The following is a 56,864-nucleotide window of genomic DNA, read 5'->3' as shown; positions in this document are numbered from 1 at the left end:
CTCTCCATCCCCGGCGTCCGCGTCCTCGTCGTCGCCTTCCTCGGCATCGGCTCCGTCTTCGGCGGCATGCAGGTCTCCCTCACCGCCTTCACCGAGGAGATCGGCAACCCCGGCGCCAACGGTCTGCTGTACGGGGTCTTCGCCGCCGGCAACATGCTCGCGGGCATCGCCATGGGCGCCGTCGCCTGGAAGGTCGGCCCCCGCCGCCGCCTGATCCTGGGCTACGCCGGCCTCACCGTGGCCGCGTCGCTGCTGTGGACCACGCACTCGGTGCTGCTCCTCGGCGCCCTGGGCCTGGTCGTGGGTCTGTGCATCGCCCCGGCCCTGATCACCGGCTACACCATCGTCGAGACCCTCATCCCGGCGTCCGCCCGTACCGAGGCCTTCACCTGGCTCACCGGCGCCGTCGCGCTCGGCCAGGCAGCGGCCGTCACGGTCGCCGGCCGGCTCGCCGACGCCCACGGCGCGAGCACCGGATTCCTGGTGCCGATGGTGGGCACGGCGCTCGCCCTGGCCACGCTCCTCGCCCTGCGGTCGCGCCTCACGCCGCGCGAGACGAGCCGCGTCGCGGCGCGTGGTATCGGTCACCGCGTGCCGGTGGCGGTGGACTGAACCCGCGGAATACGTCAGTATGGATTGTCGTTAGCACTCGATGAGTGTGAGTGCCAGGAGGAAGACAAGTGCCGACCTACCAGTACCAGTGCACCGAGTGCGGCGAAGGCCTCGAGGCGGTGCAGAAGTTCACCGATGACGCGCTGACCGAGTGCCCCCAGTGCAAGGGCCGCCTGAAGAAGGTGTTCTCGGCCGTCGGCATCGTCTTCAAGGGATCCGGCTTCTACCGGAACGACAGCCGCGGCTCGTCGTCCAGCAGCTCGCCGGCCGCGTCGAAGTCCTCGACCCCGTCGTCGTCCACGTCCGCGTCGTCCTCGACGTCGGACGCCAAGCCGGCCGCGTCGACCTCTTCGTCGTCCGCCTCCTCGACGTCCTCGTCGAGCACCGGAAGCTCGGCCGCCTGACCCCTGCGCGAGCCTGATCCCAGGACGCGGTCCGTACGTACGTTCTTCGCCGAGGGCCCCCGTCGTTCGCGACGGGGGCCCTCGGCGTTGACGGCGGGGGCCCTCGGCGTTGACGGCGGGGGCCCTCGGCGTTGACGGCGGGGGCCCTCGGCGTTGGCGCCTTCGGCATTCGCCACGGAGCGCTCGGCGTTCCCCGGCGCCCCGCATAGGGTGACCGCCATGGCGAACCAAGGCGCGTACGCGGACATCGGCGTGATCGGCGGCTCCGGCCTCTACTCCTTCCTCGATGACGTCACGGAGGTGTCCGTCGACACCCCGTACGGCAGCCCCAGCGACTCCCTCCTCCTCGGTGAGATCGCCGGCCGCCAGGTCGCCTTCCTCCCTCGCCACGGCCGCGGCCACAGCGTCCCGCCGCACCGCATCAACTACCGCGCCAACCTCTGGGCCCTGCGCTCCGTCGGCGTCCGGCAGATCCTCGGGCCCTGCGCGGTCGGCGGCCTCCGCGAGGAGTACGGGCCGGGCACGCTCGTCGTCCCGGACCAGCTCGTCGACCGTACGAAGGCCCGCGCGCAGACCTACTTCGACGGGGAGCGGCGCGCCGACGGGGCCGTGCCGCGCGTCGTCCACGTGACCTTCGCCGACCCGTACTGCCCCGACGGGCGGCGGGCCGCCGTCAAGGCCGCCCGGGGGCGGGGCTGGGACCCGGTCGACGGCGGCACGATGGTCGTGATCGAGGGGCCCCGCTTCTCCACCCGGGCGGAGTCCCGGTGGCACGCGGCGGCAGGCTGGTCGGTCGTCGGCATGACCGGCCACCCCGAGGCCGTCCTCGCCCGGGAGCTGGGCCTCTGCTACACCTCCCTGGCGCTCGTCACCGACCTGGACGCCGGCGCCGAGACCGGCGAGGGCGTCTCCCACACCGAGGTGCTGCGGGTGTTCGGCGAGAACGTGGGACGACTGCGGGAGGTGCTGTTCGACGCGGTGGGCGCGCTGCCCGCGTCGATCGACCGGGACTGCCTGTGCACGCACGCGCACGACGGCTGGGACCTGGGGATCGAGCTCCCGTGAATCCCCCCAGAGGGTGAGGGAGTTGTCCACAGGCGGCGGGCGATCCCCAGGCGGGAGCGGGGATCCGGCGCGGGCCGGAGAGTGGGAGGCGATCCCATTCCCGACCAGGACGGCGGCACCCGCGATGACGCACCCCTTCCCCTCCCCTGTTCCGGCGCCGTGCGTGGTGCCGCCCTTCGAACCCCTGCGGGTACGGGGCGCCCGGCTGCGGCTGCGCAGGGCCCTGCGACGGGGTCGCTGGGCCCCCGCGGTGCTCCTGGCCCTCGTGGCGGCGGCCCTCGCCGTCGCGGGCGGCGCGCCGCCACCGGACGCCTCGGCGGGGCCCCCGCCGGGTGACCGGATCGCCCCCACCGCGGCTCGTGCCCGGCCGTCCGTCGCCGTCCGGCTGGTGTCCGCCCCGGTGCGGATCGCCGACGCCGCGACCGTACGACTGCTGCGTCCCGGTGACCGGGTCGACGTGATCGCCGCGCCCAACTCGGCGCTCGGCGGGGCGGGTGAGGCCCGGGTGGTCGCGACGGGCGCCCGAGTGGCCGAAGTTCCGCACCCGGGCGAGACTCGTTCGGACGGAGGGGCGCTCGTCGTCCTGTCGGTGCCGCGGTCGACGGCCGCCGCACTGGCCGGCGCCGGTGTCACGTCCCAACTGGCGGTGACAGTGTGCTGATTCGCACTGACACCCTGTCAAGTCACCGGTCCGTGTGTACGGATTGGACGGCCCTGTTCCGTTCGCGGCCTAATGGCACCGCACACAGCAGCACAAGCGACGAAAGGCACCTTGGTGGCCGAGAAGAAGGAAAGTCTGATGGGCGGCTTCAAAGCCTTCCTGATGCGGGGCAACGTGATCGACCTGGCCGTGGCCGTCGTCATCGGTGCCGCGTTCACCAACATCGTGAACTCGGTGGTCAAGGGCATCATCAACCCGGTCGTCGGCGCCTTCGGCACGAAGGACCTGGAGAGCTACTCGTCCTGCATCAAGGACTCGTGCGTGGTCGTCGACGGCGAGGTGCAGGGCATCCAGCTCCAGTGGGGCCTGGTCCTCAGCGCGGTCCTCAGCTTCCTGATCACCGCGGCCGTCGTCTACTTCCTGATGGTCCTGCCCATGGCGAAGATCCTCGCGAAGCGTGCGGCGCACGACAAGGCGAAGGAGGGCGTCGCGGAGACCATGGAGATCAGCGAGCTGGAGGTCCTCAAGGAGATCCGCGACCACCTGGTCTCCCAGCGCGGCCCCGCCGCGGGAACGGGAACGGGGACGGGCACGGGCACGGGGTCCGGCGGCGGATCGGGGACGCACCCCACCTCCTGACCGACAGCTCGTGCCGGTGTCAGAGGTGGTGCGGCGGCTTCTCGTCGAGGAAGCGCGCGAGGTCGGCGGCGCTGTCGCCGCCGGCCGGAGGCCGCTCGCCCCATCCACGGTCCGTGTCGTCCGTGGACTGCTGGTCCAGCGGATCGTCGAAGACGAGTGCCGGCTTCGGACTGTTCTCGGGGCTGGGACGTACGCCGGGCCGCTTCGCGTCTCGCGGTCCGTGGGCGGGGGCGGTGCTCATACCTCAAGGGTACGCCCGCCACCCCGCCCCGAACCCCTCTGATCTGCGTATCTCCGGCACCGCCGACGCCCCTCAGCGGTCCTTCGGGTCGAGCAGCCAGAGGCCGAGCACCACAAGGAACGACAGACAGAGGAAACCCGCGCCCCACCACGCGGTGCCGGTGTCCCCGGCCATCCACTCGTCCACGACGATCGTCAGCCCCCAGAGCTGGCCGATGACCACCGTGAGCGCCAGCGTGAGGCGGGCCGTCAGCTTCGACGAGCGCTCCGGCTCCTGCTCCGTACCGGCTCCCGGCCCCGGTCCGGTATGCGTGACCCGCGGGTCGCCGTATCCGCTGGTGGGGCGGATCTGCGGATACCGCTCGTGCACGGGGCGGTTCAGACGCGGCTGCGCACTGCCCGGGGTGTACGCCGGGGGCCGGGGGGCCTCCGGGTCTCGGGGGAAGCCGTCCTCGGTCATGTGCGCTCACTCCTCTCCGGCGCCGCGCCCCGGGCGGACGCGCCGGGGCAGCCCAGCCGTTCGGCGAGTTCGGGGCGGTCGTCGCCGAGCTGACGGCAGAGGCCCTCGCGGGCGCTCTCGCCCGAGCGGGCCGTGCCGATCGCCCAGACGCTGCCGTCGGCCTCCTCCACGAGCAGCACCTTCGGCAGTCCCCGGGGCGGCGGGCCGGCCGTGACCTCTCCCGTACGGGCGTCGAAGATGCCTTCGTGGCAGGGGCAGTACAGCTCGCCCTCGCTGCCGCGGTCCTTGCGCCAGAGCACGGCGCAGGCGAGGTGGGTGCAGACGGCGGAGTATCCGGCGAGGGTGCCGTCCTCCAGGCGGACGGCGACCGCGCGGTCCTCGGAGCCGGGGTAGCGGAAGGCGAGGGACTCCCCGGGGAGGATCACGTCCGCGATCTTCTTCGCCTCGGGTGGCCCGTCGCTGTCCCCGTGCCGGTGCAGGATGCCGGAGGCGACGGCGACACCGCCGACGGCGAGGCCGCCCGAGACGGTCGCGACGATCCGCAGGTAGTCGCGGCGGGTGGTGAGCGAGTCGGCGGCGATCCGGTCGTGGAGCGCTTCCTGGGCCGCGTCGGAGCGGGAGTCCGGTGCCGGCGGCTGGGGATCGGTGACGCTCAACGGACATCCTTTCCATTGATCTCGACGACGGGAAGGCCGCCGGGGACCGGCCACCGGACCTTGTCGGCGGGGACGACCATCGCCACGCCGGTGGAGACGGTCGTGGAGCCGAAGGTGAAGGAGTCGGCGACCTGGACGCCGGGGCGTTCGGCCTGGAGCTCTTCGAGGGTTCCGTAGAAAAGGGCGCCGGTGGGGCAGACGGTGGCGCACATCGGGGCGAGGCCGTAGGCGGTGCGGTCGTAGCAGAGGTTGCACTTCATCTGGAGCTTCGCCTGGAGGTCGATCTTGGGGACGCCGAACGGGCAGGCGTTGACGCAGTTGGCGCAGCCGATGCAGCGGGTGGTGTCGGCCTGCTGCACGACGCCGTCGGCGGTGACGAGGATCGCGTCGGCGGGGCAGACCTCGGCGCAGGGGGCGACGGGGTCCTCGCAGTGCATGCAGACGGTGGGGAGGGAGGCGACGGAGTGGCCCTCGTCGGGGTAGTCGAGGTGGATCATCGACTTGCCCCGGTGGGAGTCGCATTCGCGGCAGGCGGAGACACAGGCCTGGCAGCCGATGCAGCGGCCCGGGTCGATGAAGATCGTGCGGCCCATCATGTGCGGGTCAGCTCCTCTCCGCGGTGCCGCGGCCCTGGGGGGAGGTGGGGGGCAGCGGGTCGGTGCGGGAGACCTGGGTCTCCGGGTAGGCCTGGTGTCCTGGCGCGGTGGGTGGGGCGGGGACCTCGTCGATCCGCTCGGCGGCCTCGATGCGGGCGGCGCAGACCTTGTACTCCGGGATCTTGGAGCGGGGGTCGAGGGCGTCGATGGTGAGGGCGTTGGCCGCGGTGGGGACCGGCCAGTGGTACGGGACGAAGACGGTGTCGGGGCGGATGGCCTCGGTGACGAGGGCGGGGAAGACCTCGCTGCCGCGGCGGGTGACGACGCGGACGGGGTCGCCGTTGCGGAAGCCGTGGGAGGGGTGGACCTCCACCCAGGGGCGCGGGGTCTGTTCGACGAGGGCGCCCAGCCGGCGGGTCTGGTTGCCGGAGAGGAAGTGGGCGACGGTCCGGCCGGTGGTCAGCGAGAGGGGGAACTCCTCGCTGTACGGGTCCATGGGCGGGTGCCATTCGACGACCTGCAGGTGGATCTTGCCGTCGGGGTGGTAGGTGCGGCCGTTCTCGAAGAGGCGGGGGGTGCCGGGGTGGTCGGTGCTGGGGCACGGCCAGGCGATGCCGCCGGTCTCCTCCAGGCGCTCGTAGGTGATGCCGTAGTAGTCGTTGACGGTTCCGGCGGAGGCGATGCGGAGTTCCTCGAAGACGGAGCGGGAGTCGGGGAACGCGAACTTGTCGCCGGCGCCGAGGCGGCGGGCGAGTTCGCAGATGACCCAGGTGTCGGTGCGGACGCCGGCCGGGGGTTCCTGGGCCTTGTTGTGCTTGACGACCCGGGCCTCGGCGTTGGCCATGACGCCCTCGTCCTCGGCCCACACGGTGACGGGGAAGACGACGTGCGCGTTGGCCGCGGTCTCGGAGAGGAAGAAGTCGAACTGGGCGTGGAACTCGAGGGTGTCGTAGCCGTCCTTGACGGTGGCGTAGTGGGGCAGCGAGACGAAGGGGTTGTTGCAGATGCCGACGAGTCCGCGGATCTCCTTGCGCTGCATCTGCCAGACCATCTCCATCATGGAGGTGCCGGCGGGCGGGAGTTCGGCCTCGTCGATGCCCCAGATCTCGCAGATCTGGCGGCGGTGCTCGGGGTTGGTGATGGAGCGGCCGCCGGGGAGGAGGTCGGACTTCTGGCCGTGCTCGCGGCCGCCCTGGCCGTTGCCCTGGCCGGTGATGGTGCCGTAGCCGGCGCCGGGCCTGCCGATGTGTCCGGCGGCGACGCACAGGTTGATGATGCTGAGGCAGTTCTCGACGCCCTGGGAGTGGTGCTCGACGCCGCGGGCGTGCCAGGCCATGGCCCGGTCCGCGCCGGCGAACATGCGGGCGACCTGGACGATCTGCTCCTCGGGGACGCCGCAGATCTCGGCCGACCGGGCCGGCGGGTATGCGGCCACCGTCGCCTTGACGTCCTCCCAGCCGGTGGCGTGGGCGGCGAGGTAGGCCTCGTCGGCGAGGCCCTCGGCGACGACGACATGGAGGACGGCGTTGAAGAAGGCGGAGTCGGTGCCCGGCTTGAGGGCGACGTGGAGGTCGGCGGTGCGGGCGATCGCGGTCTCGCGCGGGTCGACGACGATGAGGGTGGCGCCCCGGTCGCGGGCTCCCCACAGGTACTGGGTCATCACGGGGAAGCACTCGCCGACGTTGGACCCGGCGATGAGGAGGCAGTCGGTGAGGAGGATGTCGGAGAAGGGGTTGCCGGCCCGGTCGATGCCGAAGGCGAGCTTGTTGGCCCCGGCGGCGGAGACCATGCAGAGGCGTCCGTTGTAGTCGACGTGCCGGGACTTGAGCGCGACCCGGGCGAACTTGCCGACGAGGTAGGTCTTCTCGGAGTAGAGGCTGGCGCCGCCGAGGAGGCCGAAGGCGTCGTTGCCGTACTCGCCCTGGATCCGGCGGATCTCGGCGACGGTGTGGTCGAGGGCCTCGTCCCAGCTGGCCTCGCGGAACTCCTCGTCGCGGTTGCGGCGCATGAGCGGCGCGGTGAGCCGGTCGGGGTGGTTGACCTGCTGGTAGGCGTTGATGCCCTTGGGGCAGAGCCGCATCCGGTTGATGTCGTGATTGCGGGGTTCGACGCCGAAGACCTTGCCGCCGCGGTCGACGCGGAGGTACATGCCGCACTGGACGCCGCAGAAGCAGCAGTGGGTGGGGACGAGCGTCTCGCCGTTCTGGTCGGCGTGCCAGCGGTCGGCGGGGATGCCGCCGGCGTCGCGGAAGTTGCGGGTGCCGGGCGGGGCGAGGGAGGGGTCGAGCGGCAGCGCCCTGTTCGGGTCGGTCGCGGTCACTTGAAACCCTTCTTCACGTGGTCGAGATAGGCGTTGCCGCGCAGGACGCGCTTGCAGCGGGGGCAGTACTCGGCCCATTCGTCGAAGCCGAGGTCGAGGTCGCGCATGGTGCCCTTGAGGTTCTCCACGTAGGGGGCGGTGTCGATGGGCGCGTGGCAGCGGCGGCAGGTGAGCACCTCCTCGTCCTTCCGGCGGGCGGTGTACTTGAAGAGCTGCATGCCGACGGCGGCGGGCCGCTGGACGATGTGGAAGAACTTCCCGAAGGGGATGTAGATGAGGGTGAAGACCACGGACACCATGTGGAGGATCGCGAGGAACTCGTAGCCTCCGCCGTGCAGGAAGATCGACGAGAAGGTGAGCAGCAGCCCGGTCACGGAGATGACGATGAGGGCGAGCAGCGGCACCAGGTCGTAGGCGAAGCGCTGGCCGGTGATGGCGCCGCGGTCCTTCATACGGCGCCAGAGGAAGTAGCCGGCGCCGGGGATGACCAGGACGGCGGCGATGTCGAGGCCGTGGAACATCAGCCAGCCGACGACGCTGAGGGCGTCGAAGCCGATGATCTTGAGGCCCCAGATCCGCATCTCGTAGCCGGGGCCCGCGCCGGTGGAGGAGGTGAAGGTGAACCAGCCCCAGGTGAGGGGGAAGGTGATCGCGGCGGCCAGCAGGCAGCCCCAGAAGATGAGCTGGTGGGCGGCCCAGCGGGCGTGCGAGCGGGCGCCGAGGAACTTCTGGAGGCCGAGGTAGGTGGCGATCATCTTCGGCAGCGCCGTGGGCGCCCTGCGGAAGTTCGCGACGGAGAAGAAGGAGCCCCAGCCCTTGCGGAAGAGGCGGCGGGCGCCGGGGGCGGAGATCCAGACGGTGTAGCGGTAGGCGACACCGAAGGCGAGGAAGACCGTGGCGACGGCGTAGGGCAGCAGGGCCGAGTCGAAGTCGCGCAGGAGCCGGCTGCCGAGGACGATCGCGAGGATCAGCAGGACGGAGACGACGGTGCCGGCGAGGGCGGCGCGGCGGCGTACGGCGGCCGGGGGCTGCGGAGGGGGGCCGGCGGCCGCCGGATCTCCCGGGGCTGGGGCGCCCGGGTCTGGGGCGCCCGGCGGATCGCCCGGTGTGGGATCGCCCGGCGGAGGTGTCGGCTCGGCTGTCTGAGGTGGCTCGGTCACGCGGCCACGGTAAGGCCGTACGGGCGGTTTTGCCCTGTTTTGCGGGACTCCGGGGTGAGGTCGTCGCCCGGACGGGTCCGGGTGTCGCTCCGGGTCCGCTCGGAGCCCGTCGGGCCGCGTCGGAACCCGTCAGGTCGCGTGGGGCCGCGTCAGACCGCGTGCAGGCCGTGGGCGCGGAAGACCTCCCGGATCTCGGCGACCTGACCGGGCGTCGGGGACGGCGTGTCGTGCAGGGTGAACGGCATGGCGAGTGCCCGCCACTTCGCTTCGCCGAGCTTGTGGAAGGGAAGGATGTCCACGCGGGAGACGTTGCCGAGACCCCCGGCGAAGGCGGCGACTCCCTCCACGTCGGCCGGGTCGTCGGTGAGGCCCGGGACGAGGACGAAGCGGACGTGGACCTCCTGGCCGAGGTCGGCGAGACGCCTTGCGAAGTCGAGGGTCGGCGCGAGCGGCCGGCCGGTGACCTTCCGGTACGTGACGGGGTCCCAGGACTTGATGTCGAGCAGGACCAGGTCGGTGTCGCGCAGCAGGGCGTCGGTGGCGCGGACGCCCAGGAAGCCAGAGGTGTCGAGGGCCGTGTGCAGGCCGAGCTCGTGCTTCATCCGGTGCAGCAGCTCGCCGGTGAAGACGGGCTGGAGGAGCGGTTCTCCGCCGGAGACGGTGGCGCCGCCACCGGAGGCGGAGATGAAGCGGACGTACTTGCCCGCCTCGGCGATCACGGCGTCGGCGGAGGTGCGGTTGCCGTTGCGCATCCTCCAGGTGTCGGGGTTGTGGCAGTAGAGACAGGTGAGGGGGCAGCCCGAGAGGAAGGTGACGAAGCGGGTGCCGGGGCCGTCGACGCCGGTGGACAGGTCCCAGGAGTGGACCGAGCCCTCGGACGGCCGCTGGGTCGCGGCGGCGGCCGGGGTGGCCGCCGGGGACACCGGGGTGGCCGGCGGGGTGGCGGGCGCGAGGGCGAGGCGTGTCATGGCGGGGCCTCCTTCGGAGGGGCCTTCGAGCGGTGCGGAGGGGGATGGGGATGGGGAGGGGGACACGGAGCAGATCCGGAGGGGGTACTGAGGGGGGCGACCGGGGCCGGAAGTGAGGGCTACTGGGGGCCGGAGGTGAGGGCCGCCGGCCCCGGGCGCGGGGAGGGGTCGCCTACAGCGAGCCGTGGAACGTGCGGTTCAGGACGTCGAGCTGCTGCTCGCGGGTGAGCCGGACGAAGTTGACCGCGTATCCGGAGACCCGGATGGTCAGCTGGGGGTAGTTCTCCGGGTGCTCCATGGCGTCCATGAGGGTGTCGCGGTTGAGGACGTTCACGTTCATGTGGAAGCCGTCGCCGGCCATGTAGCCGTCGAGGACGCCCGCGAGGTTCGTGATCCGCTCCTCGGGGGTGCGGCCCAGGCCGTCGGGGGTGACCGTGTTGGTCAGCGAGATGCCGTCCTCGGCGTCCTCGTACGGGAGCTTGGCGACCGACAGGGCCGAGGCCACGTAGCCGTGGGTGTCGCGGCCGTTCATCGGGTTGGCGCCCGGGGCGAAGGGCTCACCGGCGCGGCGGCCGTCGGGGGTGTTGCCGGTCTTCTTGCCGTAGACGACGTTGGAGGTGATGGTCAGGACGGACTGGGTGTGTTCGGCGTTCCGGTAGGTGGGGTGCTTGCGCACCTTCCTCATGAACTCCTCGACCAGCCAGACCGCGATCTCGTCGGCCCGGTCGTCGTTGTTGCCGTAGGCGGGGTAGTCGCCCTCGACCGTGTAGTCGGTGGCCAGGCCGGACTCGTCGCGGTGCACGGTGACCCGGGCGTACTTGACGGCTGCCAGCGAGTCGACGGCCACCGAGAGGCCGGCGATGCCGAAGGCCATGGTGCGGCGCACGTCGCGGTCGTGGAGCGCCATCTCGATGCGCTCGTAGGCGTACTTGTCGTGCATGAAGTGGATGACGTTCAGCGAGTGGACGTAGACGTTCGCGAGCCACTCCATCTGCTCGTCGAACTTGGCCATGACCTCGTCGTGGTCGAGGACGTCGGCGGTGATGGCGCCGGTGTCGGGGCCGACCTGGAGGCCGGACTTCTCGTCGCGGCCGCCGTTGACGGCGTACAGGAGGGTCTTGGCGAGGTTCACCCGGGCGCCGAAGAACTGCATCTGCTTGCCGACGGGCATCGCCGAGACGCAGCAGGCGATGGCGGTGTCGTCGCCGAAGCGGGGGCGCATCAGCTCGTCCGACTCGTACTGGACGGAGGAGGTGTCGATGGAGACCTTCGCGCAGAACTCCTTGAAGCCCTGCGGGAGGCGCGGCGACCAGAAGACGGTCATGTTCGGCTCGGGGGCCGGGCCGAGGTTGTAGAGGGTCTGGAGGTAGCGGAAGGAGGTCCGGGTGACCAGCGGGCGGCCGTCCTCGCCCATGCCGGCGATCGACTCGGTGACCCAGGTCGGGTCGCCGGAGAAGCCCTGCTCGTACTCCGGGGTGCGCAGGAAGCGGACGATACGGAGCTTGATGATGAAGTCGTCGACGAGCTCCTGGGCCTGCTCCTCGGTGAGGACACCGGCCTCGATGTCCCGCTGGAGGTAGACGTCGAGGAAGGTGGAGGTGCGGCCGAGGGACATCGCGGCGCCGTTCTGCTCCTTCACGGCGGCGAGGTAGGCGAAGTACAGCCACTGGACGGCGTCGCGGCCGGTGACGGCGGGGCGGGAGATGTCGTGGCCGTAGGAGGCGGCCATCGCCTTGAGCTCGCCCAGGGCGCGGATCTGCTCGGCGAGTTCCTCGCGGAGCCGGATGGTCTCCTCGATCGAACGGCGCCCGGCGGGAAGGGTGTCGAGCTCCTCCTTCTCCTCCTTCTTCACCTCGACGAGCCGGTCGACGCCGTAGAGGGCGACGCGGCGGTAGTCGCCGATGATGCGGCCGCGGCCGTAGGCGTCGGGGAGTCCCGTGACGACGCCGGCCTTGCGGGCGGCGCGGATCTCGGGGGTGTACGCGTCGAAGACACCGGCGTTGTGGGTCTTGCGGTACTCGGTGAAGATCTTCTCGAGGTCCGGGGAGACGGGGTAGCCGTAGGTCTCCAGGGCGCCGGCGACCATGCGCCAGCCGCCGTACGGCATGATCGCGCGCTTCAGCGGGGCGTCGGTCTGGAGGCCGACGATCAGCTCCTTGTCGCGGTCGATGTAGCCGGGGGCGTGGGCGGTGATGGTGGACGGCACGTCGTACGAGACGTCGTGGACGCCCTTGGCCCGCTCCTCGGGAAACCGGTCCGTGATGGCCTTCCACACGGCGGTGGTCCGCTCGGTGGGTCCCGCCAGGAAGGAGTCGTCACCCTCGTACGGCGTGTAGTTCTGCTGGATGAAGTCGCGGACGTCGACGGCGTCGCGCCACAGTCCGCCCTTGAAACCCTTCCAGGCCCGCTCGTTCACCGTTGCTTCAGCAGGGGTCGCAGTCACTGCCCGCACCGCCTTCTTCGATTCATTCGATCGCGTTTCTGCCTACCTCCATTGCACCCCTTTCGATCGATCATCCCGGTCGGCAATGGTCACCTCCGGACGGCCGTAGGTCCCTTTCCGGGTATGCGAAAAGACCCCGCCGCGCGGGGTCTTTTTCCGGAGTGGCTCAGCTGGGGGCCTCGGCGCTCTTGCGGGCGTAGAACCACCAGGTCACGACCATGCAGCTGACATAGAAGGCGACGAATCCCCACATCGCGCTGGTCACGGCCACCGAGCCGAAGAGGGCCGGGATGAAGAAGAAGCCGTAGGCCGCGATGGCCGAGGTGAATCCGGTGACGGCGCCGGACTCCATCTCCGCCTGCTTCAGCGCCCTCGCGTATTCCGGGGTGCCTTCCACGAGTCCCTTGAGGTGGGTGCCGCGGAAGATGACCGGGATCTGGCGGAAGGTCGAGCCGTTGCCGATCCCGGAGAAGAAGAACGCGGCGAGGAAGCAGAAGAAGAAGCCGTAGAACGAGCCGCCGTCACTGCCCGAGGGCAGGAAGTCGATCACGCCGATGATCGAGACGGCCATGCCCACGAAGGACAGGATGGTGACCCGGGCACCGCCCCACCTGTCGGCGATCCAGCCGCCGCCCCAGCGGGCCAGCGCGCCCACGGCGGGGCCCATCCAGGCGTACGTGGCGATCGAGTAGTCCGGGAACGTGGTCTTGATCAGCATCGGCAGGGCGGCGGCGAAGCCGATGAAGGAGCCGAAGGTGCCGACGTACAGCCAGGTCATCAGCCAGTTGTGCTTGCGCCTGAAGATGATCTTCTGCTGCTTGAAGGGGGTCGAGGCGACCTTCAGGTCGTTCTGCCCGAACCAGGCGACCGCCGCCAGGACCAGCAGGACCGGGACCCAGAGGAACGCGGCGTTCTGCAGGTGGACCGGGGTGCCGTCGGCCTTGTGCTGGGCCGAGCCGATGGCGATGGTCGACCAGGTGATGACGATCGGGGTCAGCAGCTGCACGACGGAGACGCCGAGGTTGCCGAGACCGCCGTTGATGCCGGTCGCGCTGCCCTTCTTCGCCTTGGGGAAGAAGAAGCCGATGTTGGCGAGGGAGGAGGCGAAGTTCGCGCCGCCGATGCCGCAGAGGGCGGCGATGGCCACCATGACGGCGTACGGGGTCGTCGGGTCCTGGATGGCGATGCCGAGCCAGATCAGCGGCACGATCAGCACGACCGTCGACAGCGCGGTGAAGCGGCGCTGGCCGACCATCGGGCCGAGGAAGGTGTAGAGGATCCGGGCCGTGCCGCCGGTCAGACCGGGGATGGCCGTCAGCCAGAACAGCTGGGAGGTCGAGAAGCCGAAGCCGACGTCCTTCAGGTTGGTCGCGGTGACCGACCACACCTGCCAGACGACGAACGCCACGAGCAGCGCCGGCACGGCGATCCACAGGTTGCGGGTGGCGACCTTCCTGCCGATCGACTTCCAGAAGAGCTCGTTCTCCGGCTCCCAGTCGGTGATCGGCCTGCCGGGGCGGTACTGCTCCGTGTCGTACGAGGCGGAGGGCCCGCCCGTCCTTCTGCTGTCCTGGACTACGGAACTCATGGCGCTTCCCTGACTTCCCTGTTCGGGGCTGACCTTCGAGGCTTTGCTTGCTCTTCCAGGCTGCGCCGCGGGGTGGGGGACGGGTCAGTGCCGATGGTCGCCGGCCGGGCGGGCCAAGGTCGGGGGGTCCGGCGGGCCAAGGTCGGGCCGGCGGCGGACCCAGGTCCCCTCAGGGGCGGGCCGTAGGCACCGGGAGGACCGGGAGGGAGACCGCCGGGTCGTCCAGACAGGCGCCGGTCCGCAGGTCGAACTCATGCCGGTGCAGGGGGGACACCACCACCGGCACCCCGTCCCTGCTGCCCATGATCCCGTTCGCGATGACGTCGGCGCCCGAGAACGGGTCCCGGTTGCCCACCGCGTACACCTCGCCGTCCCCGTCCCGGAACAGCGCCGCCTCGGTGCCGTCCGCGAGGACCGCGGCCCTGCCCCGGCCTTGTTCGAGGAACTCCACGCCGGCCACGTGCGGCTCGAAGCGGGCGAGCGCCGCCGGGTCGTCGAGGACGGCCCGCCACTCGTCGCGGTACGCGGCCACGTGCCGGTCCATCTGCGCCTCCAACTCCGCGCAGATCCCCAGCGAGTCCTCGATCAGGACCTCCCTGAGGTGATCGGTCCCGCCGCCGAGCCGCTCCCGCCACGCCGAGGTGCGTTCGAGGCGCTCCCCGGCCGGCTCGCCTAAGGGTGGCGTCTCCTCCGGCCGTAGGGGCGCCGGGTGGGCGTGTCGGGCCGTGAAGGGCCTGAGGATCAGGGACTTGCGACCCCCCGACCGGGGCCGAACGGCGCGGCCGCGGGACGGCGGCGCGGGCTTAGCGTGAACGGGTGGGGCCGCGACGACGCACGACACCGTCGCGCGGCCCCCGACGGGGCCGGGACACTCCCTGACCGCACGACCGGGGCGGGTGGAGGTACGGATGACAGCACGCGACCTGGTCCTCGCCGTGCACGGGAGTGCCGTGACCGAGGCGGGCACGACGATCGCCCGGCTCGCCGACTCCGTACGGGACTGACCGGCGCGCCCGTCGCCGTCGGACACCTCGACCACCAGAAGCCCTCCCTGCCGTACGTCCTCGCGGGCCGGCCCGGTGCGGTCGTCGTGCCGCTGCTCCTCGGCGACGGCTCCCACCGCACCGTCGACATACCGGCCGTCGCCCGCCCCTTCGACTGCGCGGTCACGAGCGGGCTGGGCGGCGAGCACGCGGTGGCCCTCGCCCTGTACGACCGGCTGCGGGCCGCCGAACGGGCGGCCGGCGGCGCGGCGGACGCGGTCGTCGTCGCCGGCGCGGGCTCCTCCCGGCCGGGCGGCAACGACGGCACCCTCACGGCGGTCCGGCAGCCGGGCCTGCTCCTGCCGGTACCGGTGACGGCCGCGTACCGCTCGGCGAGCACCCCCGCCCCGGCGGAGGGGTCGCGCTGCTGCACGCCCGCGGCTTGCGCCGGGTCGCTGGTGGCCACCCACCTCCTCGCCCCGGGCCGCTTCACGCGCGCGCTGGCCACGGTCCCGGGCGCGTGGGCGGTCGCGGCCCCGATCGCCGACCACGCGCGCGTGGCGCGGCTCGTGGCGGCGCGGTACGCGGGGGCGGAGGCGGCGGCGGAGATCCCGATGCGCGTGGCATGCCAGCGGGAGACCCTTCCGCTCTGATGTGCTGGGGCCATGACACAACCGTTCCTCCCCCTCACCGCGCGCTCCCGCGAGGAGTCGCACCGGGCGGCCACGCCCCTGGAGCTCTTCTTCGACCTGTGCTTCGTCGTCGCCGTCGCGCAGGCGGGCGCGGAGCTCGTGCACGCGGTCGCCGAGGGCCACGCGGGCGAAGGGATCGTCAACTACGCGATGATCTTCTTCGCGATCTGGTGGGCGTGGATGAACTTCACGTGGTTCGCCTCGGCCTACGACAACGACGACGTCCTGTACCGCGTCGTCACCCTCCTCCAGATCGCGGGCGTGCTCATCCTCGCGGCCGGGGTCTCGCGGGCCTTCGAGGACCACGACTTCCTCGTGGTCTACATCGGGTACGCCGTCATGCGGCTCGCGCTCGCCTCGCAGTGGCTGCGGGCCGCGCACCACGCCACGGATCCCGCCGAGCGGACGATGTGCCGGCGGTACGCGGGCGGGGTCGCCGTCGTACAGATCGGCTGGCTCGCGCTGCTCTTCGTGCCGGAGTCGGCCCGCCCATGGGTGTTCCTCGTCATGGCGCTGGCGGAGATGGCCGTGCCCCTGGTCGCGGAGAGAGACGCGCCCAGCACGTGGCATCCGCACCACATCGCCGAGCGGTACGGCCTGTTCACCATCATCGTGCTCGGCGAGACCGTCGCCGCGGCGACGGTGGCCGTGAAGACGGGCATCGCCGAGAACGACGCCCTGGGCGAGGTGCTGCCGATCGCCGCGGGCGGGCTGCTGCTCGTCTTCGCCGCCTGGTGGATCTACTTCGTCGTGCCCGCGCACAACCGGCTGACCTCCAGCCGTGAGGCCTTCCGGTGGGGATACGGCCACTACGTGATCTTCGCGGCGGCGGCGGCCGTCGGCGCCGGCCTGGAGATCGCGGTGGAGGAGGCCGTGGGCAAGGCCCACATCTCCACGCTCGCCGCCTCGTCCGCGGTGACGATCCCGTCCGCCGTGTTCCTGCTGTCCGTGTGGCTCCTCCACGCCCGCTACTTCAAGGTCGGCATCGCACAGCAGCTCGTCCTGCCCGTCTCCGCGCTCGCGATCCTGATGTGCTCGTTCGCGGGCCGCTGGGCGGTCCTGGCCGCGGGCGTCGTGGCGGCGGCGACGGTCGCGGTCGGCGTGACCCTGACGGCGAGGAACCCGGCTACGCGGGAGGGCCCGGGCACGGGACCTGGCGCGGGCCCGGGGACGGGGACCGGGCCGGGTGCGGCGACCGGGCCGGGTGCGGCGACCGGCTGAACTGCCGGGCCGTGCGCGACAATCCGGTCATGATCCTCGGGCGGTGCGCACCTCAGCCCCAAGCGCTGCACCGGTCCCCGTGGTAGGCAGGGGACATGACACAGCCCGAACAGCACGGGACGACGGACTCGATCACCGATGTGCGCGGACTGCGCGTGGGGCACGCGCGCGTGGCGGGCGACGGGGCTCTGAGCGGTACGACCGTGGTGCTCGCGCCGGTCGGCGGTGCCGTCGCCGCCGTGGACGTACGGGGCGGCGGGCCGGGTACGCGGGAGACGGACGCGCTCGACCCGCGCAACGTCGTCCAGCGGATCGACGCCGTCGTCCTGACCGGTGGCAGCGCGTACGGCCTGGAGTCCGCCGCCGGAGTGATGGCCTGGCTGGAGGAGCGGCACCGGGGCGTGCGGGTGGGCCCCGACCCCTCCCACGTCGTGCCGGTCGTGCCCGCCGCGTGCGTCTTCGACCTGGGCAGGGGTGGCGACTTCACGGCCAGGCCCGGCCCGGCGACGGGGCGGGCGGCGGTGGAGGCGGCCGACGCGAGCGGGGACCACGCGCGCGTGGAGACGGGCGCGGTCGGCGCGGGCACGGGCGCCGTGGTCGGCGGCCTCCGGGGCGGGGTGGGCACGGCGAGCACCGTCCTGGAGTCGGGGATCACGGTCGGCGTCCTCGTGGTGGTGAACGCGGTCGGTTCGGCCGTCGATCCGGCCACGGGTGCCCTGTACGGGAGTTACGGGGACTACGGGAACCCTGGGAGCCTTGGGAGTCCCGGGGGCTCCATGCCCGGCGGCCTGCCCTCCTTCCCCGATCCGGCGGTGCACCAGGCCGCGCTGCGGCGTCTCGCCGAGGCCCGGGAGGCTGCGGCCCCGCCCCCGCTGAACACCACGCTCGCCGTCGTCGCGACCGACGCCGCGCTGACCCGCGCGCAGGCGCAGAAGGTCGCGGGCACGGCGCACGACGGCATCGCGCGCGCCCTGCGCCCGGTGCACCTCATGAACGACGGCGACACCGTCTTCACCCTCGCCACCGGGGCGCGCGAACTGCCGGAAGGTCCCGGTCCGCTTGCTCTGAACGAGATCCTGGCGGCCGGCGCGGACCTGGTGGCGCGGGCGATCGTCCGGGCGGTGCTCGCGGCCCCCGGCGGCCTACGCGGGCCGGGCGGGGACTTCCCCTCGTACAGCGAGCTCTACGGCGGTCCGCACGCGGCGAGCTGACCGCGATCGGAGCCGTACTCCCGGTAACTACAAGGGAGTTGAGCCGAAACGGCCCGGACAGGCCGGGAACTTCCCTCCGGCTCCCTTCGTTTTCCGGAACCCCGGACGCGATGTCGGACCCAGGGACTACGTTAAGCAAGCACCAAGTGACATGCGGCGACGGCCTGGAGACCCTCTTGAACGATCCGCAGGATCCTCACGATCCGTACGAGACGACCGAGACGCACCTTGAGCGGCTCCTCGGCCGGGCGCTCAACTCCTTCGACCTGCCCGACTCGACCGTCGAGCGCCTCGGCACGGCGCTCGCGCACTCCAGCGCGCTCCACTCCTCGCACCACAGCGCGTCGCTGCACCGCGCCACCTACCGCCACACGTATCTGCTGAGCGACGGCTCGGCCCTCAGTCTCTGGGAGCTCACGCACAACGCCGGCCGGGACGGCGCCGAGCAGCACGAGCTGTACGCCGAGGAGTCGGAGGCCCGGCTCGCCGCCTCCCGCCTCCCCACCGGCCCGCTGCCCGGCTGGACCGCCGAGCACTCCGACGGCCGCGCCCTCGGCGATGACGACGACCTGGAGCTGCTGAGCGCGCTGCTCGCCCGCCCGATACCCGCCCAGCCCCGGATGTACGTGCCGGACAACTCCGCCGACCACGCGCGCCGCGTCCTGCGGCGGGCGGAGAACGCGGACCGGCCGGGCCAGGCGACGGCCCGCCGGCTCCGGCTGGCCTTCGCCCACCACATCACCCAGGCCTTCGGCCGCCACTGCCCGGTGGAGGGGGGCCGGGGCGCCGGCTTCACTCTCTACGAGCACCAGTTCCTGCTGCTCGACGGCAGCGAGATGAGTCTCTGGGAGGTCGAGCACACGGCGACACCGGACGGACGCCACATGTGCGAGGTGTACGAGGACGAGCGCGCGGCCCGCGACGCGATGGAGTCCCGCTCCCGGGTCCGCTGACGTCCTCGCGACCGTCCCCGTGGCTGCCCTGCGGCTGTCCCCGCGCCCCGTCCCGCCCCCGTACGACTCCGGGGCTCAGACCAGCGCGGGGACGTCCGCCGCCTCCGCCAGCCGCTCCACGGCGAACGCCCGGTTGGCGCGGGTCTGCTCGCGGTACGTCTCCGGCAGGTCCGGCAGGCCGAGCAGCCGGTCGCAGGCGGCGAGGGAGGCGGCGTGGTCGCCGACCCAGTAGGCGGTGATCGAGTACTCGAAGAGCAGCCCCCACCGGTACACCCACGGCTGCAGGAACAGCAGGTCGTCGGGCTGCTGCCGGTCCAGCACGGCGGAGACCACGGCGTGGGCCGCCCGGTAGCGGCGCATCTTCCGCAGCCGCGCCACCAGCTCGTAGCAGGCCTCGAGACGGTCCGGCCGGGACTCCCAGGCGCGGGAGAGCGCGTCCATCGCGGCCGGCCAGTCGCCGGACTCGGCGCGGAGGACGCCGGACTGGAGCAGGGAGTAGTAGACCTCCTCGCCCCAGCCGCCCATGGCCGCGCGGCGCTCGTAGAGGTCGGCGGCCTCCTCGGCGCGGCCGAGGTCACGGTAGGTCTGCGCCAGGTAGAAGACGGTGCGCGGGTTCGCCGGGTCACGCTCCAGCTCGGCACTCAGGAGGCGGGCGTCGCGCTCGAACTTGTCGTGGCGTGAGCCGCCGTCGGCGTGGTCCACGATGACGAGGGCGTCGAGGTTCTCCTGGACGCGGTCCCCGTCGGCCGTCAGGTACTCGTGGGTGACGCCCTCGTACCGCCACGGCAGACCGTCCCTGACCAGGCGTTTGATGCGGTACTCCAGTGCTCCCTCGTGCCGGAGCATGTAGCCGTCGGCGGTGAGCTCGGGCAGCGGGGCGTCCTGGCGGAGGACGTGGTCGGCGTCGAGGAGCAGGAGGTAGTCGGCGCGGCCGCGGGCGTGCGTGATGTTCAGGGTGCGGTTGTGGCCGAAGTTCACCCACGGCTCCTCGCGCAGCTCGCCCGGGATGCCGGCGAGGGAGGTCCGGATCAGCTCCTGGGTCCCGTCCGTGGACCCCGTGTCCGAGATGACCCAGGTGTCCACGAGACCGCGGACGGAGGCGAGGCAGCGCTCGATGACTGCGGCCTCGTTCTTGACGATCATGCACAGGCAGATGGACGGCTTCACGGCAACACCACCTCCGGTGGGAGCGGGGAGCGGGGCGGGGGGAGCGATCGGGGGGCGACCCTACGGACGACGCCCGCGCGCCCCGTGGCGGCGCGCCGACGGGCCGTTCGAAGTTCGCCGTCGCGTACGCATCCATTCGACTGTCCGCGCTAGGCCATGGCGTTGAGAGTGGCGCGAGACCGTCAAGTCCCCGCAGGTGCGGTCCGATAAACCAATTAACGGAAGTAGGAGTTCCGCTTCCTCGGACCTCACTCGCACCGGATCGGATCCGGTGGAGGAAGGAGCACTGCATGCGTCCTGATGCCAGGACCAGGTCCCCGCTCGGCCCGCTCCCCCGACGACGCCCCTGGCGCGCCGGCGGGGCCGTCGCCTCGGTCGCACTCGTTCTCACCGGCTTCGCCTCACCGGCGATGGCCACCACACGGCCCGAATCCCCCGGACTCGGCGCCTCGGACATGGTGACGACGGACCAGTCGACGGGCGGCCACTGCGAGGAGCGGCCCCCGCACCACCCGGACGGACCGCCCCCGCACCACCAGGACGGCCCCCCGCCGTGGGAGCAGGACGGCCCGCGCCACGCCGAAGCGGCCGGCGGCTCTCCCTCGACCGACTCCCTCCAGGCGTTCCTGGACGAGCAGATCCAGCCCCTGGTCGAGGGCGGGCCGACCGCCGCTCTGCGTGCGGTCCCGGGCGGTGGCGGCGACGACTGCAACGTCGGCCCGACAGGACCTCCCGGCCCTCCGGGACCGACGGGCGCGACCGGCGCCACCGGCGCCACCGGGGCGACCGGTGCCACTGGAGCGACAGGTGCCACGGGGGCGACGGGTGCCACTGGGGCGACAGGCGCCACCGGGGCTGACGGGGCGACGGGCGCGACCGGCGCCACGGGTGCCACCGGCGCCGACGGAGCGACCGGCGCGACCGGTGCCACGGGCGCGACCGGCCCTGACGGAGCCACGGGCGCCACAGGCGCCACGGGCGCCACCGGTGCGACGGGTGCCACAGGTGCCACAGGCGCCACAGGCGCCACGGGTGCCACCGGAGCGACCGGCGCCACCGGTCCGTCCTCCTGCTACGAGATCGACAGCTACGCCCCCTCGAACACCGAGGAGTTCAGCGCCGCCCTCATCAACGGCAAGGCGTACGCCGGTATCGCCACGACCACGGGCGGCGGCATCACGTGGACGGACCTGACCGACGCCCTGCCCGACGGCCGTCCCTCGAACTACCCGGCCAACGCCTGCGGCATCTCCATCACGGACCAGGGCAACGACGCCTACATCAAGGTGGTCACCACGGACGGGACGGTGTGGCAGACGCACGGGGACACCAACGGAGGGAACTTCGACTGGGTCGAGCCCTGGTCGCCCCAGACGGCCATCCCGACTCTGCGGACCCAAGCAGGGAAGGAGTTCAAGGGCGACCTGGCCTTCAGTGGCGGGCCGAACCGTCTCCCGAGGACGATGAACCGCTCCTGACGGAGCGGTGACACACCGAGGGGCGGCGCGTTCGCCGATACCGCACCGCCCCTCGTGACCGGCCCCGGGCCGGGACCGGGTCAGGCCGCCGCGGCCACCCCGGTCCCGGACGGGGCCTGTTCGCCGTCCTGAGCCGAGTCCTGAGCCGGCACCGGGGCAGCTTCCGCCGCCGCCCCCTCCGTAGGCTTCCGCAGGCCCTTGAGGAGGATGACGACACCCGCGCTGACGACCGTGCCTGCCACGATCGCGAGCAGGTAGAGCAGCGGGTTGCCGATCAGCGGCAGCACGAACAGGCCGCCGTGCGGGGCTCGCAGGGTGCACTCGAAGGCCATCGACAGGGCGCCGGTGACCGCGCCGCCCGCCATCGTCGCCGGGATGACCCGCAGCGGGTCGGCGGCGGCGAACGGAATCGCGCCCTCGGAGATGAACGAGGCCCCGAGTACCCAGGCCGCCTTGCCGTTCTCGCGTTCGGCACGGGTGAAGAGCCGGCCCCGGACGGTCGTGGCGAGGGCCATCGCGAGCGGCGGCACCATGCCCGCCGCCATCACGGCGGCCATGACCTTGAGGGACCCCTCGTTGGGGTTGGCGAGGCCGCCGACGGCGAAGGCGTACGCGACCTTGTTGACCGGGCCGCCGAGGTCGAAGCACATCATCAGGCCGAGGATGACGCCGAGGATGACGGCGTTGGCCCCGGAGAGGCCGGACAGCCAGTCGGTGAGCGCCTTCTGGAGCGAGGCGATGGGCTTGCCGACGACGAGGAACATCAGGAAGCCGACGACGATCGAGGACAGCAGCGGGATCACGACCACCGGCATGATGCCTCTGAGGACGGCGGGGATCCGCACCCGCTGGATGGCGAGGACGGTGCCGCCGGCGAGCAGACCGGCGACGAGGCCGCCGAGGAAGCCGGCGTTGACGGTGAGCGCGATGGCTCCGCCGACGAAGCCGGGGACGAGACCGGGGCGGTCGGCCATCCCGTACGAGATGTAGCCCGCGAGGACCGGTACGAGGAAGCTGAACGCGAGCCCGCCGATCTGGAACATCAGGGCGGCCCAGCTGTCCGTCTGGCCCCAGACGAAGTGCTCGGTGACCGAGGGGGCCTTGTCGATGTCCCAGCCGCCGATGGCGAAACCGAGGGCGATGAGGAGGCCGCCTGCGGCGACGAAGGGAACCATGTAGCTCACGCCGGACATGAGCCACTTGCGGAGCTTGGTGCCGTACCCCTCGCCGGGCTCGCCCGCCTTGTCGACAGGGGTCGCTGCCGTGGCGGGGGCGGAGACCTCGCCTCGGGCGGCCTTCTCCCTGACCTCGGCGATGAGTTCGGCGGGACGGTTGATGCCCGCCTTGACGCCGACATCGACGGTGGCCTTTCCGGCGAACCGTTCCTTCTCCCGTACGGGCACGTCGTGCGCGAAGATCACGCCGTCGGCGGCGGCGACGACGGCAGGGTCGAGCCGGGTGAACCCGGCGGATCCCTGCGTCTCGACGACCACGTCGACGCCGGCGGCGCGGCCGGCGTTCTCCAGGGACTCGGCTGCCATGTAGGTGTGGGCGATACCGGTGGGGCAGGAGGTGACGGCCACGATCCGGAAGGGCGCGCCGCCCCGAGCCCCCTCCCCCTCCCGCTCGGGCTCACGCGCAGGCGCGGGCACCGGCTCGGGCTCGGATGCGGGCTTCGGCCCGGATCCGGACCCCGACTCGGATCCGGACCCCGACTCGGATCCGGACCCCGACTCGGATCCGGACCCCGACTCGGATCCGGACGCCGACTCGGCCGCCTCCGAGACGCCGGCCGCCTCCGAGGCCCCCGGCGCCTCCTCCCCCGCGATCAGCGCCGCCGCCTCCGCCGGGGAGGCCGCGCCGCGCAGCGCGCGCGTGAACTCCTCGTCCATCAGGTGCCGGGCCAGCGAGGAGAGGATCGTCAGATGGGCGTCGTCCGCGCCCGCCGGGGCCGCGATCAGGAAGATCAGGTCCGCCGGGCCGTCCGGGGCGCCGAAGTCGACGCCCTCCGTCGCGCGGCCGAACGCGAGGGTCGGTTCCGTGACATGGGCGCTGCGGCAGTGCGGGATGCCGATGCCGCCGTCCAGGCCGGTCGGCATCTGGGCCTCGCGTGCCGCGACGTCCGCGAGGAAGCCGTCGAGGTCGGTCACCCGGCCGAGGGCGGCCATGCGCTCCGCGAGCAAACGGGCCGCCGCCTCCTTCGTGTCGGCGGACAGGTCGAGATCGACCAGGTCCGCGGTGATCATCCTGCTCATCGCGGGCTCCCTTGCTCGCTGAGGGTGAGGTCCAGGGGTACGTCGGCGGTCACCGTGACCGCCGCCGGGTTCAGGTCGCCCGGGGTGGGCATCTCGCTTCCGGGCAGTTGGACCGCGGCCGCTCCGTGGGCCACGGCGGCCGCCAGCGCCTCGGGTCCCTCGCCGCCCGCGGCGAGGAAGCCCGCGAGGGAGGCGTCGCCCGCGCCGACGTTGGAGCGGACTGCGGCCACGGGCGCGGAGCCGTACCAGACGCCCTGGCCGGTGACGAGGAGCTGGCCGTCGGCGCCCAGGCTGGCAAGGACCGCGCCCGCGCCCCGTTCAAGGAGTTCCCCCGCGGCCTTCGCCGCGTCGCCGACCGTGGTCAGCGGGCGGCCCACCGCCTGCGCCAGTTCGTCGGCGTTCGGCTTGACGACGTCCGGGCGGGCGGCGAGGGCCGCGAGCAGGGAAGGGCCCGAGGTGTCGAGCGCGATCCGCGACCCGGCGCCGTGCGCGCGGGTGACCAGCCGGGCGTACCACTCGGGGGCGAGCCCCCGCGGGAGGCTGCCGCAGCAGGCGATCCACTCGGCGGCCGGCGAGTACGCGCCGACCGTCGCCAGGATCGTCTCCGACTCCTCCTCCGTCAGCTCGGGACCCGGCGCGTTGATCTTCGTCAGCGTGCCGTCGGGCTCCGCGAGCGCGATGTTCGAGCGGGTGTGCCCGGCGACCGGCACCGGCGCGACCTCGATGCCCCGGCCCGCGAGGAGTCGGGCGAGGAGGGCGCCCGGGGCCCCGCCGAGCGGGACCACGGCGACCGTGCGGTGGCCGGCGGCGGCGACGGCCCGCGAGACGTTGACGCCCTTGCCGCCGGGGTCGACGCGTTCGGCACCGGCGCGCAGCACCTCGCCGCGCTGAAGCGCGGGAACCTCGTACGTCCGGTCCAGGGAGGGGTTGGGGGTGACGGTGAGGATCATGCGCGGACGACTTCCGTTCCGGCCGCCTCGATGGCGGCGGCGTCCTCGTCGGTGAGGCCGCGGTCGGTGATGAGCAGGTCGACGTCGGTCAGGTCGCCGAAGCGGGCGAAGTGCTCCTGGCCGTGCTTGGCCGAGTCGGCGAGGAGGACGACCCGGCGGGCTGAGGCGATCACCGCCCGCTTGACGGCGGCCTCGGCGAGGTCGGGGGTGGTGAGTCCGTGTGCGGGCGAGAAGCCGTTGGCGCCGAGGAAGGCGACGTCGGCGCGGATCTCCCCGTACGCCCGGAGCGCCCAGGCGTCGACGGCGGCCCGGGTGCGGTGCCGTACGCGTCCGCCGACCAGGTGGAGGTCGATGCCGGGGTGGTCGGCGAGCCGGGCGGCGGCGGGGAGGGCGTGGGTGACGACGGTCAGCGCGCGGTCGAGCGGGAACTCGGCGGCGAGCCGGGCGACGGTCGAGCCGGCGTCGAGGACGACGCTGCCCTCCTCGGGCAGTTCGGCGAGGGCGGCCCGGACGATGCGGTCCTTCTCGTCGGCCGCGGTGGACTCGCGCTCGGCCAGGTCGGGCTCGAAGTCGAGCCGTCCGGCGGGGATGGCGCCGCCGTGGACCCGGCGGACGAGCCCGGCCCGGTCGAGGGCCTTGAGGTCGCGCCGTACGGTCTCGGCGGTGACCTGGAACTCCTCGGCGAGGGAGAGGACATCGACGCGTCCGCTCTCGCGGGCGAGCCGCAGGATCTCTTGCTGACGCTCCGGTGCGTACATAAGGGTTTACGTCCGTTCGATGCCCGAACCTGTGGTTTCAGGGTCAGGCTACGCCCGAGTTTCCCTCAAGTAAACGGACTCGGGCACTGAAGCGGGCAGGAACGGACATCCGTCCGTCCCCGGACAGGACGAAGGGCCCTGCTCCCGGGGCGATTCCCCGGGACCAGGGCCCTACGTGCGGCCGGCTCAGTGCGTCCGGCGGCCCGCGCTACGCGCCGAAGGACGGCTCAGTGCGCCAGCGCCGGCTCCTTCTCGATCACGGCGTCGCCGTCGTCGCCGCCGTCGCCACCCTCCAGGTGCTGCTTCGGCTTCGCCGGAAGCGCGAACATCACCAGGAAGATCACGGCGAGCACGACCGCCACCCAGCCCATCGCGTTCTGGAAGGCGTCGGCGAACGCCAGACCCGCCTCGGTCGGAGACTTCGGCGCGGGCTTGCCGTCGATCACGCCGAAGAAGACGACCGACACCAGGCCGAGCCCGAGCGCGTTGCCCATCTGCCCGGTCGTGTTGATCAGACCCGAGGCCGAGCCCGCGTGCTCCTTCGGCACCTCGGACAGGACCGCGTCCGTCAGCGGCGCCACGATCAGACCCATGCCGAGACCCATGACCACCAGCGGCGGAATCATCTGCCAGGACTCGATCTCCGTCCCGTACCGGCCCGCCTCGAAGAGGTAGAGCAGCACGCCCGCGATCATCGTCAGCGCGCCCGCCTGGAGCACCTTCCGGCCGAAGCGCGGCACCAGCTTCTGCACCGAGAGACCGGCCGCCGTCGACACCGCGATGGAGAAAGGCACACCCGTCAGACCCGCCCGCAGCGGGCTCCAGCCCAGGCCGATCTGCATGTAAAGGGTCCAGACCAGGAAGAAGATGCCCATCACGACACCGAAGGTCAGCTGCACCGCGATACCCGCGGCGAAGCTCTTCACCTTGAACAGCGACAGCTCGACGAGCGGCGAGCCGTCCTTCTTCGTCTTGTACTTCTCGTACGCGACGAGCGCGCCGAAGACGACCAGGCTGCCGGCCATCATCAGGTGGCCCCACAGCGGCCAGTCCAGCTCACGGCCGCGCGTCAGCGGGTAGATCAGCATCAGCAGCGCGGCCGTCACGAGCAGGACGCCCACCATGTCGAGCTTGAGCGCCTTCGGGGCCTTCGACTCGGTGATGAACTTCCGGCCCAGGAGCAGGCCCGCGATGCCGACCGGCAGGTTGATGAGGAAGATCGGGCGCCACTCCAGGCCCGCGATGTTCCACTGCGTGAGCAGCGCGCCGAGCAGCGGACCGGAGACCGCGCCCAGACCGATGATCGCGCCGAACATGCCGAAGACCTTGCCGCGCTCGTGCGCGGGGAAGGTGACGTGGATGATCGACAGCACCTGCGGCACCATCATCGCGGCCGCCGCGCCCTGGAGCAGGCGGGAGCCGACCAGCATCTCCTGGTTGGCCGCGAAGCCGCAGAGAGCGGAGGCGAGCGTGAAGCCCGCCGTGCCGAGGAGGAACAGCCGCTTGCGGCCGTAGATGTCGCCGAGCCGGCCGCCGGTGATCAGACCGGCGGCGAACGCGAGCGCGTACCCCGCGGTGATCCACTGGATGGCCCCGAAGGAGGCACCGAGGTCCCGCTCGATGCTCGGGATCGCGATGTTGACGATCGTGGCGTCGACCAGGTCCATGAAGGCGGCCGTCATGACGATGGCCAGGGCTATCCAGCGTCGTTTGTCGGACGTGTCGGTGGGGGCCGCGTCCGTGACGGCGTCGGCGTCGTGTGCACTCATACGGAGAAGATAAAGGCCATCTAGGTCAAATGATGTCCTAGATGGCCCTCATCCTGAGACGTATGACGGACACCCCGGTACGACTCCTGAATCTGCTCTCGCTCCTTCAGACCCCGCGCGAGTGGCCCGGAAGCGAGCTCGCCGAACGGCTCTCGGTCTCCCCGCGCACCATCCGCCGGGACATCGACCGGCTCCGTGACCTCGGCTATCCCGTCGAGGCGACACTCGGCGCGGTCGGCGGCTACCGGCTCGTCGCCGGTACGGCCATGCCGCCGCTCCTCCTCGACGACGAGGAGGCCGTCGCCATCGCGGTCGGGCTGCGGGCGGGGGCGGGGCACGCGATCGAGGGCGTCGAGGAGGCGTCGGTACGGGCCCTGGCGAAGCTGGAGCAGGTCCTGCCGGCGCGGCTACGGCACCGGGTCTCGACCCTGCAGAACGCGACGCTCCCGCTGACGCGGGGGGACGGTGCGACGGTCACCCCCGCCACTCTGACCACCCTCGCCGGCGCGGTCACCGGCCGCGAGAAGCTCCGCTTCGGGTACCGGGCGGGCGACGGGGCGGAGTCGAAGCGCCTGGTCGAGCCCTACCGGCTGGTCTCCACCGGGCGCCGGTGGTACCTGGTGGCGTACGACCTGGGGCGGGAGGACTGGCGGACCTTCCGGGTGGACCGGGTGAGCGACCCGCTCGCGACGGGGGCCCGCTTCACACCGCGGGAGCTGCCGGCGGGCGACGCGGCACAGCTCCTGGTCCGCTCGATGTCGCGGGCGCAGCCGGAGCTCGACCTGGACGTCACCTTCGAGGCGCCGGCCGACTTCGTCACGGCGCGGCTCCCGTCCCACCTGGTCCCCACGGCGACGGGCCCGGCGAGCTGCCGCCTCCGCACCCGCTCGGCGGACTCGGTCGAATGGCTGGCCATCCGCCTGGCCCTGGTGGACGCCCCCTTCACGATCCAGAGCCCACCGTCACTGCTGACGTACGTGGAGGACCTGGCCGCGCGGCTGACGGCGTCGACGGTGGGGTGAGGACGGGGTGGACGGCTGCGCCCGGCAGGGCGCAGCCGCGGGTCCCCCGCGCCGTCGGTGGCAGCAGGGAGTGCGGCGCACCGCGGGGGACAGACCGCACACGGTGCGGATGCGGGCCGGGCCCGGGGGCTCGCCCCAGGTCCCGGCCCGCACCGCGCGCCCCGGCCGCCCTAGGCCACCGCGTCGAAGCCCGTGTCGTGCGCCATCTTCTTCAGTTCGAGCAGCGCGTGCTTCTCGATCTGCCGGATCCGCTCGCGCGTCAGACCGTGCTGCTTGCCGACCTCCGTCAGCGTCCGCTCGCGTCCGTCCTCGATCCCGTACCGCATGCGGATGATCGAGGCCGTCCGGTGGTCCAGCTTGTCGATGAGGTCGTCGAGCTCCTCGCTGCGCAGCAGCGTGAGCACCGACTGCTCGGGCGAGATCGCCGACGTGTCCTCCAGGAGGTCGCCGAACTGGGTCTCGCCCTCGTCGTCCACCGACATGTTCAGCGAGACCGGGTCGCGCGCCCAGTCGAGCACGTCGACGACCCGCTCGGGCTTGGTGTCCAGCTCGGCCGCGATCTCCGCCGGCTCCGGCTCGCGCCCGTGCTCCCGGTTGAACTCGCGCTGCACCCGGCGGATCCGGCCGAGCTCCTCCACCAGGTGGACGGGGAGCCGGATCGTGCGGGACTGGTCGGCGATGGACCGGGTGATGGCCTGGCGGATCCACCACGTGGCGTACGTGGAGAACTTGAAGCCCTTCGCGTAGTCGAACTTCTCGACCGCGCGCACCAGGCCCGCGTTCCCTTCCTGGATCAGGTCGAGGAGCGGCAGCCCGCTGCGCGGGTAGCGCCGGGCGACGGCCACCACGAGCCGAAGGTTGGACTTGATGAAGAGGTCCTTGGCACGCTCGCCCGCCTCGTAGAGGGCTTCGAGCTCCTCGCGGGACGCGCCGCCGGCCTCGGTCTCCACCTCGCCGTCGAGTATCTGCCGGGCGAAGACGCCCGCCTCGATCGTCTGGGAGAGCTCGACCTCCTTGGCGGCGTCGAGCAGGGGCGTACGCGCGATCTCGTCGAGGTACATGCCGACCAGGTCGCGGTCGGCGATCTCCCCGCCCACGGCGCGAACGCTGCTTGCCCGTGCGGCCCCGCTCTTGGCGGAGGTCTGACGACGGGCGACGGCACGGGTTGCCATGCGTGCTCCCTTGCTGAGTAGGTCGCGACACCTTTCGGGTGCCCTGCATCCGACGGAAACAACGACTGGAATCAGGACAGAATTCCCACCCGTCGCATGGATTTTCGCGATCATGCAGTATCCTGCGCGGCCGCCGCCCTTGCGGGCATGCTTCCGGAACCCACGGAGGTGCAGGTCAGACCGGGCACGAGGGGTGATTCGACGCCGCTCGCGGGGTCCCCGACCACGCCGTCGGTGAGACCGCGATCACATGCGGTGTCATCCCTCAAGACGCGTGGGCGGGCCATCGGGTTGCGCGCCCGTGGTCGGAGCCCTCTCGGCCTCCCGGACTAGGTCCCGAGCCCGTTACGGCCCACCCGTCCCCCGGCCTAGCGTCGCCCCCATGAGCGACGCATCCGGCACCGACGCATCCGGCACCCTCGACGAAGCCCTCGAACGTCTCCACACCACGGGCCCCGAGCGCAACGGGTGGCTCACCAACCACGCCCCCATGGCCGTCGAGGCCCTGGTCCGCAACGGTCAGGCCCGGGCCGTGCACCGCTGGCTGGATCACTACGCGCACAAGCTGGAGGAGCTGCCGCCGCCGTCCCGGCCGGTGACCGCCGACGGCTGGCGCGAGGCGCTCGGCGACCCGGTCCGGATCACCGACTGGACCCGCTTCTTCGGCCGCGAGCTCGACGCGCACCCCTGGCGGGAGGTCCTCGCCACGTGGTGGCCCCGGCTGCTGCCGGGGATCTCGGCCTCGGCGACGCACCCCGTGATCCGTACCGGCCACGCCGTACGGACCCTCCTGGAGTCCGAGAAGGCGTCCGGGGGCGGAGGAACGACCGCGCCCCGCCTCGCCGAGCTCGCCCACGCCCTCGGCTACTGGGCGGCCCGCAACAAGCCGCTGCCGCCGCTCGCCGCGCTGGCCGTGGCGCCGACGGCGGCCGCCGCGCTCGACGCCGTGCCGCCGGTCCCGGTGCAGGAGGGCGGAATCCGTGACCGGCTACCGCAGCTGACGGCGTTCCCGGTCTGGGGCGCGGCCTCGGACCCCGACACCGCGAAGGTCCTGCTCACCGAGCTGGTCACGGCGGCCACGCACCGGTACGCGACCCACGGCCACGGCGAGCCGATCATGCTGGTCCACGCGGCGACCGCGCCCAACGCGGTCCTGCGCGCCCTGCCCGCGCTCCCCCGCGAACTGTGGGCGCCGAGTCTGGCGGCGGCGTGGACGGCCGCGGCGGCGGTGACCGCCGCGTACACCCCGCCGGAGCCGGCCGCGTACACGCCGACCCTCCTCACCGCCGAGGAGGTCTTCGAGCGGGCGGCGGCGCACGGCGACGACCACACGATCAAGTTCACCGACACGGCGCTCGACGTCGGCGACCCGCTCGCCCTGGCCGCCGCGACCCGCTCGATCGAACTGAATCCACCACTGCTCCAGTGAGCTCGTGCACGGTGGGACCCGGCTCGGACGACGGGACCCGGCCCCCAGGGCAGGACACCCCTACCCGAACTGCACCGACCGCTTGGCGAGTCCCATCCAGAACCCGTCGATGACCGACCGCTCCGCGTCGAGGTCGCCCGCCGCGTCCGCCGCGCCCATCGTGACGAACAGGGGGGCGAAGTGCTCCGTACGCGGGTGGGCGAGGCGCCCGGCCGGCGACTTGTGCTCGAAGTCGAGGAGCGCGTCGACGTCCTGCGCGGCGAGGGCCTCGTGCCCCCAGGCGTCGAACTCGGCCGACCAGCCCGGCACCCCGCCGCCGGTGTGGCGGAGGGCGGCCAGGTTGTGGGTGAAGAACCCGCTGCCCACGATCAGGACGCCCTCGTCGCGGAGCGGGGCGAGCCTGCGTCCGATGTCCATGAGGCGGCGCGGGTCGAGGGTGGGCATGGAGATCTGGAGTACGGGGATGTCGGCGCCCGGGAACATCTCGACGAGCGGCACGTACGCGCCGTGGTCGAGGCCCCGGTCGGGGATGTCCTGCACGGGGTGGCCGGGCGCGCGGAGCAGCTTGCGGACGGCCTCGGCGAGCCGGGGTGCGCCGGGGGCCGCGTACTGGACGCGGTAGTAGTGCTCGGGGAAGCCCCAGAAGTCGTAGACGAGCGGGACGGTCTCGGTGGCGCCGAGGGCCAGCGGGGCCTCCTCCCAGTGGGCGGAGACCATGAGGATGGCCCTGGGACGCGGAAGGTCCGCGGACCAGGCGGCGAGTTCTCCGGGCCAGACGGGGTCGTCGGCGAGCGGCGGGGCGCCGTGGGACAGGTACAGGGCGGGCATCCGGGCGCGCGTGGCCTCTGTTTCCAGCGTGGCGTCCATGGCGACCACCTCCGGTTTCTCGATCTGGGGCAGGTTCTTGAAACTTCAAGCGTCCTGCTCCACACCGTAGATCTATGTAGTTCAACTTTCAAGAATGAGTCGTACGATTGGGCACCATGGGAGACATGACCGAACCCCGCTGGCTCACCGACGAGGAGCAGCACGTCTGGCGCGCGTACCTGCACGCCACCACGCTCCTCGAGGACCACCTCGACCGCCAGCTGCAGCGCGACGCCGGGATGCCGCACATCTACTACGGGCTCCTCATCCAGCTCTCCCAGGCCCCGCGCCGCCGGCTGCGGATGACCGAGCTGGCCAAGAGCGCCAAGATCACCCGATCCCGCCTCTCCCACGCCATCGCCCGCCTGGAGAAGAACGGCTGGGTACGACGCGAGAACTGCCCCTCGGACAAGCGGGGCCAGTTCGCCCGGCTCACGGACGAGGGCATGGAGGTCCTCCGGCAGAACGCCCCCGGCCATGTGACGGCGGTCCGCCAGGCCCTCTTCGACCGCCTCTCCCCCGATCAGGTGAAGCAGCTCGGCGCGATCATGCGCGTCATGGCCGAGGGTCTCGAACCCGCGGACGCGGACGCGGACCTGCCCTGGCTCCGCTGACGAGCAGCGGAACCAGGGCGGGAGTCAGACGACGTACGGGGCGCGGCCGTCAGGGATCAGGCCTACGGGGTACGGGTACGGCCTACCGGATCAGTGCGCGATGACCGGCACCTTCACCTCGTCCTCCGCGCCCTCGCCGGAGCCGGCGACGATCCCGGTGTCCGGCTTCCCGGTGTTGATCAGGGTGAAGGCGATCACGGCCGAGGCGACCAGGATGCCGACGGCCCACCAGATGGCCGCGGTGTAGCCCTCGACCATGCCCTGGAGCTGGAGCAGCTTCTGCGCGGCCGGAGTGGTCGCGCCCGCCGCGTTGTCCGTGAGGTACGCGGTGGTCGCCGAGGCGGCGATCGTGTTCAGCAGGGCCGTACCGATGGCGCCGCCGACCTGCTGCGAGGTGTTGACCATCGCGGAGGCCACACCGGCGTCCCGCGGGTCCACGCCGTGCGTGGCGAGCGACATGGCCGGCATGAACGCCGTACCCATGCCCAGCCCGAGCAGCAGCTGCGCGGGCAGGATCAGACCGGCGTACGAGGTGCCGATCTCCAGCTGGGTGAGCAGCAGCATGCCGACACCGGCGGTCAGGAAGCCCGGGGCCATGAGCAGCCGCGGCGGAACGCGGGTCATCAGCCGCGTGCCGATCTGCGTCGAGCCGATGATCATGCCCGCGATCATCGGGAGGAACGCGAAGCCCGTCATGACCGGGGAGTAGCCCTTCACGACCTGCAGGTAGTAGGTCAGGAAGAGGAACAGGCCGAACATCGCGATGACGGCGAGACCCAGCGACAGGTAGACACCACCGCGGTTGCGGTCGGTCAGGACGCGCAGCGGCAGCAGCGGGGACTTCACCTTCGCCTCGGTGAGCACGAAGGCGGCGAGCAGCACGGCGGAGCCGACGAACATGCCGATCGTGCCGGCGTCGCTCCAGCCCTCGGACTCGGCGCGGGTGAAGCCGTAGACCAGCGCGACCAGACCCAGGGTGGACAGGATCACGCCGGGGATGTCGAGCGTGGAGCGGTTGCGGCTGCCCGCGGGCTCACGGATGACGAGGTACGCGCCGACGGCGGCGACGATCGCGAACGGGATGTTGACGAAGAAGGTCCATCGCCAGTTCAGGTACTCGGTGAGGAAACCGCCGAGGATCAGGCCCACGGCGCCGCCACCACCGGCGATCGCGCCGTAGATGCCGAAGGCCTTCGCGCGCTCCTTGGCGTCGGTGAAGGTCACGGCGAGCAGCGAGAGCGCGGCCGGCGCGAGCAGCGCGCCGAAGGCGCCCTGGAGCGCACGGGCGCCGAGCATCATGGCCTCGCCGGACGCGGCGCCGCCGAGGGCGGACGCGAGGGCGAAGCCGATCAGGCCGACGACGAAGGTGCGCTTGCGGCCCCACAGGTCGGCGATGCGGCCGCCGAAGAGGAGCAAGCCGCCGAAGGCGAGGGCATAGGCGGTGATGACCCATTGCCGGTTGCCGTCCGAGATCCCCAGGTCCTGCTGGGCGGAGGGCAGCGCGATGTTCACGATGGTCGCGTCGAGCACGACCATCAGCTGGGCGAGCGCGATGAAGACGAGCGCCTTCCAGCGGCCCGGGTCGGGGTGGGTCACGGTGTTGGCGGGGACTTTCGGCATGGGGGTAGCCACCTCTTGGCGCGTACTGGTGAGAAAAGGGCGTGTAGGCAAGTCGAAGGAGCGGAGCGCGGGTCACGTGCCTCGGGTCACGTGAGCCCGAGGCCCCGGGGGAGGACGCTCACGGAGAGCGCGCTCAGGACGAGCAGGTGTCGCGTCTCAGGTCCTCCAGGGTCGCGGCCTTCCCGGGCAGCTCGGAGCGCGCGGGCGCCTCCAGGCCGTCGAGGAAGAGCAGCAGATGACGGCGGACGAACTGGTCGAAGGACGCGCAGCCCGATCCGGGCAGCGGCCGGGTCAGCTGGGAGAGCGCCACCATCAGGTCCCCGACGCCCACGTCGGTGCGCAGTCGGCCGGCCCGCTGCGCCCGGTCCACGAGGCCCTGGACGGCCTCCTCCAGGCGGTCGCGCTCGGCGATCAGGTCGGGGTGGTCCTTGTCGAAGGCGCCGTCGAGCATCGGGCACAGGGCGCCGACGCGCTCGTCGGCGGCGCCGAGGGCGAACCGGCGGAGGGCGGCGAACGTGTCGCTCTCCTCCTCGGCGGCCCGTTCGGCGACCTCGGTGACGCGGGCCATAAGCGAGAGGACGACCTCGTGGACGAGGTCGGTGCGCTCGGGGAAGTTCCGGTAGAGGGTGGCGTTCCCGACGCCGGCCCGGCGCGCGATCTCGTCGTAGGGCACCTGGGACCCGAACTCGACGAACATCTCGCGGGCCGCCGTCACGATCCGCTCGCGGTTGCGCAGGGCGTCCGCGCGCGGGCGGGGTACGCGCCGGGCGGGCGCGGAATCGGCGACGGTGCTGGTCACGCCACGACCTCCTCTGAGGGCTGAGGGTCATTCGAGGACATCCGGGGAGGCCCGACTCGCCCCCGAGATATCCGGGGAAGCACTCCCCACTTCACTGAACACAGTCATAAACGGGGACCCGGTCCCCGGTTATTTCCCCGAGCTGGTGTGACCTGGGTCACATCCTTGATTCGGCCCGGATCCCCGGTCGAGCACCGCTCGGCCGCGGGTCGACTCCCGGTCGATCACAGCCCGGCCGCCGGTCGGCCGCCGGTGGACTCCTGCTCGGCCGGCGCTCGGCCAACGGTCGACTGCCGCTCGGCCGCCGGTGGACTCCGGCTCGACCGGCTCTCGGCCGCCCGGTCGACTCCCGTTCGGCCGCTGGTCGAGCCCCCGGTCGGCCGGCGCTCGACCCCCGGCCGGTCCCCGCCCACCCGGTCCACCGATCGGGCCACCCGGCGCGCGCGCCGGAACCACTCGTCACAGAGTGATCGCACAGCGCGCCCTCGCGAGGACCGGAAGGGGCCGTGCCGCCGACCTGCCCCCACCGGAGAGGCGCCCGTATGCAGCACCCCCGACGACGGATACGCAGACCCGTCGCCATGGCCGCGACCACGGCGCTCTCCCTCACGCTGCTCGCCTCCGCGAGCACCACCCTCCCCGGACCCGCCCCGGCCTCGGCCGGCCCCGTGGCCGCCGCGCCCGACGGCGCCCAGCTGGGGCCCTGCCGGATCGCCACCACGCTCGGCGTGCAGATGTCGGAGGGACTCCCCACGGCCCCCGGGTACGTGCGCTCCACGGGCCGGGTCAGAGCCCTGAACCTGATGATCGACTTCCCCGACGCCGCCGGGGACGGCACCGCGATGGGGCGCTTCCGCGAGTTCTTCCCGCAGACCGCCGAGTGGTTCCGCGTCAGCTCGTACGGACGGCTGCACTACCAGGCCGAGGCCCCGATACCCGACTGGCTGCGCATGCCGAAGGCCTTCTCGGCGTACGGGATCGAGCGCGGCTCACCGTACGAACCGGGCTACCGCTCCCTCGTCGAGGACATCGTCACGGCCGCCGACCCGAAAGTGGACTTCAGCGCGTACGACCTGGTCAACGTCCTGGTCACGCCGAACGCCGGACCCTCCGCCCTCGACACCGTCCTGTCCGTGACCTTCTCCGGGAACGACGACGCCCCCTACGCGGACGGCGTGCCCCTGGCCAACACGTCCTTCGTCTACAGCCGCCAGGACGACGGCTCCGGCAGCTTCGGGGAGACCGGCTACCGGGTCCTGCCGCACGAGAACGGGCACGTCTTCGGCCTCCCCGACCTGTACACCTCGGACGGCGGCGGGACCGTCGGGCACTGGGACATCATGTCCGAGGACTGGGGCGCCAACAACGACCTGCTCGGCTGGCACAAGTGGAAGCTGGGCTGGCTCGACAACGACCAGATCGGCTGCGCGTCCAGCACCGGCACCGGCGACTACACGCTCACTCCGCTGGCGGTCGCCGGCGGCCCCAAGCTGGCGGTCGTCCCGCTCTCCGACACGTCGGGGTACGCGGTCGAGGTCCGCAGCAAGGAGGGCAACGACGAGGCGGTCTGCGAGCACGGCGTCCTCGTCTACCGGGTGGAGTCCGACGTGGACACCGGCCACGGCCCGGTGACCGTCTCCGACAGCGAGCACGCGAGCGGCGGCTGCACACGGCGCGCCAACGTCCACGCGGAGCTGTCGGACGCGCCCTACCGCCCCGGAGAGACCTTCACGGACCGGGCCAACGGCATACGGATCAGCGTGCTCGACGAGGACGAGAGCGGTACGTACCGGGTACGGATCACGCGGACCTGAGGCGGACCGCGCGGAGTCCGTTCACCTCACGCGCCGCCGGTCGGGCCGCCCTGACGGCCGATCGGCAGGCCGCCCCGCAACTCCCGCTTGAGGAGCTTCCCGGTCGGGTTCCGGGGCAGCTCCTCCTCGCGTACGAGGACATGGGCGGGCACCTTGAACGCGGCGAGGCGCGCGCCCACGTGCGTGCGCAGCTCGTCCACGCCGACGGCGGCGCCGGGCCGCAGCCGGACGACGGCCGCGACCTCCTCGCCCAGGAGCGGGTGCGGTACGCCGAGGACGGCGGCGTCGACGACGTCCGGGTGCTGCTGCAGCACGTCCTCGACCTCGACGCAGTACACGTTCTCGCCGCCCCGGACGACCATGTCGGTGAGCCGGTCGACGATGGTCACCCGCCCGTCCGCGTCCACGCGCGCGAGGTCCCCGGTCCTGAACCAGCCGTCCTCGGAGAACGCCGCGCGGGTCGCCTCCTCGTCGCCCCAGTAGCCGCGGACGAGGGACTGCCCGCGCAGCCACAGCTCGCCGACGCCCTCGGCGTCGGGCCGGTCGATCCGCACCTCGGTGACGGGCGTCGGCCGGCCCACGCTGCCGGGGTGGGCGCGGTACTCGGCGCCGACGTTGCACAGGACGCCGCCGCTGGTCTCGGTGAGCCCGTAGCCGTTGCGGGGTTCGAGCCGCTCCCCGTACCCGGCGGTGATCCCGTCGACGATGCCGGGCGGGGCGGCGGCGCCGCCGGTGCTGAGCAGGGTGAGGCTGTCGAGCGGGTCGCCGGTGGCGCGGGCGAGGTCGAGCAGCTGGAGGGCGGTGGTGGGGACGCCCGCGTAGTGGGTGACGCGGTGCTCCCGGATCAGTTCCAGGGCCCGGCCCGCGTCCCACTTCCGCATCATGACCAGGGTGCCGCCGGCGGCCATCACCCCGTAGAAGGAGGTGAACGCGGCCACGTGGAAGAAGGGGAACGTGGTCAGCGACACGGGCACGGGCCCCGTCCCGGGCACGTCCCCGCGCGCGAGGGCCGCGGCGGCGGCGAAGTACCGCGGGTTCATGGCGGCCCCGGCCTGCGCGAGGTGGGTGGCGACGGCACCCTTGGGGCGCCCGGTGGTGCCGGAGGTGTAGATGATGGTGGCGTCGTGCTCGGGCAGGACGTCGACGAGGGGCGGCCCGAGGTGCGGATCGGCATCGGGGACGTACGGGACGAAGCCGGCGGGTGGTACGGGGGTGGCGGGTACGGGCGCGGCCGGTACGGGAGCGGCCGGTACGGGAGCGCCGTCACCTTCCCGGTTCGCCCGGTCTGCCTGGTCTGCCTGGTCTGCCTGGTCCGCCCGGTCCGCTTTGTCCGCCCGGTCCGCCCGGTCCTCGCCGCTCTCCCCGTGGAAGACGATGCCGGGCACGTGGTTCCGGGCGGCCCACTCCCGTACCCGACCGACCCGCTCCCCGTCGACGAGCAGCACCGCGGGGGCGCAGTCGTCCAGGGCGTACGTGAACTCGTCCTCGGTCCACCAGGCGTTGAGCGGTACGGCGACGAGCCCGGCGAGCTGGGCGGCCCAGAAGGCGACCTGCCACTCGGGGTGGTTCCGCATGGCGACCACGGCCCGGTCCCCCGGCGTCAGCCCGTACTCCCCGACGAGCCGCCGGGCGAGCCCGCAGGCGGCGTCGAAGAACTCGCGGTAGGTCGTCCGCCCGTCCTCGGACACCAGGAACACCCGGTCGCCGTAGCCCCAGACGACCTCGACGAACTCCCTCAGCGTGCGGGGCCCGGAGGCGTACACCCCGTCCTCGACGGCGAAGGGAGCGCCGTCCGCAGTGAGCCGCTCGTCTCCACCTGGCACCGCCACCGCACAACCCCCTGAGCATCCGCTCGTCGTCCCAGCGCGGCGACGCTATGCGCACCCCCGAACCGGGTCAACCCCGAGGCCCCACCACGAAGGCCCGGGGCGGGGCGGAGACGGTAGAGGTGAAGACCGGTCGGGGGGGCGGGGCGGTGAAGGCCGCCGGCGGCCAGCGTGGCGCCAACTAGACAACACTCTGGCGCACCGTGGCGCACCGTGGCGCCAGATGACTTGCAATGGCGCCACGATGGTGCCACTATTGCGTCATGGACCTCACCCCGTACGTGGACAATCTCCGCCATGAGCTCGGCGTGGCCGCCCAGGCGGGCGGCGACGAAGCCCGCGCCCTGGCGGACCGGCTCACCGGACAGCTCGAGTCGGCCGCCCGGCTGACCCTGCTCAACGCCCTGTCCGACGCGATGGACGAGATCACCCGCGACCTCGCGCCCGGCTCGGTCGATCTGCGGCTGCGCGGGCTGAACCCCGAGTTCGTGGTGACCGCGCCGCCGACCGCCGACCTCTTCGAGGAGGCCGAGACCGCGCTGCCGGCCCCGCCGCCCCCGGTCACGACCCCGGTGGAGGGCGAGGACGGCGCCACCTCTCGCATCAACTTCCGGCCGCCGGCCCAGCTCAAGATCCGGGTCGAGGAGGCCGCGAGCCGCGAGGGACTGTCGGTCAACGCCTGGCTCGTCCGGGCCGTGGCCGCGGCCCTCGAACCGGGCGGCACGGCGGCCCGCACCACCCGCAAGGGCACGACGGGAGCGGGCCCCGCCGTCGGCCAGGGCTTCACCGGCTGGGTCCGCTAGCCACCCGCCCGCAGGGCCGGGCCCGCGCACAGCACGGGGCCCGCACCTCACCGGACCTGCTCACCTCACTGCCGCACCGAGGCACGTCACCCCGGCACTCACCTCTCCTCAGTCAAAGGACGGCACAGCCATGCCTACGTTCGACACCCCCGCACCCCTCTCCGCCACCGTCGAGATCGAGATCGGGCGGGCCCGCATCGTCGCCGGCAAGCGCACCGACACCGTCGTCGAGGTGACGCCGAGCGACCCCGGCGACAAGCTCGACGTCCAGGCAGCCGCCGACACCAACGTGACCTGCACGGGTGGAAAGCTGCTGGTCAAGGGCCCCAAGAAGCGCTCGCTCTTCGGCAAGATCGGCGCGGTCGACGTGACCGTCGAACTGCCCGCGGGATCGGATCTGACCTGCAGGACGGGCCTCGGTGAGCTGATCGGCGAGGGCCTGTTCGGGAACTGCCGCCTCACCACCGCCGCCGGGGACATCCAGCTCGACGACGCCGCGGCCGTACGGCTGAAGACCTCGCACGGCGACATCCTCGTCGACAGCACGAACGGTGAGACCGAGATCCACGGCTCCGGCCGGGTGCGGATCGGCCGGATCGACGGATCGGCGACCATCCGGAACCTCAACGGCGAGACCACGGTCGGCGAGATCACCGGCGAGCTGCAGGTGAACTCGTCCAACGGGCCCATCGGCGTGGGCCGTACGGAGTCCTCGGTCACCGCCAGGACCGCCAGCGGCGCCATCCGCCTCGGCGAGGTCGTCCGCGGCCGGATCACGCTCGACTCCGCCGCCGGGGGCCTCGAAGTCGGCATCGCCGAGGGGACCGCGGCCTGGCTCGACGTACGGTCCACAGCCGGCCGCGTACGCAACGAACTGGGTGCGGCGGAGGGCCCGGGCCAGTCCGAGGAGACGGTCGAGGTCCGCGGCCGCACGAGCGTCGGCGACATCGTCATCCGCCGCGCGTAGACGCCCGGAACAACGAACCGAGGGGGGACGGAAGCCCGATGGAACGCGGACCACAGACCAGCACCACCGGCGCCTTAGCCTCCTTCGTTCGCTTCGTGATTTTCGGCGGCGGAGTCGGCCTCGCCTCCAGCGCGGCCGTCGCCCTGCTCGCCGCCCTCCTGCCGTTCGCCCTCGCCAACGCGCTGGTCACCGTCGTCTCGACGATCCTCGCGACCGAGCTGCACGCCCGCTTCACCTTCGCGCCGGGGCTCCGGCCCCCCGCCGGACGCGGCCTGCTGCGCTGCGACCTCCGCCACCACCTGCAGTCCGCCGGAACGGCCGCCGCCGCCTTCTCCGTGACCACGCTCGCGATGCTCGTCCTGCACGCGATCGAGAGCACCCCCGGTCCCGCCGTGGAGCAGACCGTCTACCTCTCCGCCTCGGGCCTCGCCGGCATCGGCCGCTTCCTCGCACTGCGCCTGTACGTCTTCGCCAAGGCCCGCAAGCAGCCCGCGCCGGTCATCCTCGACCTCCACCGGCCCCCGATGCGCCGCGAGTTGCTCACCACCGCGTCCTGACCGACCGGGAGCGGCGACGATCCCGCCGCCCGGCCCCGCACCACGCGGGCTCTCGCGCACCGCACGCGTGCCCCCTGCTCACCGCCCCCGTAGTCCCCCGCACCGCCATGGCGCCATGCCGCCATGCCGCGCTGCCCGCTGCTTGCTGCCTGCTGCCTGCTGCCTGCTGCCCGACCGAACCGACTGACCGACCGACCGACCGAGGCTGCAACCCCGGCACCGACCCAGGCACCACCCCAGGCACCGCCGTACGCATCCCCACCCGACCGTCAACCACCCAACGGGAGCCCCACCGTGGCTACGTTCCTCTCCAAACTGGGCCGCCTCGCCTTCCGCCGCAAGGGGGTCACGCTGCTGCTCTGGCTGCTGGCCTTCGTCGGCATGGGCGTCGCCGCCTCGTCCGCCCCCACGCCGCCCGCCGACACGTTCTCGATGCCGGGGACCGAGTCGCAGGAGGCCTTCGACCTGCTGACGGAGAAGTTCCCCGACGCGAGCGTCGACGGCGCCACCGCCAGGGTCGTCGTCCGCGCCCCCGAGGGCACGAAGATCACGACGCCCGCGACGCGCACCGGGGTCGAGCGCCTCGTCACCGAGCTGGGGGCCTCGTCACCGCAGGTGGTGGGCGTCGCCGACCCGTACAGGTCCCCCGCCGTCAGCATCAGCGAGGACGGGACGACCGCCTACCTGGTGGTGACGTACAAGGTCCCCGCGGCGGAGGTCGACGACAAGGCGCACGACGCCCTCGACGCCGCCACCGAGCAGGCCCGCGAGGCGGGGCTCACCGTCGAGGCCGGCGGCGACGCCGTGAAGATCGAGCAGGCCATGGGCGGCACGGGCGAGCAGATCGGCATCCTGGTCTCCGCTTTCGTCCTCGTCCTGACCTTCGGCTCGATGATCGCGGCCGGAATGCCGCTGATCACCGCGCTGATCGGGGTCGGCATCGGCATCTCGGGCATCACGGCACTCGGCTCCGCCTTCGGTCTCTCCGGCACCACGTCGACCCTCGCGATGATGATCGGCCTCGCGGTCGGCATCGACTACGCGCTGTTCATCGTGTCCCGTTTCCGGGCCGAGCGGGCCGAGGGACGTACCCCCGAGGAGGCCGCGGGACGGGCCGTCGGCACGGCCGGCTCGGCCGTCGTCTTCGCCGGGCTCACCGTCATCGTCGCCCTCGCCGGGCTCGCCGTCGTCAACATCCCCATGCTCACCAAGATGGGCCTCGCCGCAGCCGGCACCGTCGCCGTCGCCGTACTCGTCGCGATCACGCTGGTCCCCGCCCTCCTCGGCCTCGCGCCGGTCAAGGTGATGGCCCGCAGGGGACGCCTGCGGTACGCCGTGAAGCCGCTGTCTGACCGACAGCGGCGCAGGGCCGCCAAGCACGAGTCGAAGCTCGCCCGGAAGACGAAGCCCAACCTGGGCACCCGCTGGGCCCGTTACGTCCTGCGCCACCCCTTGGTCGTCCTGCTCGTCGGCGTGATCGGCCTCGGCACCATCGCCGTACCGGCCGCAAGCCTGGAGCTCGGCCTGCCGGGCGAGGGCCAGATGTCGACGCAGACGACCCAGCGCAGGGCGTACGACCTGCTCTCGGAGTCCTTCGGGCCCGGCTTCAACGGCCCGCTGATGATCACGGTGCGGACCAGGTCCACCGACAGCACCGGGACGGCGGATGCCAGGACGACGGGCGACAAGATCGGCAAGGCTCTCGCGAAGACGCCCGGCGTGGCCTCGGTCTCGCCTGCCACCGCCAACAAGGCGGGCGACACCGCGATCCTCACCGTCGTCCCCACCACCGGTCCGACCGAGAAGAAGACCGAGGAACTGGTCCACGCACTCCGCGACACCGCCGACGGCCTGGAGCGGAGCACCGCGTCACGGATCCTCGTCACCGGCCAGACGGCCATGTTCATCGACTTCTCGCAGACCCTCGACGACGCGCTCCTGCCCTACCTGGCCCTGGTCGTGGGTCTCGCCTTCCTCCTCCTGATGGTGGTCTTCCGCTCCGTCCTGGTCCCGCTGAAGGCGGCCCTGGGGTTCCTGCTCTCGGTGGCCGCGGCGCTCGGCGCGGTCGTGGCGGTCTTCCAGTGGGGCTGGCTGGCCGATGTCTTCGGCATCGACGCGCCGGGCCCGATCATGAGCACGATGCCGATCTTCATGATCGGCGTGGTCTTCGGCCTCGCGATGGACTACGAGGTCTTCCTGGTCAGCCGGATGCGTGAGTCGTACGCCCACGGTGCCCGCCCGGGCGAGGCGGTCGTCGACGGCTTCCGCTACGGGGGCCGGGTGGTCGGCGCGGCCGCCGTCATCATGATGAGCGTCTTCTCCGGCTTCATCGTGGAGGACAACGACTTCGTGAAGATGATCGGCTTCGCCCTCGCGATCGCGGTCCTCTTCGACGCCTTCGTGGTCCGGATGGCGATCGTGCCGGCGCTCTTCGCCCTGCTCGGCAGGTCGGCGTGGTGGCTGCCGAAGTGGCTGGACCGGATCCTCCCGCGGGTGGACGTGGAGGGCGAGAAGCTCGCCGGGACGCAGTCGGCGCCACGGGCACCGCGGGAGAGCACCCTGGTCGGCTGAGTACCGACAGAAGGCGCCCCGTGGCACCGGCCCGCCCAGGCCGGCGCCACGGGGCGCCTTCCGTCTGGCGGGACCGATCGCGGAAAAGCCCAGGTCAGAAGAACAAGGTGCCACGCGGCGACGCCTAGACACAGTCATGGCGCCACAATGACTCGACATGGCGCCATGACTGTGCCACGATGATGGCGCAAGCACGGCACGAGATGGCGCCAAACAAACGCCACTCCCCCGCGGCGCACGGAACGCACAGCTCACCTCGGCCCACCGCTCACCCCGGCCACCACGCACCTGGCCCACCGCGCAGCTGGCCCACCGCGCACCCAGCTCACCCAGCCCAGAGAAAGGCCCGCAGCCCATGAGCACCACGAACCGCCCCACGCACACGGCCACCGCAGCGGCCACCGCCTCCCCCGGCACGCGCCCCACGGCGATCTCCGCGACCGGCCTGCGCAAGTCGTACGGCGACAAGGTGGTGCTCGACGGCATCGACCTGCGGATCCCCGAAGGAACGATCTTCGCCCTGCTCGGCCCCAACGGCGCGGGCAAGACGACGACGGTCGAGATCCTCTCCACCCTGATCACCGCCGACGGGGGCGAGGCCCTGATCGCGGGCCACGACGTGAAGGCCGCCGCCGACTCGGTACGCACCCTGATCGGCGTCACCGGCCAGTTCGCCGCCGTCGACGGGCTGCTGACCGCCGAGGAGAACCTGCTCCTCATGGCCGACCTCTACCACCTCAGCCGCAGCGAGGGCCGGCGTCGCACCGCCGAGCTCCTGGAACGGTTCGACCTGACCGAGGCGGCCCGCAAGAACGTCGCCACCTTCTCCGGCGGCATGCGCCGCAAGCTGGACCTGGCGATGACGCTGGTCGGCCGGCCGCGGATCATCTTCCTCGACGAGCCGACCACCGGCCTCGACCCGCGCAGCCGCCGCGACATGTGGGAGCTGATCAGGGACCTGGTCACGGAGCAGGGCGTGACGATCTTCCTCACCACTCAGTACCTGGAGGAGGCCGACCACCTCGCCGACCGCATCGCGGTGCTCGACCACGGCACGCTCGTCGCCGAGGGCACGGCGGAGGAACTGAAGCGACTGATCCCCGGCGGCCACGTACGCGTCCGGTTCGCCGACGAGACCGACCTCGCCACGGCCGCCGCGGTCTTCGGCATCGCGACCCGGGACGACGAGGCGCTCGCCCTGCAGATCCCCAGCGACGGCTCGGTCACCAACCTCCGCGCCATCCTCGACGCCCTGGACAGCACCGGGGCCCGGGCGGAGTCGCTCACCGTGCACACCCCCGACCTCGACGACGTCTTCCTCACCCTCACGGGCAAGCAGAACGCCCCCACCGTCCCCGCCCCGGCCACCGCTGCCACCACCACTCAGAAGGAGTCGACCCGATGAGCACCGCGACCCTCGCCCCGGCCACGCCCGCCAAGCCCACCCGCTCGTACGCCCTGCGCGACTCCCTGACGATGCTGCGCCGCAACATCAAGCACATGCAGCGCTACCCGTCGATGACGATCTCGATCCTCGTCATGCCCCTGCTGATGCTGCTGCTCTTCGTGTACGTCTTCGGCGGCGCGCTCGGCGCCGGCATCGGGGCGGGCGGCGACCGCGGCGACTACATCAACTACCTGGTGCCCGGCATCATCCTGATGGCCGCGACCTCGGGGGCCGTGGCGACGGCCGTGTCGGTCTGCACCGACATGACCGAGGGCATCGTCAACCGCTTCCGCACGATGTCGATCTCCCGCGGCTCCATCCTCACGGGCCACGTCATGGGCAGCGTCCTCCAGGTCGCCGCGGTCCTCGTCCTGGTCACCGGCGTGTCCCTGGCGATCGGCTTCAGGCCCGACGCCTCGGTCGTCGAGTGGGCGGCCGCCGCGGGCCTGCTCCTCTTCCTCGCGTTCGGCATGGCCTGGCTGTCCGCCGCGATGGGCATGGGCGCGAAGACCGTCGAGTCCGCGAGCAACGCCCCGCTGCCGCTGACCTTCCTGCCCTTCCTCGGCAGCGCGGTCGTCCCCCCGGAGTCCATGCCGACGGCCCTGCGCTGGTTCGCCGAGTACCAGCCCTTCACCCCGATCAACGAGACCCTCCGCGGCCTCCTGCTCGGCACGGACATCGGCAACGCCGGCTGGATCGCCCTGGCCTGGTGCACGGCCCTGTCCGCCCTCGGCTACCTCTGGTCCCGCGCGGTCTTCAACCGCGAGGTGACCCGCTGACCCACCGACCGACCGAGCACCAGCGGAGGGCGGCCCCGGAAACCATCCCGGGGCCGCCCTCCACAACACCCCATCACCTCAGCACACCCCCACGCCCGTCCGCTACGCTGTCTCCGTCCGCCTTCGTAGCTCAGGGGATAGAGCACCGCTCTCCTAAAGCGGGTGTCGCAGGTTCGAATCCTGCCGGGGGCACAAGGGCAAAGGCCACACCTAAACGTTTAGGTGTGGCCTTTGCCATCTACGGCTGACATCACCGACAGCGGTCAGGCACGACCGGGCCGCCTCTTCAGCAGCCGGTCCATGTGACTGATCGCCTCGCGCTGCGTGTCCTGGACGACGTGCGTGTACACGTCCATGGTGATGCTGATCGGACGACGGCGGCCGGGGTCGCCTCCTGCGCGCGGCCGCCGGGGGAAGGGGCGGGCGGGAGCAGCTGCTGCCGCGATGCGGCGGGGCCCGGTGTGGTCGCTCCGCATCGGTACCGGTCTCGTCTTGCTGGAGGAGTGCGTCGCTCGGGCGTCTTCGCAGGTGACGGCCTGCGGCAGCGTCCTAGGTTGGATCTTGTGGCTGAGCTGACAAGTTGTGCCACTCATGACCGCATCCTTCGACGCAGTACAGCGCACGCCTACGGGTGTCAGCGATGCTGAAGAGGGCGACAAGCAGGCGAAATGACTTCGTGAGTTCATACGCCGGCAGTTGGGCCATCCCGAAGCGCCACTTCATGAGCATGACCGCAGGCGTGTGAGTGGGACGAATGCCGGAGCGCGCGATGCTCTCTGGGGCATCGTCCTGGCGAGCGCGAGCCTGACCGCAGAACAGTTCTGGGCGCCCCGGCCCCCTTGTGTGACCGAATGAGCGGGAAGCCAGGAGCCTCCGATCCCACTCCAACGCTGTCCTGGTGAGCGCGAACGCTTACGGACCATCAGCGCAGGAGAGGCACGGCCCAAGAAGGCGTCATCGAGGCGAATGCAGCGGGACTCAGAACTCTGGTCGGGGCACGACCAGGGATGCCCTCGTCCGCTAGGAACGCCAGTACTCGTTGATGCAGTTCTCCGGATGACTTCCCGAGTTGTTCGACGACCCGAAGAATCCGATCTTCCAGGCATTCGCCCGCTCCTGGGGAGTCCCATGGTGGCCGGGGTCGGTGAATTCGACGTCGCCGGCCTTCTCCCTGCTCTCGACCGCCGCTTCGAAGTCGGCGACCGTCAGGGTCCCCTCAGCCGTGGCTCCTGCCCATACCCCGGAGAAGCAGTCCGCCATCAGTTCCTGATGCTTCCCGGGCCTGATGGGCGGCTGGGCCCCCTGGTAGACCAGAACGTCCTGTATCCAGTGACCCATTTCATGCGTCACGGTCGTCGCGACCGTGAACTTGCCCGCCTTTTCCGAGTACTGGCCGTTCACCTCTCCCAGCTGCATCGCCAGCATGGTCTCGATGGGGAACACGAGCACCCCTTCGTACGTCACGCCATCCTGCTGCACGTCCTGATCGCAGTAGAACGCGGAGGGGATGTCGGAACTGCTGATGGCTCCGTCGCACGCGTTCTCGTACGTCTCACCCCGTTGGATTATCTTGTACAGCGGTTCGGCCTGGTCAAGCTGTTGACTCTTCAGCCAGTTGTCCCAGTACGGGTACGCGCTGTCCTCGATCGTCTCCTCGATGTACGCCGTGACAGATGCTTCGTCGACGGGAGGATTTACATCAGCGTGGGCCGTACCAGCCGCCCCTCCGGCCCCCAAGACTGCCGCGGTGAGTACCGCGAACACTCGCCTGAGCATAGGAAACCCCTCACGGGCGCGGATGCGTCAACGTGCGAAAGCTGTGACGAGGCCGCTCACCGCGAGCGCGTCGAGTCGGCGCCCGCGACAGCGGTGATGGACGGCATTCGAAGAGGCCCATAGGGCGTCGTCTGCCTGTCCTCATCACCATGCTCGACCGCTTGACGGTGGTGCGCAACAGCTCGGTACGAGCCCCTCCCCCGGGCCGTCGTACCCTTCCCTCCTGATGTCCCGCAGCCGACCGAAGGCAGGCGTCGTGAGTGTGTTGCCGTTCGTGGACGAGCATGTCGTCGACGTGGACGCCGGGGTCGAGGAGTTGTGGCCGCGGCTGCTGGTGAAGGTCGGGCGGTCGCTCTCCACCGGGGGTGGGGCCCGGTACGCGCGGGTCGTGGGGGCCGTTCCCCGCGAGAGCGGCGGGGTACGGCCGCTGGGTGCGGGGTCGGAGTTTCCGGGGTTCCGCGTCGCTCGGGTCGTGCCGGGGCGGGAGCTGGCGCTCGAAGGGCGGCACCGGTTCTCCTCGTACAGCCTTGTCTTCCGGGTCGAGGAGCTGGGCGGCGGGCGCTGCCGGCTGCGCGCCGAGACCCGTGCCGTCTTCCCCGGGGTGGCGGGGCGGGTCTACCGGGCGCTCGTCATCGGGAGTGGCGGGCACGCGTTCGCCATGCGGCGGCTGCTGGCCGGTTACCGGCAGCCGTGACGCCGAGTCCGGCGGTGCCGGGGGCTGCGGCGGCGAGGTAGAAGCGGCCGGGCCGGGCTCAGCGGCTCAGCGGAGTTCTTCCGGGCACGGTGTGCCCCGGGAGAGCTTGTACGGGGCCGCCAGGCGGTAGACGCCGGCCTTCGGGGCGACCAGTTGCGTCCATTCGTCGCCCTCCGCGTCCGCCTCCGTCTTGAAGAGGCAGCCCTCCTCGTTGGCGAAGACCTTCGGGATCTCGGTGTCCGACTCCTCGCGCGCCAGCTTCGACGCCTCCGTCTCCTGCGGAGGTTCGATCTTGCCGCCGTCGTCGTCCACCAGGGCCAGCCACGGCGAGTACGGGACGCGGATGAGGACCCGGCCCGGGGCCTCGACGCGGATGACGACCTCGTTCTCCTCCGCGCTCTGCACCACCGCCGGCGGGTCCGCGAGGGGCGTCGGGCTCGCGACCTCGTACAGGCGCCAGTTCTCGTCCGACCACACCTGCTTCAGATACGGCAGGCCGTCGCCGACCAGCTCCGCCTCCTGCTCCGCGCCCGAGTCGGGCGCGCCCGTCGGCAGCACCACGTAGTGGACGGCCCAGCGGTGGAGCCACTCCTCGTAGTTCACGGCGTTCAGCGTGTCGTCGTAGAAGAGCGGGTTGCGCTCCATGTCGGCCTGACGGTTCCAGCCCCGCGCCAGGTTGATGTACGGGCTCAGCGCCGAGGACTCGCGGTGGCTCGACGCCGGTACGACCTCCACCCGCGCCTTGCGCGCGTCCCGCACCTGGAGCTGGTTGACCAGCGGCGCGAGCTCGCGCGCCCAGGAGGCGTCCGGGGCCGTACGGATCACGTCGTCGACGCCCTTGAAGCCGATCCAGAAGTTCAGGCCGGCGAAGGCCAGCACCAGCGCGTACCAGCGGCGTGAGCGCGGCGCCCTGTACGGCAGGGCCGCCAGCAGCACGACGCCCGCGAAGAGCATCGGGAGCCGCGAGATGTTCGAGCCGATCTGCGAGTCGATCAGCCAGGTCAGCAGCGTGCCGATCGTGTACACCGCCGCGGCGGTGCGGACCGTCCGCCAGTCCTTGGGGACGAGGAGGAAGGTCAGCACTCCGAACAGCAGCGGCAGCGCTGTCGACCCGAAGGCCATCGGCTGCGTGCCCGAGAAGGGGAAGAGCCAGGAGGACAGGGCGACGACCGCCACCGGGGCCAGACCCAGTGCGTACGCGCCCGGGCGCCGGCGGTTCAGGAAGAGCGCCGCCGCCGCGACCCCGAGGAAGAGCCCCGCGACGGGGCTGCACGCCGTGGCCAGACCGGCGAGCGGCGCCGCCACCGCGGCCTTCGCCCAGCGCTTGCGGCGCCAGCGGTGCGGCCAGCAGAACACCGCCGCGACCGCGCCGACCGCGAACATCATGCCGAGACCGAAGGTCACCCGCCCCGACAGGGCGTTGCAGAGGAACGCGAACACGCCCGCGACCGAGCACGCGAGCGGATTGCGGACGGCCCGCACCCGCACCAGGATCAGCGCGGTCAGCCCCGCCGACAGCGTCCCCGCGACCATCATCGTGCTGCGCACACCGAGCATCGACATCAGGTACGGCGACACGACGCTGTACGAGACCGGGTGCATCCCGCCGTACCAGGCCAGGTTGTACGCCGAGTCGGGGTGCCGGCCGACGAACTCGGCCCACGCGTCCTGCGCCGCCAGGTCGCCGCCGCTGTTCGCGAAGAAGAAGAACCACAGGATGTGGGTGACGGCCGCGAGGCCGGTGGCCGCCAGAACCGTGTAGCGGCGCTTCCGCCGCGGGGCCGGGGCCGGGGCGGTGGACGCCGGGGCCGGCCGCTGCGCAGGAAGCACTATTCGCGGGAGCGAATCAAGAGACGCGTCGGCTTCCGCGTGGGACCCGGCGCCGGTGCGGCCGTCGGCGCGGGCCTCGCTACGGCCGTCGGCGGAGCAGTCGGCATGTCCGTCGGCGGAGACGTCGGCATGGCCGGAGTCAGGGGCTGAGTCCGCGCGGTCGGCGCGTGTCGGCTCGGCGGTGGTCACTGCGGCCCTTTCCCGTGCTGCCGTCTCGCTTCTCTCGCGTGAGTCACGCGTCGTACTCGTCCCCGGGAAGACGCTAACAGCTGGGCCCCCCGGAGAACCCGGGGAGCCCGGCCGAGCGGGTGGCCGCCCGGCCTGGTGACCGGTCGGGACGGGCGCCGGGCCGGGCACCCGGTCAGGGCCTGGTGACCAGGCCGGGGGCCGGGTCGGGCGACCGGTCGGGCCGAGTGCCGCGTCAGGCCCGGGGGCCAGTCATGCCGGGAGCCGAGCCAGGCCCGGTGGCCGGTCGGGCCAGCTGCCGAGCCAGGCCCGATACCGGTCGGGCCGGGCCCGGTGGCCCGCCCCGGTCCGGGCGGCTCAACCCACGCGCGTGAGCTTCTTGTCGACGCCCGGCTCCGCCAGGTCCTGCTGGAGCGCGACGGGGGAGCTGACCTTGCCGGCGCCCGTGCCGATCGACACCTGGCCGACGATGTCGCCCGCCTTGCCGGTGTGCGGGACGGCCTTGCCGCCGTCCGTCAGCGCCAGCTTCACCTGGAGACCCGGCCAGCCGATCGCCTTGAGCTCCTTCGTCGCCACGACCGGCGTCCGGCCGCCGAGGCCGTCGTCGACGTAGCCGAGGACCTGGCCCTTGCGGACCACGGCCACCGAGGTGACGTCCTTCTGGGCCTGCTGGATCAGCTTGTAGCTGTTGTCGATGGCGAGCTGGAGCTTCTGGCCCAGCTGCTCCGCGTCCTTCGCGCCCATCACGATGCCGAGGATGCGGCGGTTCTGACCGTCGACGACGGTGTTCGCCGACCAGAGCAGGTTGCCGCCCGCCGGGGTGGACGAGCCGGTCTTGATGCCGCTCACACCCGGCTTGAGCAGGATGTTGTTGTTGTTCTCGATCCGGCCGGGGATGCCGTCCACCGTCAGGTTCGGCATGTTCACGATCTCGCGGAACACGTCGTACTGCATGACCGCCTTCGCCAGCTTCAGCTGGTCCTGCGGGGTCGACACGGTGCTGTCGAGCAGACCCGACGGGTCGGTGTAAGTGGACTGGGTCATGCCCAGGTCCTTCGCGGCGGCGTTCATCTTCTCGACGAACGCGGCCTCCGAACCGGCGTCCCAGCGCGCGAGCAGCCGGGCCACGTTGTTCGCGGAGGGGATCATCAGGAGCTCCAGGAGCTCCTTCTCCGAGTACGTCTGTCCCTTCTGCACCGCCGCCGTCGACTCGTGCTCCGCCTTGCCCTGATCGGCGGCCTTCTGGTCGATCTCGATCTCGGGGCCCTTCTGGCTCCCCTTCAGCGGGTGGTCGCGGAGGATCACGTACGCCGTCATCGTCTTCGTGACGCTCGCGATCGGGGCCGGCTTCTGCGCCCCGTACGTCCCCATGGATCCGACGCCCTCGACCTCGACGGCGCCCTGTCCCTCGGTGGGGAACGGCAGCTTCAGTTCGCCGCCCTGGAAGGTGAAGGTCGGCGCGGCCGACAGCGTCAGCTCCGGCGGGGGCAGCGGGCGGACCATCTGCACGATCGCAAACACGATCAGGACCAGAAGGACCAGCGGGGTCCAGATCCGCACCCGGCGCACGGTCGTCCGCAGCGGGGTCGGGGGCGGGGGCGGCGTGTTCGTCAGCTCGGCGAGCAGGTCGAGCGGGGGCAGCGGCGGGAGCGGCTGCTGCCGCGTCCGCTCGGCCTCTGCGAAGGCGGGCGCGGGCGAGGCCGAGGGCGCCGACGCGGACGGCGCGGACGGCGCCTTCGGCTGTACGGGGGCGGAGGCGGCGGGCTTGGGGGCCTCCGGCGCCTTGGGGGCCGTCGCGGCCGCCTGGGCCTTCTGCTCGGCCGGGATGTCCGCCCGCAGCGGCAGGAAGGTGCTGGTGCGCTCGCTGTCGGCGTCCCCGGTCCTCTTGCCGGTGCCGGCGCCGGTGCCGGTCAGGGAGGACGGGAGCTTCAGCGCGGTCGTGGGCTGGTCCACGGGCAGCCGGACGGCCTTGAACATGGTCGTCGGCTGGTCGACCGGCTCGTCCTCGATGTCGTCCGAGTCGTCGTCCGAGCCGTCGTCCGAGTCGTCGTCGGAGTCGGCAGTGTCGGAGGGGGCGTCAGCGGGCTCCTCGGCCGCGGGCTTCGCGTCCGCCGCCGACGTCCGCGCCGAGAACCAGGATTCCGCGGAGGACTCCGAGGTCGCCTTCGCCTCGACGGGCTCCGCGTCGGAGCCGTCGTCGGAACCGTCGCTCGTGTCGTCGTCCGGCTCGTCCCCGTCGGAGCCGACCTCGTCCTCGGGTTCGTCGTCCGCCGGCTCGGCTTCGGTGTCGGCCTCGACGGCCTCGACTGCCTCGTCCGACTCCGCCCCGTCCGACTCCGCTTCGTCCTCGCCCAGGTCCTCGTCGGACGCCACGGCCCTCTCGGGCGCGTCCTCCGGCTCCTCCGCCGTCGCCACCCACGCCGCCACCGCGGCCTTCAGGCGGTCGCTCTCGGGCTCCGGTGCCTTCTCCGGCTCCGAGGGCTCCGAGGGCTCCGTCCGCTCCGGCGCGGCCGCCGGTGCGTCGTCCTCCGGGGTCCGCGGCGCCAGCGTCTTGAAGACGGCCGTCGGCTGGTCCACCTGAACCGCCGACCCCGAAGCCGAGGACGACGCAACCGAAGCCGCCGACGAGGCGTCCGACTCATGGAGCACGGAAAGCCGAGGATCCCTGCCGCCGCCGCCCGAGGCCGTCGTCTCCTGAGACGACCCCTGCTGCTCCGCCTTGTCGGGGGACTCGCCCGCCACCGTGCCTCCTCCATGCGTCGTGCGTACGTACGGACCGTGTACCGGTCCGTGTACCAGTGTCCTGTGTGAACCCCTTGGCCCCCGTGCTAGACGAGAACGACATACCTACTGGTTCCCGGATGAACCACCCAGGCACTCTCGACAGATGAATGTGAGAGGGGTCACCCTGTCATTCATCCACGCGGGGAGGCATGGATGGGCAGGAGCCGCAGAACCATTCCGGAGGAGCTTCTGCTGCTCGCTCTGGACCCGACCACGGGTACCACAGCGCAGCCGCAGTCGCTCGACCTCGGCCTGGCCGGTGCACAGCTAGTGGAGCTGGCGCTGGCAGGCCGGATAGCCCCTGACGGGGATCGTATCGCCGTGGTGATGCCACGGCCGACCGGAGATCCGACCTTGGACTCCGCACTGGAACTGCTGCGCAGGCGTGGCAGTCCGGTCCGGGCCGTCCACTGGATCGGCGGACCCCGACTGGGGCTTCGCCAGACGTATCTCTCGCATCTGGAGCGATGCGGCATGGTGCATGCCGTGGAGGGCCAGATGTGCGGGGTGTTGCCGACGACTCGCTATCAGGCGACGGACACGGCGATCAGTCGGGAGATCCGTTCCCGGCTGGACAGCGCGATCCGCACCGGCGTACCGCCGGACCCGCGGACCGCGGCGCTTGCCGCGCTGGCCCACGCGGTCGGTCTCGGGAAGCACCTCTACCCCGGTAACGAAGGACGGTCGTCGCGGTCCCGGCTGCGCGATCTGATCCGGCACGACCCGATGGGCGGACTCGTGGCGCACGCCGTGATGGACGTCCAGAACGGCGCGGCGGCACAGCCGCGTCGGAGCGCCGCGGGTGTCCCGGCGCAGCCTCGCGGCAGCATGGTCCGCGCGGCGGCGCACTAGGCACCTCGCACAGAACAGAACCAACCCGGGAGCCGCACAAGTGTGCGGGGCGGTCTGGACGGCCGCCCCGCACACGCGCGTCCCGTGACGTCTCCGGTGTTCAGCCGGGCATACGTTGTGGTCATTTTCCAGCGCACACCTGGCCTTTGGTGGCAGTCTGCCAAGCGGTAGACACTCACAGCTACGCAACAGAGAGCCGGAGGTGCAGTTTCCGTGGCGTCCAACGTCAACCCCACCGTCAGGCGACGCCGATTGGGCCAGGAGCTGCGCAAGCTCCGGGAAGCGAAGAACATGACGGCCGAGCAGGTCGCCGAGCGTCTTCTCGTCTCCCAGTCCAAGATCAGCCGGCTGGAGAACGGCCGCCGCTCCATCAGTCAGCGCGATGTGCGCGACCTGTGCGGTGTGTACGAGGTCGAGGACGAGCGCATGGTCGACTCGCTCATGCAGATGGCCAAGGACTCGCGCCAGCAGGGCTGGTGGCACGCCTTCGGCGACATCCCGTACAGCGTCTACATCGGTCTGGAGACCGACGCGGAGAGCCTGCGGATGTACGAGCCGCAGATCATCCCCGGGCTGCTCCAGACGCACGCGTACGCGGAGGCGGTCATCACCGGCGCGCTGCCTGAGTCGACGCCCGCGGACATCGACAAGCGGGTCACGGTCCGCACCCGCCGCCAGGAGCGCATCCGGGACGAGGAGCGTCCGCTGCGCCTGTGGGCGGTCATCGACGAGGGCGCGCTGCACCGGATCGTCGGCAGCAGGCAGCTGATGGTGGAGCAGCTGGAGCACCTCATCGAGCAGTCGCACCTGCCGCACGTCACCGTGCAGGTGATCCCGTTCGAGATGGGCGCGCACCCGGGGATCAGCGGGCAGTACTCGATCCTGGAGTTCCCGGACACGTCCGACTCCAGCGTCGTCTACATCGAGGGTGTGACGAGCGATCTGTATCTGGAGAAGGCGCAGGACGTCGGCAAGTACAGCGTCATGTACGAGCACCTCAGGGCGCAGGCGCTGAACGTCGAGCAGACCCGTGACTTCATCTCGGAGATGGTGAAGAAGCACGCCAGGGGCTGAGCCGAAAAGCGCTGCCTCTCGGGTCCGAAAACAGCGGGGCGGGTACGGTACACGGCGTACTCGCTCCCACGGAAGCCCAGTTGGAATATGCCACTCGGACGTGTGAACGCCGGTCCCGCCGGAGGGGACCGGCGAGTAGCGTCGATCACGCCGGCAAGAACGTTGGCGCGACACATCCACTGGCAGAACCGGAGCTGAGCAGCATGGCGATTATTCAGGGTGGCACCGACACCTGGACGAAGTCCTCGTACTCCGGAGGGAACGGGGCCTGCGTCGAAGTGAAGTCCCCCCTCGTGACCGCGATCGCGGTGCGCGACTCCAAGGCCCCCGAGGGTCCCTCCCTCTCTTTCGGACCGGGATCGTGGAACGCCTTCGTCGGCGAGGTGAGCAACGGGGCGCTCTGAGCCCCGTCGCTCAAGCCGTCAGCGCGAGCACCACAGGCAGGACACGCACCACCCGCAGGACACGCACCACTCGCAGTACGAAAGAGCCCTCTCGACCGGTCCGCCGTCCTGGCCGAGGGGGCTCGGCCTTGCCCCCGGATCGGTCAACGCAGTTGATCCACGTACCGGTCCGTCCCCGGCACCGTCGGGATGAAGGGCGCCACCAGCTCCACGCGGCCCGCGTCCGCCCCCAGTGACTCCAGGTCCCCGAAGTGCTCCGTCCAGCACTCCCTCGGGTCCCGTTCCAGGAACCAGAGCAGGGTTAGCCGGGTGTCGACGCCCTCGACCTGTTTCACGTACGTCATGCGGTCGCCGGGCAGCGGGGTCGGGCGGAAGATCGTGACCATCGCCGCCGGTGAGCCGGCGAGCCGTCGGGGCAGGTCTCTGGTCCGCAGCCGTTCGAGGAGTGCGGCGCGCTCCTCCGGGCCGTCCGTGTCGACGACCTGGAGGATCAGCCCCGCGTAGGGGTGGTCGAGGGCGTGGAAGTCGCGCGGGCCGGCCGCCCCGTCGCGGTAGACGGTCGCCTCGTGGTCCTGGAACGCGGTGAAGACGTGCGTCCGTTCCTGGTGGACGCGGGCGTCGCGGTTGAGCCGTCTGTTGATGCCGACGGTCCACTTCATGTGGTCGTCGTAGCGGCCCTCGGTGATCCAGTACGTGGAGAGGTAGCAGCCCGCGGTGACGGGGCGGGCGACGGCGGACTTCTCCGGGGCGCGCAGTTCCTGGAGTTCGCGGGTGGCGACCCAGCGGCGGCCCGCGTACATCCAGGGCATGGCCATGGCGCCGGAGTAGTAGTGGTCGTCCTCGTACCAGCGGTTGTACGCGTACTCGTGGCCCGGATGCGGCTCGACCATGGTGATCAGCGCGTGGCCGGGCCGCACCCCGTACGGGCCGACGGACGCCAGCTCCGCGTACGTCTCGCTGCGGGTCTCCTCGCTCATCCTCGTTCCCCTTCCCTTGTCGGCGACTCGGCCCTACTCTGACGGACCGTCAGATCGATGAACAGGCCCAGGGAGGACCCGGATGCTGCTCCAGGGGAAGACGGTCGTCGTGTCGGGCGTCGGCGCGGGACTCGGCCATCGCATCGCCGAGACGGTCGTACGGGACGGGGGCAACGCGGTCCTCGGCGCCCGCACCGAGGCCAATCTCGCCAAGTCCGCCGCCGAGATCGACCCGGAAGGGGGCCGTACCGCCTACCGGGCCACCGACATCACCGACGAGGCCCAGTGCGAGGCCCTCGCCGCCCTCGCGACCGAGCGTTTCGGCGGGATCGACGCGGTGGTCCACGTCGCCGCCTGGGACTCCTACTTCGGCGGTCTGGAGGACGCCGACTTCGCGACCTGGCAGGGCGTCCTGGACGTCAACCTGCTCGGGACCCTGAGGATGACCCGGGCCTGCCTGCCGGCGCTCAAGGAGCACGGGGGTTCGGTGGTCCTGATCGGCACGCAGTCGGCGGTGGCCGCGCCCACGCAGGTGCGGCAGGCGGCGTACGCGGCGTCGAAGGGGGCGCTGACCTCGGCGATGTACTCGCTCGCGCACGAGCTCGGGCCGCACCGCATCCGGGTCAACACCGTGCTCCCCGGCTGGATGTGGGGGCCTCCGGTGCAGGCCTTCGTCCAGTTCACCGCGCACACCGAGAAGGTCCCCGAGGCGGAGGTGCTCGCCCGGCTCACCGAGCGGATGGCGCTGCCG

50 protein-coding genes, 1 tRNA gene and 1 pseudogene (2 of these 52 cut by a window edge) are annotated in these 56,864 nt (G+C 71.8%); 27 read left to right on the top strand and 25 right to left on the bottom strand.

Translation table 11 applies throughout. The annotated features are described in order from the left end of the window. The 5 genes from ACIP84_RS28235 to mscL form a co-directional block, all read left to right on the top strand. Positions 1-612, top strand: partial view of an MFS transporter gene (locus ACIP84_RS28235; protein WP_355964044.1) — the final stretch only. Its footprint begins 660 nt before the window's first position; the window shows 612 of its 1,272 coding nt (coding positions 661-1,272); the start codon falls outside the window, past its left edge; the stop codon is at positions 610-612. Between the two features lie 68 nt (positions 613-680). Then, a complete protein-coding gene (locus tag ACIP84_RS28230) occupies positions 681-1,016 on the top strand; it encodes an FmdB family zinc ribbon protein (protein WP_355964046.1) in 336 nt (111 codons plus the stop codon). A gap of 219 nt (positions 1,017-1,235) precedes the next feature. Further along, on the top strand, positions 1,236-2,081 hold the full coding sequence (locus ACIP84_RS28225) for an S-methyl-5'-thioadenosine phosphorylase (protein WP_401801415.1): 846 nt from the start codon (positions 1,236-1,238) through the stop codon (positions 2,079-2,081). Between the two features lie 124 nt (positions 2,082-2,205). Then, entirely contained in the window at positions 2,206-2,742 is a 537-nt protein-coding gene (locus ACIP84_RS28220; protein ID WP_401801412.1) for a hypothetical protein, read from the top strand. Between the two features lie 72 nt (positions 2,743-2,814). Beyond that, positions 2,815-3,381 (top strand): large conductance mechanosensitive channel protein MscL, encoded by a 567-nt coding sequence (gene mscL, locus ACIP84_RS28215; RefSeq protein ID WP_401801410.1) that lies wholly within the window; start codon positions 2,815-2,817, stop codon positions 3,379-3,381. 19 nt (positions 3,382-3,400) lie between these two features. On the opposite strand, the gene ACIP84_RS28210 is transcribed toward mscL, so the two are convergent. The 10 genes from ACIP84_RS28210 to ACIP84_RS28165 form a co-directional block, all read right to left on the bottom strand. After that, entirely contained in the window at positions 3,401-3,622 is a 222-nt protein-coding gene (locus tag ACIP84_RS28210; RefSeq protein ID WP_355964051.1) for a hypothetical protein, read from the bottom strand. 72 nt (positions 3,623-3,694) lie between these two features. After that, positions 3,695-4,081, bottom strand: coding sequence for a hypothetical protein (locus ACIP84_RS28205; protein WP_355964052.1), 387 nt, complete (start codon positions 4,079-4,081; stop codon positions 3,695-3,697). After that, positions 4,078-4,737 (bottom strand): Rieske (2Fe-2S) protein, encoded by a 660-nt coding sequence (locus tag ACIP84_RS28200; RefSeq protein WP_355964053.1) that lies wholly within the window; start codon positions 4,735-4,737, stop codon positions 4,078-4,080. Before ACIP84_RS28200 ends, ACIP84_RS28205 begins: the two co-directional genes overlap by 4 nt. Beyond that, positions 4,734-5,333: a 4Fe-4S dicluster domain-containing protein gene (locus ACIP84_RS28195; protein ID WP_355964054.1), complete on the bottom strand. Its 600-nt coding sequence runs from the start codon at positions 5,331-5,333 to the stop codon at positions 4,734-4,736. Before ACIP84_RS28195 ends, ACIP84_RS28200 begins: the two co-directional genes overlap by 4 nt. A gap of 7 nt (positions 5,334-5,340) precedes the next feature. Continuing rightward, positions 5,341-7,653 carry a molybdopterin oxidoreductase family protein gene (locus tag ACIP84_RS28190; protein ID WP_401801405.1) on the bottom strand — a complete coding sequence of 771 codons (2,313 nt, stop codon included), beginning with the start codon at positions 7,651-7,653 and terminating at the stop codon, positions 5,341-5,343. Beyond that, on the bottom strand, positions 7,650-8,813 hold the full coding sequence (locus ACIP84_RS28185; protein ID WP_401801403.1) for an MFS transporter: 1,164 nt from the start codon (positions 8,811-8,813) through the stop codon (positions 7,650-7,652). Before ACIP84_RS28185 ends, ACIP84_RS28190 begins: the two co-directional genes overlap by 4 nt. Before the next feature lie 149 nt (positions 8,814-8,962). Next, complete coding sequence (gene pflA, locus ACIP84_RS28180) at positions 8,963-9,781, bottom strand: pyruvate formate-lyase-activating protein (RefSeq protein WP_401801401.1); 819 nt, start codon at positions 9,779-9,781, stop codon at positions 8,963-8,965. Positions 9,782-9,953: 172 nt separating this feature from the next. Beyond that, positions 9,954-12,224, bottom strand: coding sequence for a formate C-acetyltransferase (pflB, locus tag ACIP84_RS28175; protein ID WP_401801398.1), 2,271 nt, complete (start codon positions 12,222-12,224; stop codon positions 9,954-9,956). Positions 12,225-12,390: 166 nt separating this feature from the next. Next, positions 12,391-13,812: an MFS transporter gene (locus tag ACIP84_RS28170; RefSeq protein ID WP_401801396.1), complete on the bottom strand. Its 1,422-nt coding sequence runs from the start codon at positions 13,810-13,812 to the stop codon at positions 12,391-12,393. 169 nt (positions 13,813-13,981) lie between these two features. After that, positions 13,982-14,356 carry a nitrite reductase (NAD(P)H) small subunit gene (locus tag ACIP84_RS28165; protein WP_401801394.1) on the bottom strand — a complete coding sequence of 125 codons (375 nt, stop codon included), beginning with the start codon at positions 14,354-14,356 and terminating at the stop codon, positions 13,982-13,984. Positions 14,357-14,812: 456 nt separating this feature from the next. Here ACIP84_RS28165 and ACIP84_RS28160 point away from each other — a divergent pair. The 5 genes and pseudogenes from ACIP84_RS28160 to ACIP84_RS28140 all read left to right on the top strand — a co-directional run. Beyond that, positions 14,813-14,899: pseudogene (locus ACIP84_RS28160) on the top strand (hypothetical protein); the annotation flags it as partial. 3 nt (positions 14,900-14,902) lie between these two features. Next, entirely contained in the window at positions 14,903-15,448 is a 546-nt protein-coding gene (locus ACIP84_RS28155) for a sirohydrochlorin chelatase (RefSeq protein ID WP_401801714.1), read from the top strand. Between the two features lie 12 nt (positions 15,449-15,460). Next, positions 15,461-16,708: a low temperature requirement protein A gene (locus tag ACIP84_RS28150; protein ID WP_401801392.1), complete on the top strand. Its 1,248-nt coding sequence runs from the start codon at positions 15,461-15,463 to the stop codon at positions 16,706-16,708. Between the two features lie 95 nt (positions 16,709-16,803). Continuing rightward, positions 16,804-17,919, top strand: a complete 1,116-nt coding sequence (locus ACIP84_RS28145; protein ID WP_401801389.1) for a P1 family peptidase — start codon at positions 16,804-16,806, stop codon at positions 17,917-17,919. Positions 17,920-18,029: 110 nt separating this feature from the next. Continuing rightward, entirely contained in the window at positions 18,030-18,872 is an 843-nt protein-coding gene (locus ACIP84_RS28140; RefSeq protein ID WP_401801386.1) for a DUF6227 family protein, read from the top strand. A 75-nt stretch (positions 18,873-18,947) separates the two neighbouring features. Here ACIP84_RS28140 and ACIP84_RS28135 read toward each other — a convergent pair whose 3' ends face one another. Further along, complete coding sequence (locus tag ACIP84_RS28135; RefSeq protein ID WP_401801384.1) at positions 18,948-20,039, bottom strand: glycosyltransferase; 1,092 nt, start codon at positions 20,037-20,039, stop codon at positions 18,948-18,950. A 290-nt stretch (positions 20,040-20,329) separates the two neighbouring features. Here ACIP84_RS28135 and ACIP84_RS28130 point away from each other — a divergent pair, with 290 nt between their 5' ends. Continuing rightward, positions 20,330-21,517, top strand: a complete 1,188-nt coding sequence (locus ACIP84_RS28130) for a hypothetical protein (RefSeq protein WP_401801381.1) — start codon at positions 20,330-20,332, stop codon at positions 21,515-21,517. Positions 21,518-21,597: 80 nt separating this feature from the next. Here ACIP84_RS28130 and ACIP84_RS28125 read toward each other — a convergent pair whose 3' ends face one another. The 4 genes from ACIP84_RS28125 to ACIP84_RS28110 all read right to left on the bottom strand — a co-directional run bounded on the left by ACIP84_RS28125 (position 21,598) and on the right by ACIP84_RS28110 (position 27,249). Then, on the bottom strand, positions 21,598-23,772 hold the full coding sequence (locus ACIP84_RS28125) for a fructose-specific PTS transporter subunit EIIC (protein ID WP_401801378.1): 2,175 nt from the start codon (positions 23,770-23,772) through the stop codon (positions 21,598-21,600). Continuing rightward, entirely contained in the window at positions 23,769-24,722 is a 954-nt protein-coding gene (gene pfkB / locus ACIP84_RS28120) for a 1-phosphofructokinase (RefSeq protein ID WP_401801375.1), read from the bottom strand. The genes ACIP84_RS28125 and pfkB overlap by 4 nt, the downstream gene beginning before the upstream one ends. Then, positions 24,719-25,480, bottom strand: a complete 762-nt coding sequence (locus ACIP84_RS28115) for a DeoR/GlpR family DNA-binding transcription regulator (RefSeq protein WP_401801373.1) — start codon at positions 25,478-25,480, stop codon at positions 24,719-24,721. The genes pfkB and ACIP84_RS28115 overlap by 4 nt, the downstream gene beginning before the upstream one ends. A 227-nt stretch (positions 25,481-25,707) precedes the next feature. After that, a complete protein-coding gene (locus tag ACIP84_RS28110) occupies positions 25,708-27,249 on the bottom strand; it encodes an MFS transporter (protein WP_401801370.1) in 1,542 nt (513 codons plus the stop codon). Positions 27,250-27,311: 62 nt separating this feature from the next. Here ACIP84_RS28110 and ACIP84_RS28105 point away from each other — a divergent pair, with 62 nt between their 5' ends. Next, complete coding sequence (locus ACIP84_RS28105; RefSeq protein ID WP_401801368.1) at positions 27,312-28,271, top strand: helix-turn-helix transcriptional regulator; 960 nt, start codon at positions 27,312-27,314, stop codon at positions 28,269-28,271. A gap of 170 nt (positions 28,272-28,441) precedes the next feature. Here ACIP84_RS28105 and ACIP84_RS28100 read toward each other — a convergent pair whose 3' ends face one another. Beyond that, positions 28,442-29,443: a sigma-70 family RNA polymerase sigma factor gene (locus ACIP84_RS28100; protein WP_355964081.1), complete on the bottom strand. Its 1,002-nt coding sequence runs from the start codon at positions 29,441-29,443 to the stop codon at positions 28,442-28,444. A gap of 382 nt (positions 29,444-29,825) precedes the next feature. Here ACIP84_RS28100 and ACIP84_RS28095 point away from each other — a divergent pair, with 382 nt between their 5' ends. Continuing rightward, a complete protein-coding gene (locus tag ACIP84_RS28095; RefSeq protein WP_401801365.1) occupies positions 29,826-30,872 on the top strand; it encodes a questin oxidase family protein in 1,047 nt (348 codons plus the stop codon). Between the two features lie 60 nt (positions 30,873-30,932). Here ACIP84_RS28095 and ACIP84_RS28090 read toward each other — a convergent pair whose 3' ends face one another. Further along, on the bottom strand, positions 30,933-31,739 hold the full coding sequence (locus tag ACIP84_RS28090; RefSeq protein ID WP_055602683.1) for a dioxygenase: 807 nt from the start codon (positions 31,737-31,739) through the stop codon (positions 30,933-30,935). A gap of 125 nt (positions 31,740-31,864) precedes the next feature. On the opposite strand from ACIP84_RS28090, the gene ACIP84_RS28085 reads away from it, so the two are divergent. Beyond that, complete coding sequence (locus tag ACIP84_RS28085) at positions 31,865-32,353, top strand: MarR family winged helix-turn-helix transcriptional regulator (protein WP_401801362.1); 489 nt, start codon at positions 31,865-31,867, stop codon at positions 32,351-32,353. Between the two features lie 90 nt (positions 32,354-32,443). Here ACIP84_RS28085 and ACIP84_RS28080 read toward each other — a convergent pair whose 3' ends face one another. Next, positions 32,444-33,973 carry an MFS transporter gene (locus ACIP84_RS28080; RefSeq protein ID WP_401801360.1) on the bottom strand — a complete coding sequence of 510 codons (1,530 nt, stop codon included), beginning with the start codon at positions 33,971-33,973 and terminating at the stop codon, positions 32,444-32,446. Positions 33,974-34,106: 133 nt separating this feature from the next. Continuing rightward, complete coding sequence (locus ACIP84_RS28075) at positions 34,107-34,772, bottom strand: TetR/AcrR family transcriptional regulator (protein WP_355964086.1); 666 nt, start codon at positions 34,770-34,772, stop codon at positions 34,107-34,109. Between the two features lie 542 nt (positions 34,773-35,314). On the opposite strand from ACIP84_RS28075, the gene ACIP84_RS28070 reads away from it, so the two are divergent. Beyond that, a complete protein-coding gene (locus ACIP84_RS28070; RefSeq protein ID WP_355964087.1) occupies positions 35,315-36,586 on the top strand; it encodes a M6 family metalloprotease domain-containing protein in 1,272 nt (423 codons plus the stop codon). A 26-nt stretch (positions 36,587-36,612) separates the two neighbouring features. Here ACIP84_RS28070 and ACIP84_RS28065 read toward each other — a convergent pair whose 3' ends face one another. After that, entirely contained in the window at positions 36,613-38,415 is a 1,803-nt protein-coding gene (locus ACIP84_RS28065) for a class I adenylate-forming enzyme family protein (RefSeq protein WP_401801357.1), read from the bottom strand. Positions 38,416-38,675: 260 nt separating this feature from the next. Between ACIP84_RS28065 and ACIP84_RS28060 the strand changes: the two genes are divergently transcribed. From ACIP84_RS28060 to ACIP84_RS28030, 7 genes are all read left to right on the top strand, one after another. Beyond that, positions 38,676-39,215 carry a hypothetical protein gene (locus ACIP84_RS28060; protein WP_401801355.1) on the top strand — a complete coding sequence of 180 codons (540 nt, stop codon included), beginning with the start codon at positions 38,676-38,678 and terminating at the stop codon, positions 39,213-39,215. 130 nt (positions 39,216-39,345) lie between these two features. Continuing rightward, on the top strand, positions 39,346-40,182 hold the full coding sequence (locus ACIP84_RS28055) for a DUF4097 family beta strand repeat-containing protein (RefSeq protein WP_355964090.1): 837 nt from the start codon (positions 39,346-39,348) through the stop codon (positions 40,180-40,182). A gap of 38 nt (positions 40,183-40,220) precedes the next feature. Continuing rightward, the gene (locus ACIP84_RS28050; protein WP_401801353.1) at positions 40,221-40,739 is read left to right on the top strand and encodes a hypothetical protein; all 519 of its coding nucleotides are present in this window, start codon (positions 40,221-40,223) and stop codon (positions 40,737-40,739) included. 294 nt (positions 40,740-41,033) lie between these two features. Beyond that, entirely contained in the window at positions 41,034-43,310 is a 2,277-nt protein-coding gene (locus ACIP84_RS28045) for an MMPL family transporter (RefSeq protein ID WP_401801351.1), read from the top strand. Between the two features lie 355 nt (positions 43,311-43,665). Next, a complete protein-coding gene (locus ACIP84_RS28040) occupies positions 43,666-44,715 on the top strand; it encodes an ATP-binding cassette domain-containing protein (RefSeq protein ID WP_401801348.1) in 1,050 nt (349 codons plus the stop codon). After that, the gene (locus ACIP84_RS28035; RefSeq protein WP_355964098.1) at positions 44,712-45,536 is read left to right on the top strand and encodes an ABC transporter permease; all 825 of its coding nucleotides are present in this window, start codon (positions 44,712-44,714) and stop codon (positions 45,534-45,536) included. The genes ACIP84_RS28040 and ACIP84_RS28035 overlap by 4 nt, the downstream gene beginning before the upstream one ends. 119 nt (positions 45,537-45,655) lie before the next feature. Continuing rightward, positions 45,656-45,728 (top strand) — tRNA-Arg (locus ACIP84_RS28030). A 357-nt stretch (positions 45,729-46,085) separates the two neighbouring features. On the opposite strand, the gene ACIP84_RS28025 is transcribed toward ACIP84_RS28030, so the two are convergent. Both ACIP84_RS28025 and ACIP84_RS28020 read right to left on the bottom strand, forming a co-directional pair. Then, positions 46,086-46,424 carry a DUF5958 family protein gene (locus ACIP84_RS28025; RefSeq protein WP_401801345.1) on the bottom strand — a complete coding sequence of 113 codons (339 nt, stop codon included), beginning with the start codon at positions 46,422-46,424 and terminating at the stop codon, positions 46,086-46,088. 132 nt (positions 46,425-46,556) lie between these two features. Continuing rightward, positions 46,557-47,300: a neutral zinc metallopeptidase gene (locus ACIP84_RS28020; protein ID WP_401801343.1), complete on the bottom strand. Its 744-nt coding sequence runs from the start codon at positions 47,298-47,300 to the stop codon at positions 46,557-46,559. A gap of 268 nt (positions 47,301-47,568) precedes the next feature. On the opposite strand from ACIP84_RS28020, the gene ACIP84_RS28015 reads away from it, so the two are divergent. Beyond that, the gene (locus tag ACIP84_RS28015) at positions 47,569-48,006 is read left to right on the top strand and encodes a hypothetical protein (protein WP_401801341.1); all 438 of its coding nucleotides are present in this window, start codon (positions 47,569-47,571) and stop codon (positions 48,004-48,006) included. Between the two features lie 66 nt (positions 48,007-48,072). On the opposite strand, the gene ACIP84_RS28010 is transcribed toward ACIP84_RS28015, so the two are convergent. Together ACIP84_RS28010 and ACIP84_RS28005 are read right to left on the bottom strand one after the other, a co-directional pair. Then, the gene (locus ACIP84_RS28010; protein WP_401801339.1) at positions 48,073-50,025 is read right to left on the bottom strand and encodes an MFS transporter; all 1,953 of its coding nucleotides are present in this window, start codon (positions 50,023-50,025) and stop codon (positions 48,073-48,075) included. A gap of 354 nt (positions 50,026-50,379) precedes the next feature. Continuing rightward, positions 50,380-52,599 (bottom strand): serine hydrolase, encoded by a 2,220-nt coding sequence (locus tag ACIP84_RS28005; protein ID WP_401801336.1) that lies wholly within the window; start codon positions 52,597-52,599, stop codon positions 50,380-50,382. A gap of 360 nt (positions 52,600-52,959) precedes the next feature. On the opposite strand from ACIP84_RS28005, the gene ACIP84_RS28000 reads away from it, so the two are divergent. The 3 genes from ACIP84_RS28000 (at position 52,960) to ACIP84_RS27990 (ending at position 55,136) form a co-directional block, all read left to right on the top strand. Beyond that, positions 52,960-53,658 (top strand): GPP34 family phosphoprotein, encoded by a 699-nt coding sequence (locus ACIP84_RS28000; RefSeq protein ID WP_355964110.1) that lies wholly within the window; start codon positions 52,960-52,962, stop codon positions 53,656-53,658. Between the two features lie 213 nt (positions 53,659-53,871). After that, on the top strand, positions 53,872-54,732 hold the full coding sequence (locus tag ACIP84_RS27995; protein WP_229315753.1) for a helix-turn-helix transcriptional regulator: 861 nt from the start codon (positions 53,872-53,874) through the stop codon (positions 54,730-54,732). Positions 54,733-54,935: 203 nt separating this feature from the next. Then, on the top strand, positions 54,936-55,136 hold the full coding sequence (locus tag ACIP84_RS27990) for a DUF397 domain-containing protein (RefSeq protein ID WP_015034281.1): 201 nt from the start codon (positions 54,936-54,938) through the stop codon (positions 55,134-55,136). A 143-nt stretch (positions 55,137-55,279) separates the two neighbouring features. Here the strand turns inward: ACIP84_RS27990 and ACIP84_RS27985 are convergent, their stop codons facing one another. Beyond that, a complete protein-coding gene (locus tag ACIP84_RS27985; protein WP_401801333.1) occupies positions 55,280-56,113 on the bottom strand; it encodes a hypothetical protein in 834 nt (277 codons plus the stop codon). Between the two features lie 82 nt (positions 56,114-56,195). Between ACIP84_RS27985 and ACIP84_RS27980 the strand changes: the two genes are divergently transcribed. After that, positions 56,196-56,864 carry the 5' portion of an SDR family oxidoreductase gene (locus tag ACIP84_RS27980; RefSeq protein ID WP_401801330.1) on the top strand. It continues 114 nt past the right edge of the window, so 669 of the gene's 783 nt are visible here — the first part of the coding sequence; its start codon is at positions 56,196-56,198; its stop codon lies beyond the right edge, outside the window.

This window comes from Streptomyces sp. NPDC088707, assembly GCF_044752725.1.
In the GTDB taxonomy this organism is placed as follows: domain Bacteria; phylum Actinomycetota; class Actinomycetes; order Streptomycetales; family Streptomycetaceae; genus Streptomyces.
Note: the sequence above shows the minus strand (reverse complement) of the source record. Positions and strands in the feature narration are given on the sequence as shown.

What these genes read in the sequence shown, in the direction of transcription:
- ACIP84_RS28225 (WP_401801415.1), top strand. Translation starts at nt 1,236, where the DNA reads ATGGCGAACCAAGGCGCGTACGCGGACATCGGCGTGATCGGCGGCTCC.
- ACIP84_RS28220 (WP_401801412.1), top strand. Translation starts at nt 2,206, where the DNA reads ATGACGCACCCCTTCCCCTCCCCTGTTCCGGCGCCGTGCGTGGTGCCG.
- mscL (WP_401801410.1), top strand. Translation starts at nt 2,815, where the DNA reads ATGGCACCGCACACAGCAGCACAAGCGACGAAAGGCACCTTGGTGGCC.
- ACIP84_RS28210 (WP_355964051.1), bottom strand. Translation starts at nt 3,622, where the DNA reads ATGAGCACCGCCCCCGCCCACGGACCGCGAGACGCGAAGCGGCCCGGC.
- ACIP84_RS28205 (WP_355964052.1), bottom strand. Translation starts at nt 4,081, where the DNA reads ATGACCGAGGACGGCTTCCCCCGAGACCCGGAGGCCCCCCGGCCCCCG.
- ACIP84_RS28195 (WP_355964054.1), bottom strand. Translation starts at nt 5,333, where the DNA reads ATGATGGGCCGCACGATCTTCATCGACCCGGGCCGCTGCATCGGCTGC.
- pflA (WP_401801401.1), bottom strand. Translation starts at nt 9,781, where the DNA reads ATGACACGCCTCGCCCTCGCGCCCGCCACCCCGCCGGCCACCCCGGTG.
- ACIP84_RS28170 (WP_401801396.1), bottom strand. Translation starts at nt 13,812, where the DNA reads ATGAGTTCCGTAGTCCAGGACAGCAGAAGGACGGGCGGGCCCTCCGCC.
- ACIP84_RS28165 (WP_401801394.1), bottom strand. Translation starts at nt 14,356, where the DNA reads ATGGACCGGCACGTGGCCGCGTACCGCGACGAGTGGCGGGCCGTCCTC.
- ACIP84_RS28150 (WP_401801392.1), top strand. Translation starts at nt 15,461, where the DNA reads ATGACACAACCGTTCCTCCCCCTCACCGCGCGCTCCCGCGAGGAGTCG.
- ACIP84_RS28145 (WP_401801389.1), top strand. Translation starts at nt 16,804, where the DNA reads ATGACACAGCCCGAACAGCACGGGACGACGGACTCGATCACCGATGTG.
- ACIP84_RS28140 (WP_401801386.1), top strand. Translation starts at nt 18,030, where the DNA reads ATGTCGGACCCAGGGACTACGTTAAGCAAGCACCAAGTGACATGCGGC.
- ACIP84_RS28130 (WP_401801381.1), top strand. Translation starts at nt 20,330, where the DNA reads ATGCGTCCTGATGCCAGGACCAGGTCCCCGCTCGGCCCGCTCCCCCGA.
- ACIP84_RS28125 (WP_401801378.1), bottom strand. Translation starts at nt 23,772, where the DNA reads ATGAGCAGGATGATCACCGCGGACCTGGTCGATCTCGACCTGTCCGCC.
- pfkB (WP_401801375.1), bottom strand. Translation starts at nt 24,722, where the DNA reads ATGATCCTCACCGTCACCCCCAACCCCTCCCTGGACCGGACGTACGAG.
- ACIP84_RS28115 (WP_401801373.1), bottom strand. Translation starts at nt 25,480, where the DNA reads ATGTACGCACCGGAGCGTCAGCAAGAGATCCTGCGGCTCGCCCGCGAG.
- ACIP84_RS28110 (WP_401801370.1), bottom strand. Translation starts at nt 27,249, where the DNA reads ATGAGTGCACACGACGCCGACGCCGTCACGGACGCGGCCCCCACCGAC.
- ACIP84_RS28105 (WP_401801368.1), top strand. Translation starts at nt 27,312, where the DNA reads ATGACGGACACCCCGGTACGACTCCTGAATCTGCTCTCGCTCCTTCAG.
- ACIP84_RS28100 (WP_355964081.1), bottom strand. Translation starts at nt 29,443, where the DNA reads ATGGCAACCCGTGCCGTCGCCCGTCGTCAGACCTCCGCCAAGAGCGGG.
- ACIP84_RS28095 (WP_401801365.1), top strand. Translation starts at nt 29,826, where the DNA reads ATGAGCGACGCATCCGGCACCGACGCATCCGGCACCCTCGACGAAGCC.
- ACIP84_RS28090 (WP_055602683.1), bottom strand. Translation starts at nt 31,739, where the DNA reads ATGGACGCCACGCTGGAAACAGAGGCCACGCGCGCCCGGATGCCCGCC.
- ACIP84_RS28085 (WP_401801362.1), top strand. Translation starts at nt 31,865, where the DNA reads ATGACCGAACCCCGCTGGCTCACCGACGAGGAGCAGCACGTCTGGCGC.
- ACIP84_RS28080 (WP_401801360.1), bottom strand. Translation starts at nt 33,973, where the DNA reads ATGCCGAAAGTCCCCGCCAACACCGTGACCCACCCCGACCCGGGCCGC.
- ACIP84_RS28070 (WP_355964087.1), top strand. Translation starts at nt 35,315, where the DNA reads ATGCAGCACCCCCGACGACGGATACGCAGACCCGTCGCCATGGCCGCG.
- ACIP84_RS28060 (WP_401801355.1), top strand. Translation starts at nt 38,676, where the DNA reads ATGGACCTCACCCCGTACGTGGACAATCTCCGCCATGAGCTCGGCGTG.
- ACIP84_RS28055 (WP_355964090.1), top strand. Translation starts at nt 39,346, where the DNA reads ATGCCTACGTTCGACACCCCCGCACCCCTCTCCGCCACCGTCGAGATC.
- ACIP84_RS28050 (WP_401801353.1), top strand. Translation starts at nt 40,221, where the DNA reads ATGGAACGCGGACCACAGACCAGCACCACCGGCGCCTTAGCCTCCTTC.
- ACIP84_RS28040 (WP_401801348.1), top strand. Translation starts at nt 43,666, where the DNA reads ATGAGCACCACGAACCGCCCCACGCACACGGCCACCGCAGCGGCCACC.
- ACIP84_RS28035 (WP_355964098.1), top strand. Translation starts at nt 44,712, where the DNA reads ATGAGCACCGCGACCCTCGCCCCGGCCACGCCCGCCAAGCCCACCCGC.
- ACIP84_RS28000 (WP_355964110.1), top strand. Translation starts at nt 52,960, where the DNA reads ATGGGCAGGAGCCGCAGAACCATTCCGGAGGAGCTTCTGCTGCTCGCT.
- ACIP84_RS27990 (WP_015034281.1), top strand. Translation starts at nt 54,936, where the DNA reads ATGGCGATTATTCAGGGTGGCACCGACACCTGGACGAAGTCCTCGTAC.
- ACIP84_RS27985 (WP_401801333.1), bottom strand. Translation starts at nt 56,113, where the DNA reads ATGAGCGAGGAGACCCGCAGCGAGACGTACGCGGAGCTGGCGTCCGTC.